The organism is Leisingera sp. ANG-S5, from assembly GCF_000813925.1.
Taxonomy (GTDB): domain Bacteria; phylum Pseudomonadota; class Alphaproteobacteria; order Rhodobacterales; family Rhodobacteraceae; genus Leisingera.
Genome location: NZ_JWLH01000008.1, coordinates 113,263 through 169,844, shown reverse-complemented (window position 1 = coordinate 169,844; position 56,582 = coordinate 113,263). Strand labels below are relative to the sequence as shown.

Here is a 56,582-nt window from a genome sequence, read left to right as displayed (position 1 = left end):
TCCGCCATCGGAGAGCGGACCGAATTGTGGTCGCAACAGAACAGAACGGACTGCGGCAGCTCCTCCACGCGTCAGCCTCCGAAGTGCAGGACGCAGATCAGGGTGAACAGGCGGCGGGCGGTGTCGGTGTCGACCTCGGCCTTGCCCTCCAGCCTTTCCTGCAGAACCCGGCTGCCTTCGTTGTGAATGCCGCGCCGCGCCATGTCGATGGTTTCGATCTGGCTGGGGGGCATTGTCTTTACCGCAGTGAAATAGCTCTCACAGATCTGGTAGTAGTCCTTGACCACCTGCCGGAAGGGCGACAGCGACAGGTGAAACTCTGCAGCCTTCTCCCCGGCTTCGGTGTTGATGTCAAAGACCAGCCGCTTGTCGCGGATCGCCAGCCCCAAGTGGTAGGGACCGGCCGGAATGTCGCGGTCTTCCCGCTGCGGCAGGGCAAAGCTGTTGTCCTCGATCAGGTCATAGATCGCCACCTTGCGCTCCTGCTCGATCTCGGGCGTCGGGGGCGGCAGGTTGCGGTCGTCCAGTTCGATATGGCTGATGCGGCTCATGGGTCTTTGTCTCTGATCTGCGCAGGGGCGTCCGGCCATGAGTATCGCACCGCTTTGCCCGGGGCAATGCAGCAGCGGGCGTCAAACGCCTGCCCGTTTGCGGCAGTGCTTGACAGGCAACGCCTCCGCAACCAGCCTGCCGCCAGCAGGAGACAGAGAAATGACAGCCCTCGAACAGTTTTCCCTTCATGGCCGACGTGCGCTGGTGACCGGCTCCACTGACGGTCTCGGCTTCGCCGCGGCCCGCCTTCTGGCAGAGGCCGGGGCTGAGGTCTGGATCAATGGCCGCAGCAGGGCGCGGTTGGATGCCGCGCGCGCCCGGCTGCCCGGCACCGCCCGCCCGCTGGTGCTGGATATCGCCGACGAAAGCGCCGCGACCAGGGCGATGGCCGAGATCGCACAGGAGGGCGGGCTGGACATCCTGGTCAACAACGTCGGCCAGCGCGACCGGCGCAGCCTGCCCGAATTCACCCGTGCCGATCTGCAATCGCTGTGGGAGGTCGACCTGGTCTCGCCCTTCCGCCTGTCCCAGATGGCGGCGGCGCAGATGGCGCCCAAGGGCTGGGGCCGCATCATCAACATCTCGTCGATTGCTGGCCTCATCGCGCAATCCGGCGACGCCGCCTATACCACCGCCAAGGCCGGCATCAACGGCATGACCAAGGCGCTGGCGGCAGAGCTTGGCCCCCAGGGGATCACGGTGAACGCGATTGCCCCGGGCTTCTTCAAGACCGCACCCAATATGGCCGCAGCTGCGGATCCGGCAATTGCGGAGAAGCTCAGAAACGCTACCGCGCTGGGCCGCTGGGGCGAACCGGAAGAGCTTGCTCCCGCGATCCTGTTCCTCGCGTCACCCGCCGCGTCTTACATCACCGGGCAGGTACTGGCCGTGGACGGCGGATACACTGCGCATTATTGATCTGCCAGCCGCTTCTTTCTGGCCCCAAATATCCCGGGGTGAATGCGCGGCACGCGCAGAGGGGCAGCGCCCCTTTCTGCGTTACCCGTTCAGCGCAGCCAGACGTGCAGTTACTGACAGCCCGTGCGCTTCCAGGCTTTCGCTTTTTGCCAGCACCTCGGCTGCAGGGCCGATGGCGCGCAGCGAATCCGGGGTCATCTGGCTTAGCGTCGTGCGCTTGAGGAAATCCATCACTGACAGGCCGGAAGAGAACCGGGCAGAGCGTGCTGTCGGCAGCACGTGGTTCGGTCCGCCAACGTAATCGCCAATTGCTTCGGGGGTGTACTGGCCGAGAAAGATGGCGCCGGCGTGCACTGTTTTTTCGCTCAAGGCTACCGGATCGGCGACACACAGCTCCAGGTGCTCCGGCGCAATGCGGTTCGACAGCGCTGCCGCCTCATCCAGGTCCCTCACCGTGATCACCGCGCCGAAATCGCGCCAGGAGGCGCCGGCAATGGCGCGGCGCTCCAGCGTTTCCAGGCGCTTGTCCACGGCCTCAGCTACCGCACGGCCAAAGCCTTCGTCATCGGTGATCAGGATCGACTGGGCGCTTTCGTCGTGTTCGGCCTGGCTCATCAGGTCCAGGGCGATCCAGTCCGGGTTGTTGTCCTTGTCCGCAATCACCAGGATCTCCGATGGGCCTGCAATCATGTCGATGCCGACCTTGCCGAACACCCGCCGCTTGGCCGCGGCGACAAAGGCGTTGCCGGGGCCGGTGATCTTGTCCACCGGCGCGATGCTCTCGGTGCCATAGGCCAGCGCCGCCACCGCCTGCGCGCCGCCGACGCGGTAGATCTCATCCACACCCGCCAGCCGCGCCGCCAGCAGTACCAGCGGGTTCACTTGCCCGTCCGGGGTCGGCACTGTGATCGCCAGCCGTTCGACACCGGCAACTTTGGCCGGGATCGCGTTCATCAGAACCGAGGACGGGTAGGAGGCCAGCCCGCCTGGAACATAAAGCCCGGCAGCAGAGACCGCCGACCAGCGCCAGCCCAGCGTTGCGCCGCTCTCGTCCGTCCACTGTGCATTTTCCGGCATCTGGCGCGCGTGATAGGCACGGATGCGCTCTGCCGCCAGCTCCAGCGCGCTGCGCTCCTCTGCCGGAACATCAGCGATCGCTGCATCCACCTCGGCTTCGGTGAAACGCAGTTGCGATGCGTCCAGTTCCAGCCGGTCGAATTTCGCCGTCAGCTCCACCAGCGCCGCATCGCCGCGGGCACGTACATCTGCAATGATCCCGGCCACGATGGCATCCACATCCGGGCTGTCCTCGCGTTTGGCACCCAAAAGCGCGGTGAAGGACTGTTCAAAACCGGCATCGGCGGTGTTCAGAAACTGCGGCATCGGGATCTCCTTTGGCCCCCGCATAGCGGCATGGGGGCAGAGCCTCAAGATTTATGCGTGAAGCCGGTGCAATTGGACGCAAGGCAAAAGGACTGGGTATGCCCAGCCAAAGGCGCTGAGACCTTAGTCCAGGGCTTTGCGCATCGGAATGCAGGGGGTACCGCAGCATCCGCCGGTCTCCTCCGAGGTCTCCCAGCCGTGTTTGCGGTAGAAGTCCAGCGCTGTCCGGGTGGCATCAAGGCGGCCCTCGGTATGGCCATCCCGCAGCAGTTCTGTTTCCAAATGAGCCAGCATCGCGGCGCCAGTGCCCCTGCCGGCCGCGGCTGGGGCAACATACAGCAGGGAGATGGCACCGCCCGGAGAGAGCCCGCCTACGGCGGCGGCCTCTCCGCCATGTTCGGCCAGCCAGTAACGCCCCGGTCCGCCAACCCAGCCGCGGATCTCCTCCGGCGTCTTGTTTGCAGTCCACTCCGCGATCCGGGTGGCATCACCGCAGTGGTCGGCCTGGCACATATCGCGGATCGAGGCGATAAGAACCCGGCTCATGGCAAAGACGTCAAAAACCGTCGCGCGGCGGATCTCCAGCGGTGCCGCCGGGGCGGCGAAGGCCTGGGAAATGCCGCGCTTGTTCTGCACGGTTCAGGCGCCGTGGTCCGGCGCCTGGCCGGAAGGGGCCTGGTAGGGCCGTGTGACATCGCGCAGGGAGACCTCCAGCGCCTCCACCGACAGACGCACCGCACCATCGCCTGCAAGGGTCAGCAGCACATGGCCCGCGCCGTCTTCGCCCGGCTCAAAGGTGACAGAGAGCAGCGACAGGATCAGGTCCTTGTCCTTGCGGTCGACCCCTTGTGAGGACACCCCCAGCACATTGTCCACGACCAGCAGCGACTGCACCCGTTCATAAGTCCGGCCCCGGCGCTCTGCCGAGTCGCGGTCTTCCCAGCGAAACCGGTTGACTAGCAGGGCAAAGCGGCGCTCTGCCGCGCGCCAGCTCATTTCAGTCACCGGAAACACCGCGTCCTGCAGCAGCGAGGACAGGACTTTAAGGTCCTCCTCCTCCAGCGCGCCCAGATTCAGCGGCGCCTCGCGGCCATCCTCGAAGCTGGCATCTGTCATGACTGCTCCTTGATCCGCTCGATTTTTGCACCGACACCGGACAGCTTGCGCACCACATGCTCATAGCCGCGGTCCAGGTGGTAGACCCGGCTGACCTTGGTTTCGCCTTCTGCCGCCATGCCGGCCAGGATCAGCGAAACAGAGGCGCGCAGATCGGTGGCCATCACCGGTGCGCCCTTCAGTTTCTCGACACCGGTCACCGTGGCATGGCCGCCGTGGACTTCGATCTGGGCGCCCATGCGCACCAGTTCTGGCGCGTGCATGAATCGGTTTTCAAAAATCTTCTCCTCCAGAACCGCGGTGCCTTCGGCGGTGCACATCAGCGCCATCATCTGCGCCTGCAGGTCGGTGGGGAAGCCAGGGAAGGGTTCGGTCACCACATCCACAGCGCGCACCCGGTCGTTCTTGCGGCTGACGGTTAGGCTGTTCTTGCCTTCGGTGATCTCGATGCCGGCTGCTTCCAGCTTGGTGCAGAAGCTGTCCAGCAGGCTGCGGCGGCCGCCCAGCAGCTCCACCTCGCCGCCGCAGATCGCGGGGGCCAGCATATAGGTACCCAGTTCGATCCGGTCGGTCACCACCTGGTGGGTGGCGCCATGCAGCCGGTCGACGCCCTGGATGGTGATGTCGGGGGAGCCGTCGCCCTCAATCTGCGCACCCATCTTGCGCAGGCAATCGGCCAGATCGACGATTTCCGGCTCGCGCGCGGCGTTTTTGATGACGGTGGTGCCCTTGGCAAGTGTCGCCGCCATCATGATGTTCTCGGTCGCTCCGACGGAGGCAAAGCTCAGCTCCACCACCGCGCCTTTCAAGCCCTTGGGTGCCTTGGCGTGCAGATAGCCGTCCTTCAGCTCAATTTCGGCACCCAGCGCTTCCAGCCCGTGAATGTGCAGATCCATCGGGCGTGCACCGATGGCGCAGCCGCCGGGCAGTGACACAACAGCCTGGCCCAGCCGGGCCAGCATCGGACCCAGCACCAGGTTAGACGCGCGCATCTTGCGGACGATGTCATAGTCGGCGACATGGCTGGTCAGGTCGTGGCTCGACATTGCCAGCACCTGGCCATCCTGCAGGCTCGACACTTCGGCGCCCAGCGATTGCAGCAGCAGCGTCATGGTTTTGATGTCGCTGAGCCGTGGCGCGTTGGTCAGCGTCAGCGGCTCCTCGCTCAGCAGCGTGGCCGGCATCAGGGTGAGGCAGGCGTTCTTGGCGCCGGCAATCGGGATCTGCCCGTTCAGCGGGCCGTTGCCCGTTACCAGAATCGAATCCATCTGACGTTATTCTCCGCTCTTGCCCGTGTCCTGGTCCTGCTTGTCTGCCCGCGCCTTGGCCTGTGCCTTGCGCCGGGCCATGTTAGCCTTCAGCGCCGCCTTCAGCCGGTCTTCGCGCGATGCTGCGGAACCGTCGTTTTTAGGTGATTTCTTCTCTGCCATAAGACTTCTGTAACTTAGTGCGAAAAAACCGTCCAGAATGGTCTTGCACCCCCCCGCGTTTATGCCTAAAAGCCCCCTCACCGGCGCTGCTGTAGCTCAGAGGTAGAGCACTCCCTTGGTAAGGGAGAGGTCGAGAGTTCAATTCTCTCCAGCAGCACCATCTGCTTTTTTGCGCCTGAAATGCCCTCCAACACCTTGAAGGGAAAGGAAATTTCGGGAGTTCGATAACCTTGATTTCGGCTATACTGAAGAGGCTCCACGAAGGCCAAACGGAGCACCGTTTGACGGGTGGCATGATCGCCATTTTTATAAATATTCCAAGGGTTTGCTAGGAATTTGAGCGATAGTTCGATAAATTCCTCCAGCCGTCCCTTTGGGGGCAGCCCAGAAGCCTCTTTCTCAGCCAACACGAACTTCTCGCGCTCAAGCTTTGCTAGGCGCGTCTCGTATGCACTGATCACGGCTTGGCTATTTGCCTCCACAATGCGATCCAAAAGGCTCTCAATCTGCTTCTCAACGGCTTTGAGCTGACGCTTGATCTCCCCTTGGGATGCCGTGACGGACTGGAGCCGTGCATTCCAAGCATCCTCAAACATCACACGAGCAAGCGTGAAGAGTTGCTTCGTCGGCTGCATGGCTTTGAGAATGTCTGCAAAGCCATCTTCGACCTTGGCACGCGGGATCGACTTCCGCTTCGACGGACAGCCGCGCGTATCGCACAGATAATATGCGTAGTGCTTGCGGCACCCCTTTGACCAACAAGCAGTCATTGGTTTGCCACAGTCATCGCAGTGCACAAATCCTCGCAGCGGGAAATCTTCGTTGAAATCCTTCCGCGCAGCAGGTCGCGCACGGCCAGCAAGCGCTTCTTGCACACGCTCGAAGGTTTCGAAGCTGATCAGACCCTCATGCTCCCCCTTTCGGACTGAGACACCCCATTTGGGCGCTTCAACGTATCCGGCGTAGACGACTTTCTTCAGTAGTCGCGAGACCGTCATTGGACGGAGCCGACCGTCAGGGAAGTCTTTCGGGAAGTGCGGGCATCGCTCGAAGAAGCGTTGTACTTCGGCTTGGGAGGCGAAACGACCAGTCGCAAAGCCCTCCAGGGCCTCTCGGACAGTCGAGGCAAGCGGCTCATCGGGGACGAGAACCTTGCCGCCACCACCTTTGGCCGAGACGTATTTGTAGCCGATTGGAGCGCGGAAAACCCAGAACCCGTTTTCAACGCGCGCCTTCATCTTCTGCATGACTTGTCGGCGATTTTGTTCGCGCTCAAGTTCTCCTTGAGCCGCGATAATCGTTTCAATGAATTTGCCTTCGGGCGTATCCTCAAATTTAAAGTTCAGGCATTCAACCAAAGCGCCGCGCGCCTTGAAGGCTTGGCGCAGCTTAATGTGCATTTCGGTCTCACGCGCAAACCGCTTGAGATCGTCAAAGATCACAACGTAGTTCTTTTCAGGCTGAGCATCGAGGTAGCTGAGAAGCGCCACCATGCCTGGACGTTTCATGAAGTCACCGCCTCCCGATGCATCATCGGGAAAGACGGCTTCTACTTCATAGCCTTGGGTCTCGGCATAGGCACGGCAGCGTTGCTCCTGGCTTTCCAGACCGCCACCATCCAGCTTTTGTTTGGTCGAGGACACCCGGCAGTAAATGACTGCTTTGAGTTGGGTGCCCTCCATTTTCTGTTCATGTTTCATCGGAACTCCTTTTTCTGGCGGTCCGCGATCACGTATCATCGCTGGCACGCACAAATTTCTTGCTCAAAGTGTCTACGGGCTTGGATTCATTAGAATCCTTGTCGCCTTGCACATCAAGCGATTGCTGGGGTTTTCCACAGACTTCTTGCGCCGGATGGACGCCGAAGCCGAGGTCCACGAAAGCGACGATGATGCTCCAGAGTGCCTGCATGATCTCGTCTTTCTGAGCATCACTCAGAGAAGGATCATCAAGATAGGCTTGATACTTCGCCGTATCGATCTCCAGACTTGGCTTAGCCGCCGCATCTAGCGTGAAGCGAACATCCTGTTCTTCATCGTATTCATTCATGGCCGCACCCTCCTTTCCCACCATAGGCGTGCGTTTTCCCGCATCCGCTACAAGCGGATGTACATCATTCCCGTCATGCCCTTGAGGTGCCCCATGCTGAACAGCGAAGGCGGAAGGCAGAGCGCCATTCAAGACGCTTTGTCCAACTTTCATTTTACCACCTTTGGTTGCTTCGTTACAAATTTCCGCGCCGCTACGTGCTGTGATCGTTTCAACTTTCATGTCTTTCTCCTTTTGCTGATTTCAGTTTTCAGACGTTCGGACGGTGGCCTTCGATGAAGCTCCACGTCCCATTTTGGTATTGCGGCAACTCTGCGAGCGCCGCAGGAACCGCTTCCGTGATGACTTTGAGTGATCGCTTCAGTTTGAAGCGACCAGGCACTTTGACCGTACTTAGATCGCGGTCGAAGTAAGGGTTCGGCCCATAGAGGCCCGAGTATCGCTTCATGACGAAGTACGGGCTTTTGTCCGCAAGGAAGGGCGGAATGCCGTAGCCCGATGCCATCACCAGAGATTGCTTGTGACTCATCCCGAGGATTTCTTCGGGCGTCATGAGCGCACGCGCCTGCTTGCGCTTGTGCCCGCGTTCATAATCCAGCGCCTTCATCGCAAGCCCTGTGCGAATGGCACCGCCCTTGTTCCCGAAGAGTGCATCGTGCATCGCGACCCGCATCTCACGTTGCGCACGGTGCTGGGTGAGATGATCGTCCAGCTCTAGCGTCTGGTTGCCGAGCTTGGCGCTCAAATGCCGCGCGGTCTCCAAATCCGAGATGCCGCCGCCGAGATAGACTTCGATGTCGGCACTGGCCGAGAGCGTCATTGCTCCCGTAGGCCCGAGGTTGTTTCGGATTTGGCCGATGTCCTGATAGACGCACACGGGGCAAAGTCCGAAGCCGCGCCCAATCGAGTAGAACTCGGCAATTTCTGGGAAGCGCCCGAGCTGGGCGGCTTCATCGATCACCAGATTGAGCGTTGGCGCATCGGGCCGCATCTGCTTGAGCGTTCGAAGTGTAGAGAAGAACTGGCGAATGACGGCGGCATTCTGTTCAGTCATCTCCGGCGGCATGACGAAGAAGACGAAGACGGGATCACTGCTATTCTCGCAGAGCACATCCAGCGTGAAGTCTGCCTCGCTGCTTCGAACGAGCGCGGCTTGAAGACGCGGATCGTTCATGAAGGCCAGTGCGTTGCTGATGCCGCCCATGACAGAGTCAAAGGTGCGGCGGCTCTCGGCTGCCATATCCAGCATCTCGTCATAGGTGATGCGAAGATCACCTTCTCCGAGAGCGCTCATGATCGAAGCCGTCTCTTCCCAGGCTTCGGGGTATGAGCGTACCATGCCGATCAGCTCATAGAGCGAGGACGGTGACACACCGCCATCCATGTGGACAAGGCCGCGCATCAGAGCATCCAGCCAGTTCTGGCCCTTCTGATCGAAGAAAGCCGAGTCTCCGCCGCCGCTTTCGGGCAGGAAGGTTCGCGCCGCGCGGCGGCAGTCCGCAACCAGACGCGGGCTATCGGGCGTAAGGTGGCTCAAAAGAGAGAGCCGATTTCCCTGAACGCCATGGGTGAAGTACGGGTTGATCTCGTACACACGCGCTTTCACGTGCGCAAAATACGGCTCCATCACCGCGCGCAGTTCGCGCTTGGGATCGAAGATCGCATAGCGTGCAGGCTCGCCGCTCCGACCAGGCGCATCCATCAGGTGCGCAAGGACGCTAGTGAATTTGCCCGAGCCAGCGCCGCCGATCAGCAGCATTCCGGCGTTCTTGGCGTGGAAGAGCTTGCGCCCATTATAGTAGCCAAACGGCACGCCGCCCTTCGCCTTGAAGGCGCTGTGGATTTCAAGTGGGCTGGCGAAACGCGCCGAGCCATAGGGGTATTGTTCCTCAAATCGCATGAGGGTCTCCTTTCAATTTAAGTTTTCGTTTGGGGTGGGATGGCGGCTTTTAGAGAGCCGCTATCCCGCTGGTAGATCAGCCACCGATGAAGATGCCGATGATTGCCATGATGATGATGAATCCGGCGAGTCCTTCGAGGAATTCCTTTACTTTGTCTCCGAAGGTCTTGACTTCGTAGCTGCGATAAATCTTGCCGACTTCTTTGGTTACTTTCTTAGGCATTTGGTTTCCTTTCATGTTTCGTTTCAGTTTTGATGTCTGGCCACTTCAGTGCAGTCAGCCAAATTGTTTTCAAATCAGTCGATAGGCGATGTAGACACCTGCGACTGTCAGGCCCGCGATGATCGCTGCGCGTGCTGCGAAGAACGTCAGGGGCCAGGTCAGGATCATCCAACAGACCATGATGAAATCGACCATTTCGGGTCCGTAGCTCCGCCGCGAAAACTCCCAAACATAGGGTGCTGTGAACTCGTGGAATGGTGGGCTGACGACGATGGAGACCATGGCAGCGGCGCAAGTAGCAAAGCCGCCTTTTAAGTCTTCACCTGGACCTCGACCTCCAGGGCCTTGATGGTGTGGTGGGTACATTATATTTCCGTCCTTTCGTTTGTTGCTGGTGCGACCGAGGCCGCACCTCTCCCGTTCACTGAAAGCGGTGCTTTCGGCGTTGGGCGTTTCAGATTTGTGGGCTGGTTGCCCCGGTTAGCGTTTCTGTGGGAGTTGGCCGACCCCCATGCGCGAGATATACGCATTCGGGAAAACAGAACCCAAGGCGGCCACTCTAAGCGCTTGAAATAAAATTATTTATTTGGGCGTCGAAAAGTCGATTTCCGAAAAATGTGATGGCACAATTTACATAGAGCAATACAGAGTGACCACTTAACGGGTCATCTTGAGTGTTTCTATCCGCCAAAGAGCGACAGATCGGAGCCAATCTGATTGTGAGCGACCGGATTCGGTCATAATCGTGGCTAGTTCAGCAAAAAACTCACGATCAAAGCGAAGACCGATAACCTCCGTACGTGGCATGCGCGGAGCCACCGTTTCTGTCGGCAACTCCTCCCCTGAATTGATGAACAAATTGACGGCGTCTATCAGCCACTGAGACCTGCTTTGGGTCTCCCTTATGCGGTCTATCTGCTTGGCCAGGTCTTTGCTAACGCGAACCGTCGTAGACTTATCTGCGCGGTTCACGCTGGCGTGGCGGCTGACATCTGGCTCCGGTAGCTCTGGTCTGGCTTCCCTTCGACCAAAGCGATCAACCTGCCCATCGTAATCATCGAAGCGATTTTGCGCTGATGAAAATCCGTGATCATGGAGTGCGCTCTTTATGGCATTCTCTATCCACGTGGCTTGGCTTTGCCCCATCATATGCGCTGCAGCCTGAATTCGGGCTTTGATGTGCCACTCTACACGGCATGTTATCTGAAACTTCTTTGACTTGTGTCTATTAACAGGCGCCCATGCCGGTTGCTTTGGATCGGGAAGCTCGTTCCTTTTTCTATTAGGCTTATGTCTCGCATCAGGTTTTGTGACGGGAGGGACGTAAAATGGTTCAGAGTAGAGTGTCTGATGAAGATAGACTAGGCACTGCTCCTGAAGGGCAAACAAGAAGTGCTCACTCGTTTCAACGCTTGGAATGAGAGTTTTCGCCAGCGAACCGATACAATGCGGCTTGGTGATGTAGCCTTCTCGTCTCCACAGTTCGTACAGGGTCTGAAGCGTGTCACGGGCCATCTGCTGTAGCATGTCTCTAGCGCGAACGGATAAGTCTTCGAGGCTTTCACAAACCACCTCGCCATCAAGCCAGTCCTCTAGCTGCTCGACGATCCATGGGAAGTCCTGATGCTCATTGGCTTTGATTATCAGGCGATGCTTCTTGAGCTGCTGGCGAACATGACCCCCAAACATTTTCGGATCGAAGGATGAAGATGTCTCGCTATGTCGGAGTTTACGGCTAGGCATTGTATAGGGTTAGCACATCGGCCACCGAGCATGGCAGTATATACTGTCCAACATCAAGCTTTTGGTCTGGTACTACCAGTCTGCGCCCCGTGAAGGCGGAAAGAATAACGTCGAACGCAAGCTGTGCGTGGTACTACCACGCTGCTTGGCAAGGGGTCCCGCTGCGCGCCCCCGTTGCATCCCCCCGGCCTGTGGCTCTTCCAGGGCATTGAGCCCGTTCAAGAGCCAGTAGAACGTATCCCCGTTCAATCAGTCGCAGGAGACTTCGCTCTCCCTGCACCCATCGATCAAAGGGCTATCGCGCCCCTTGAAACCACTCGCAACCTTTGGCCGTTGCATCACCAATCGGGGGAGCGTTCTTGCTACCCCCAATACCCCCATGACCATTTCATGGAGACCAGGAAGGAAGCATTTCATAGCTGCCCTTGCCTTGGAACCATCCCATCGACCACGGAGCCTTCGCGCCCCATTGGAACCCTGACCAACCTTCCGCAGATTGGATACCGTCACCGCATCGGCGCTGAACCCGATCAAATCACCCATGCCCGCCATTCTCGCACGCTCTTCCAATGTGGATAACTGCCCCCTAGGTCTCTTTGGGGATGCACGCACAAGATGTGCCTGATAACATGATCCAAAACCACAACTCGTCGGGGCAGAGAGCACATTGTACGAAAACGCATTCAACAAAATCGAACGAGACCTTCGCGCAGAAGAAGGCATTGCCAACGAGCTAGATTACGTGGAGCAAACCTCGTGGGTTCTGTTCCTGAAATACCTCCACGACCTTGAAACGGAGCGCGCAGACCGTGCTGAGCTCGACGGCGACGACTATACCCCCATCATTGATGGTGAATACCGTTGGGACAAATGGGCAGCGCCGAAAAAGGGCGGCGAATTTGACCACAACGTTGCCCGTATCGGCGATGACCTGATCAAGTTTGTTGATCAGGAGCTATTTCCGTACCTCGCATCCTTCCGCCAATCCGCTACGAGCCCGCAAACGATCCAATACAAGATCGGCGAAGTTTTCACCGAGCTGCGCAACAAGTTCCGTTCTGGCTACATCTTGCGTGACGTGCTCGAAGCCGTAGACGGCCTTTCGTTCAACACCCAGGCCGAACGGCATGAGCTCTCGCAGCTCTACGAAACTCGTATCCGCCGCATGGGCAACGCAGGCCGCAACGGCGGTGAATACTACACGCCGCGCCCGCTCATCCGCGCTATGATCAAGGTGACTGCTCCGAAGATCGGCGAGACCATCTATGACGGCGCGGTCGGCTCTGCGGGCTTCCTTTGCGAAGCCTACGACTATCTGCGCACTGACACGCTCTCGGCATCCGAATACGAGACCCTGCAAACCAAGACCTTCTACGGTCAGGAAAAGAAGGGCCTCGCTTACATCATCGGGATCATGAACATGGTTCTGCACGGCATCGAAGCTCCAAACCTGATCCACTCCAATACGCTCAATGAGAACGTGATGGATATTCAGGAGAAGGACCGCCACGACATCATCCTCGCCAATCCCCCCTTCGGCGGCGGTGAGCGGCGCGAGGTGCAACAGAACTTCCCGATCCGCACGGGCGAGACAGCCTACCTGTTCCTGCAACACTTCATCCGCAAGCTGAAGGCGGGCGGACGCGCCGCCGTGGTGATCAAGAACACCTTCCTTACCAACACTGACAATGCCTCAATTGCGCTGCGAAAAGAGCTGCTGGAGGCAGCCGAGCTGCATACGGTGCTCGATTGCCCTCCAGGCACCTTTCAAGGCGCGGGCGTCAAGACCGTGGTGCTGTTCTTTGAGAAAGGCGCACCCACGCGGGACATCTGGTACTATCAGCTTGATCCGGGCCGCAGCCTTGGAAAGACCAACCCGCTGAACGACGACGATCTGGCGGAGTTCATCGAGCTGCAACGCACCTGCCCGAACGGACCGAAAAGCTGGATCGTGAACCGCGCCGATCTGGATGAGACGACGTACGATCTGTCGGTCAAAAACCCTAACGCGCCGGAGGCCGCAGCGCTGCGCAGCCCGGAAGAGATCATCGCCGACATGCTGGCGCGGGATGCCGAGACGGCGCAAATCCTCGAAGACATTCGGGGGATGCTGTGAGGGAAAAATGGGATTCGAGGCCGCTCGGCGATTTCAGCGACATCAAGTACGGATACACGGCTAAAGCTGACAGCGAACCTGTAGGGCCTCGCTTCCTTCGGATTACCGACATCCAAAATGGCGCGGTAAACTGGGATCAGGTGCCTTTTTGCAGGGTCTCCGAAAAAGATCATGCAAAGCACAAAGTGAGAGAAGGTGACATTGTATTTGCTCGAACTGGTGCGACCACGGGAAAGAGCTTCCTAATAAGGAAAGCGCCTGACACCGTATGCGCTTCCTATTTGATCAAGGTCAGACCGAACACGACAACCGTTCTTCCTGAGTTTCTAAACATCTATTTTCAGACTTCAGAATACTGGGATGCGATTGCCCTTGGCACGGAAGGTGCCGCGCAAGGTGGCTTCAACGCATCAAAGTTGGGAGCACTGCCGATCCCACTACCGCCGCTCGAAGAACAGCAGCGAATTGTTGCGGTTCTTGACGAAGCCTTCGAAGGTCTGGCTCGCGCTCGTGTCCACGCCGAGGCCAATCTCCTAAATGCACGGGAACTTTTCGAGAGCTACCTTGCGGCGGCGTTTTCAGAGCATGACACGGGCTGGGAGGTATGTGAGCTTAACGATCATGTGCGCTTCATTGACTATCGTGGGAAGACACCTCCAAAGACTGAAAGTGGAATACGACTGATCACAGCCAAGAATGTGAAGATGGGCTTTATCCAACGAGAGCCCGAAGAGTTCATTCTAGAAAGTGCCTACGACGGCTGGATGACTCGCGGGTTTCCAAAACTTGGAGATGTCTTGTTCACCACCGAGGCACCGCTTGCAAACGTCGCACAGTTGGACACCGAAGAAACTGTCGTAATAGGGCAAAGGCTAATAACAATGCAGGCGGATCAAGAAGTAATTCTGCCGGAATTTTTAAAGTTCTCGCTGATGTCACCGCCAATGCAAACTGAAATCCACAGCCGTGGAACTGGTGCCACTGTCGTTGGAATTAAGGCAAAGCTACTCAAGACCGTTCCCCTAAGATTTCCAAAGGATTTGGAGCAACAGCGCAAGATCGCCATGAACTGCCAGAGCGCCTACGATAATATGGAGCGTCTTCAGGAAGGCTTTGAAGTAAAACTACGAGACCTCGAAGACCTTCGACAATCCCTTTTGCAAAGAGCCTTCGCGGGCGAATTAACATGACGTAACGAGTAAAGAAGATGAGCATTCAAGACGAAACCGAAGCCGATACCCGCGCCGAGCGCATAGACCCCGTCCTTGCGGCGGCGGGCTGGGGAAGGAACGGCTCGAAGGTGCGTCGTGAAGTCATCTGTCCTGGGCGCATCCAATCCGGCGGCACGCGCGGCAAGGGTTTGTCTTGTGACTATGTCCTGTTTCACAAGGGCCAGAAGCTCGCCACACTAGAGGCAAAGCGTGCTGGCAAATCCCACCGCGACGGAGTTGGGCAAACAAAAGACTACGCGACACGACTTGGAACTCGCTACGCTTACGCTTCCAACGGTCTGAAATGGTATCAGATCGACATGTCCACTGGGGCCGAAGGTGACATGGACCTACCGTTCCCGACGCCAGAAGAGCTTTGGGATCGCACCTTTGCCGATCAGAACGCTTGGCGTGAGCGCTTTGGTGCCGTGGACTTTGAGACGGACGGCGGTAAGTGGGAACTGCGCTACTACCAGCACAACGCGGTGAATGCCGCGCTTGAAGCCGTAGCCAAGGGCGACCGCCGCATCCTCCTGACGCTCGCCACGGGTACGGGCAAGACCTCCATCGCCTTCCAGATCGCGTGGAAACTGTTCCAAGCCAAGTGGAACCTGACGGGCGAGCCTGTGCGCCGCCCGCGCATCTTGTTCCTCGCCGACCGCAATATTCTTGCCGATCAGGCCTACAACGCTTTTTCCGCATTCCCGAATGATGCCGTGACGAGAATTGATCCCGACACGATCCGCAAGAACCGTGGAAAGCCGCCGAAGAACGCCAGCTTGTTCTTCACGATCTTTCAAACCTTCATGACGGGTGAAGGCGAGCCCGTTTACACACAGTATCCGCCAGACTTCTTCGACTTCATCGTCATTGATGAATGCCACCGAGGCGGGGCGAAGGACGAAAGTGAATGGCGTCGCTTGTTGGAATATTTTGAACCCGCCGCCCAGCTTGGCCTGACGGCAACGCCCAAACGCAAGCACAACGCCGACACCTATGCCTATTTCGGCGAACCCGTTTACACCTATGCCCTTCGCGATGGGATCGAAGACGGCTTCCTCACCCCCTTCAAAGTTCGTCAGATGGCGAGCACCATTGACGAATATGTCTATGACAGCAGCGACGAACTACTCTTGGGGAACGTTGAAGAAGGTGAGGCCTTCGCCGAAGGCGATTTCAACACACACATCGTCATCGAAGAGCGTGAGCTTAGCCGTGTAAAAGAATTCATGGGTCAGATTGACCAACGCCAGAAGACATTGGTTTTTTGCGCAACGCAGGATCACGCGGCGTTGGTGCGCGATCTGATCAATCAGGTAAAAGACAGCACAAACCCGAACTATTGCCACCGCGTAACTGCGGATGATGGCGCAGTCGGGGAGCAACATCTGCGCGACTTCCAGGACAATGATAAGACGATCCCAACAGTGCTGACGACCTCGCAGAAACTTTCGACGGGCGTGGATGCACGCAATATTCGCCACATCGTTCTAATGCGACCGATCCGCTCCATGATCGAATTCAAGCAGATCATCGGGCGCGGTACGCGCACCTATGAAGGCAAAGACTTCTTCACGATCTGGGATTTTGTGAAGGCGCATGAGAACTTCAACGATCCCGAATGGGATGGTGAGCCTCTTGAGCCCGAGCCTCCGAGCGGCCCACGGACACCTCCAGGCGGGCCAGAATCTGGAACGGGTGAACCGGGAGAACCAGGCGGCGGCACCGAAGAGCCACCACGAGAAAAGATCGTCGTGAAACTATCAGACGGCAGCGTGCGAAAGATCAAGTACATCGCCTCAACCACTTACTGGAGCCCAGAAGGCAAGCCCATCTCAGCGCAAGAATTTCTTGAACGCCTGTTCGGCGATCTAAAGGGCATCGTTGCAGACGAGGATCAGCTTCGAGCCGTCTGGAGTGATCCTGATAACCGCGAGCGCTTCCTTGATCAGCTTTCGGATCGTGGTTATGATAGGGACAGGCTTAGTGATATTCGACGATTAGTGGACGCTATCGACAGCGATCTCTTCGATGTCCTGAGCTACATCATGTTTACCAATCCACCTAGAACGCGTCACCAACGAGCCGATCACGTTCGATCTGAAGGCATGGCTGAAAATGAAGCGGAGACCAAGGAGCTACTCTTGGCAATCTTGGCCGCATACGAAGAACGTGGAGAAAGTGAGCTCGCAACGAAAAAACTAGGCACATTCCTAACTGCCCGCTACGGCAGCGTAAGTGAAGGCAAAGCGAAGCTTGGCGGACTTGATGCCATCAGGGCAGCGTTTTTGTCGATGCAATCTGTTCTTTACTCTGAGTGAGGCCAACTTTGTCGAACCCTGATTCCGAATTCTTATTGCTCCAGTCTACCTGCAAGCTCGACAACAAATCGAGATGGTTTGTTCTTAGTACAAACAACATGAACCTCTTCTTCAGCGCGGGTAAAACCAACATAGAAAAGGCGGCGAGCTTCGCGTAAATCCCGCTCGCTTGGATTTCGTCGAGGTATTCCACCTTCATCCATTCCAAACATCACGACCACTCGAAACTCTCTGCCCTTCGAGCTGTGCAGCGTCGTCAGGTTAATACGGTTGTTGCCCTCGCCGTGCCCACAGAATTGGCCGAGCGTCATCTCTTCATGTTGTTCTCCTGGTGAGGTCTTAGATACAAGATCGTCAAGTTTCTCACTCTCATCGACGAGTGTCCTCGAACGGCTAAAAACATCGCGAAGGAGCTCTTGCCGCAGCGTAGACAGCCAGTCATTTAGGCTGATCGTGCTATCGCGTCGCTCCCACATTATACGTAGTAGTTTGCGCTGGAATTCTATGCGATCAGAGTCGGTTGGCAGCGCTTCGGAAAACATCCTGTAGGCTTCACCAATGAGCCTTGAAAAACGGGGCTCACCTGATTTCCACCCCTCGCAGCACCAAGTCCCGCATTGCTCTAGCCATCGCATTAAACGACTTGAACGCGGATAAATCGCCTGATTATCTGCCCGAATGGTCGCAAGACCGCGATCTGCTGCGGCGTCAGCGAGTATGTTGCCAAGCCATGCCGCCGGGTAAAGGATGGCGACATCACCATATTGAAGATCGGGAAGCCTTGCCATCGCATCTGGAAGAAGCGTGTCGAAAACATATGCAGCCTGTGTTTCGTAGCTTCCTTGTAAAGGATGAAAGTAGACAGTTCCCTCGGCGGCGTTTTCTGGGGCTTCGTAGCCGCGCTCTTCGCCAAGTGCAAATTGGGATGCTCGTACAATCTCGGACCCACATCGATAATTAAGGCGAAGCCTGACAGTCTCCACATCATCGCGTTCAGATAACCGCTTTAGGAGCACAGGAGCTGCACCCGTAAAACCATAAATGGATTGATCAACATCACCAACGGCGAACAAACGAATGCCGGTACTGAAGCACAATCCCATGACCATTTGGTGAAGAGCACGTCCAAGGTCTTGGTACTCATCTACAATCAAAACCGGATACTTTGCCTTTATTGCTTCTCGAAGCCACTCATGCTCCCGAAGTGCGCGCAATGAAAGCAAAGTCATATCGTCAAAATCGATGAGACCTGCTGCACGCAGCTCTTCTTCATAAGCGTGCACGAGTTCGGCCAGAACGGGATCGGTTTCTAAGAATTCGGGACTGGTTCGATCAAGATAACGGCGGCGATAGCGGTCAAGGGGGCCACGCCAGCGCGTATGTGGGTCATCGCCGCGCGCAATGACGCGGTCATAGGCGCGCTCCAAAGCGCCTCGTTGTTCGTTGTTGGACGCGACCTGAAAATCGTCCGGTAGCCCCATGCCAGCTACTTTCGCATAGGGCAGAATGATCTGGGTCAGGGAAAACGAATGCACCGTTCCGATGAAGACCCTTTCACCAGGCTCGATACCAAGCGCTTGTAGTCGCTGTTCCAACTCACGTGCGCACTCGTTGTTATAGGTGATACAAGCAACACCACGCGGCTCGTGCACATCTTCGGATAAAATGCGTGCAAGCTTAATCGTTAGCGTCTTGGTCTTGCCGCTCCCAGGTCCTGCAATGACTACGCAATGTCCTTTTGACTCGTAAGCTGCCCATTGGCCTTCGTTGGAGCGAAGCTCTTCAGCGGCACGTAAATAGAGACCGCGACTAGACACGATCGGCAACGAACTCAATGGCACGGGCTATGTAGCCTGGTGGGTCAATACCCTCGATGTAGGACAGCATTCGCTGAGCGAATCTACCTTTTCCGATAGTATCAATCATCTTTAGGAGTTCTTCTGGGTCCAGCGTTGAAGGATCAGCTTCCCACTCTTCGATCATCTTCTTTCTTTTTGCACTAAACTTATACTCCTTGAGAACGGAGATGATAGCTGGCGAAAAGCCATCCAAGAACAAGTCTACCTCAAGCGTCTTGATGTTGGAAAAGACTCCGTACGCTTCGCAGCGTTCAGCGAAGTCATCTTCGTCGAGTCCTTCGAGTTCCGCGATAAGCTCCTCGGGCTCTTCACCCGTGCGCTGAATTTCGATGTCTGAAACTAGGTTGAGAGAACGATTCCAGCCGAGAGGACTCTTGCCCTCTCTCGGATCCCAGTCAGTGATGACAGCAAACGGAATTCCGAGGCCATTTAGAAATTTCGCGTAGGGACGGAAGTTCGTGCCTGCTACCGAGCAAACGGTAACACCAAGCTCATCGAGTGACTTGTCCAAGGCTTCCGCAAAGGCGGGAATAAGAAAGCGTTCCGCATCGCCCTCTACTAGCAACACCCCGCGCGCAAAAAGTATTTCGGCGCGTGTTACGTCAAGATATCTCGCAATATCGTCCGCCTCCTTGGCCTTGAGACTGATCGATTGCGTCGCGTATCCTTTCGTTCCGTTGTCACCTTCGTCCTTGAGCAGCACGATGGATCGCAACGGCGCGACACTCGCGATGTGCGGCGAATGAGTCGTCAAAAGGATCGAAAGTGGTGCGCCGCCTTCCTGCGCCTCCGTGAAGACATGACGATAGACTGACCGCTGGAGATGCGGATGCAAATGGGCTTCCGGCTCTTCAATCGCCAAGAACGTATGATCCCGATGATTTTCCTCGATGAGTCTTCGTAGTTCGAGAGACTTCAGCGTGAGAAAGACCAAGTTGGCTGATCCGAGGCTGGCATCGCTGATCCCACGTTCGCCTTCGTCTATCAAAAGCCGCACAGCGCGATAAAGCCGTGCAGGATCAGTCGGGCTAAAACCAAGTTTTGGATGTATATCCTGCTTTTCACCGCTCATTTCTTGAAAGAGATCAGCAATGCTTTTTTCGAGCGCTGCAACTTCGTCGAACTGCGTGATCTTCGCAGTCGCTTCTTCGATGGCCTCACCGATTTCCTCAAGCTCATCAGCGTCGACACCCTTGAACGCCTCCTCGATAAGTGGTCGCAGCGGCGATCTTTGCCAAACCGAAAGGTCGCTTTCGGCATCCCTTAGCGCGGGCAGAACATCCATCGTGATTCGCCTTCTGAGCTTATGACCGAATGTCTTAGTTTCGCTTTCGCCGCCATAACAAATGAACTCGAAGTCTTCAGACGCTCCCGGCTCACCTTCAAGGTCGGCAATCGGTTTCAGCTCGTAGGTCAACCTCACCGTTTTAGGATCATCGTCGAGCCGAAAATCCGTGAGTATCGCCAAGATATCAGGGTCACTTTCGAAATCTTTTATCTCGATACTGACCACAATCTTGGTTTCTTTCGTAAGCTCTTCAATGCCATCCCAAAAGTCTGACAATCCAAGTTGTCTAGCGCTATCAGGTAGAGAGGGATCGCAAACCAATCGAAGGGCATGAAGTAAGTTGCTCTTTCCTACTCGGTTCTCACCTACAACTACTAAGCTTCCAGCGACGCTTACGTCGAAATCGGAAAAATTTCTAAAGTTCTCAATCCTTATTCTTGATAAATACAATCTCGCCTCCTTCAAATCTACTTATATTACGTGCCACTGATTGAAGTAGCCATCTCCAAATAACGGCAGAACCCGTTCGCCAATTGCATTTGTCTAGGCGTTCTGCACTCGGCCTCAAACACTTCGGGTGAAGCAATCAGGATTGCCACGCACTGAGCACGCGAGATCGCAACGTTGAAGCGATTGGCGCTGTAGAGAAATTCCATGCCGCGCGGGGCATCCGCATGGCTAGATGTTGCCATCGAGTAGATTGCGATGGGCGCTTCCTGGCCTTGGAATTTATCCACGGTTCCGACCCGTGCGTTTGGCAGGCGCTGCTGTATCTCAAACACTTGTGCGTTGTATGGCGTGATGATGACGATGTCGTCTAAAGTTAGGGGCGCCTCGTCGCCGTCTCGGTCTATCCAGCTTGGTTTGACCGCAAGGATGTCAGTAACCAGCTGCGCCGTGGCTTCTGCTTCTTCGATTGAAAAGCTCTTATTGCCCGAGTGCGAAACGGGGAGATAGCGCAGGCCGCTACCGCTAATTGGACCTTCAGAGATGATCCGCTGCTGCGCACAGCTGTCCTTGGCATGGAGCTTATCGTCGTAGAAAAGCTCTGAATTAAAGGCGCAGATGTCAGGGTGCAGACGCCAAGTCTGTTCGAGGAACAGCCCGCGATCTGCACCGATTGTGTGGTCATCGCCCAAAATATGCTGAAGCGAAGAGGCGTCCGTTCCATCGGGATGCGAGCCTTGGCTCGGTTGATCAAGTTGCTGAGGATCACCGAGCAGTATGAGCGTACGCGCGGCTTGAGAGACCGCAACCACATTGGCGAGCGACATTTGTGCGGCTTCATCCACAACCAGAACATCAAGCGTGTCCTGCGCATCTTCACGAGCCCAAAGAAAACTGGTTCCACCCGCAACCTGGCACGCGCCTGAGCTTAACAGGTCAAAGACTGCGCCGTTGTCCTTGGTGAAGATCAACCTGTCTTCATCATCGGCATTCTCCGAGAGCTTTTGAAGACAGTTCAGATCAACGCCCATCTCGCGCGATGCTTTGACAACGCCGTCGATGAGGTTGCGAATGACTTTGTGCGAGTTCGCCGTGATCCCGACTTTGAGGCCGCGTTCGACAAGGCGACAGATCATCCGTGCGCCCGTAAATGTCTTGCCCGTTCCGGGTGGACCTTGGATCGGCAGCACGCCGCCATCGATGGCATCCGCGATACGCAGTGCTGCCGCGAGCATGTCTTCGCCGTCCTGTCTTATTTGCTGACCGCCAATGCGGGGCCGCTCGCGAAGGAGCAGAGAGCGGGCTGCGAGATACGGACCGTCTCCCTCGATGCTGTGATCAGCTACATATTCTGCAATCCGAAAGATCGCATTGGCTTGCTCTTTCCCAGGGAAGTTATCGAAGGCGTAGACTGCGTCAGGGTGCAGCTCTGCCGTTTTCTTCGACTTCTTGATATCTATCGTTCGCGCATCGGCATTGATCTCGATGATACTGCCAAACGACTCACCGCCAGCGGCGCGGAGTTTTTCTCCGCCGCGAAGGTCGGTGTCCTGTTGTACGAACTGATACCGATCAGTCGGGATTCCCGTCTTGGTGTGATCCACGGTGTCCACATAGGTTAGAAAGGCCAGCGCAGGGCGCTCGTCCAAGAGATCGTCTGCGGTGAGTTCTTTGAGGCGGAAGAACTCCCACCACGAAGATTTCTCTTCGCGCCAATGCCATTCCAGAAGATAGGCAAGTAGCCACCGCGCCTGCTGTTCGTCAGTTCGTTCTTCAATATCGACGGGTACATTGGCCGTCAGGCGCTGGATGAGGTCGAGAATTGCTAGCTGACGCTCGCTAAGTTCTTCTTGCTCCAGATCGTCTTTAGGTGAAGGGCGCGGCACCTCGATGCCCTGATCGATAAGGCTTTGTCTTTGCTCTTCAAGCCAGTTCTGAAGGGCTTCGGTGGAGGCGCAGTCATCGAGATTATAGCCTTGAACAGTGGCTTTGACCTTATCGCTTATGGACTCGACATCGCCGAGCTCCAATCCCGCTTGCAAACTCTTAAGTGCAAGGTTGGCATCGGAGAGCTCCGTTGATCTTTCAAAACCGTAGATCGGTTCAAGCTTCTTGATGGAGTAGCTTTCAACGCCAGCACGCATAGCGTTTCGAACGACCGCAAGAAGATCAACAAAAAGCTCTGCTCGCAGGAAGTTGTCAATTTCGTTCTCGCGGCTGGCATAACGTCCCATTAACCGCTTAAGCGCAGCGGTCTCGTACGGTGCAAAATGGTAGATGTGGAGATCGGGATAGGTCTTGCGTCGCTCAACTACGAAGTCAACGAAACGCTCGAAGATGGCCTTCTCCGCGTCTCGGTCAAAGGCCCAGTCAGCCGTGTAGTCCCAGTTCCCATCCGCATTGCGATAGGTGTAGCCAAACAGATATTCGATGCCGTGTTCGCCAACGAATGCATCGCTTTCTATATCAAAGAAGATATCGCCGTCGGACGGTTCGGGGAGAATGCAAAGACCTGCTTCCGGGGTAACGGGCAGCAGTTCGAATTTCAGCTCGCCTGCATCTCGGGATTCGATTTGTATCCGCGCTTGTTCTCGTATCTTTTCAAATGAATGTGCCGAACCTCGTTGAGGTTTCCAGGGTAGCGGCATTGGCATTGCCGCAAGGCCAGACGCAGTGGCGATGCCATTCTCCTGAAGCTCAGTTGTTTGGCTCTTGGTGATATTGGCCACAAGACACAAATGATCGTCTGCGCGGCGCTTGGTTTCACAGCGTTCACGCCAACGACAGATATCGCAATGTTCTTTTGGCTCGGGGTACTGTGCAGGGGGTGCGTCATCCAGTGTAGCCTCTTCGATGGCAGACTTAGCCTTCCGAAAGTAGGCCGCATAGTCTGCATATCGGAATTGTTGCGGTTCAAAGTTCGACCACGGCGCGACGACATAGATAAATTCAGGGGCAATTCCCTGCGCCTGATGAAGAAGATCGGCATAAAGGCATAGCTGAAGAACGGAACCCGCCTTGGTCTCGCGGGCGAGCTTAGTGTCGATGATCTCGTAAGACCACGTCCCAAGATCACTGGGTTTTTCGACTCGGCGAAGGATGTCTGCGCGGCCTGACCAGCGACCGTGGCGCAGCGCTGCTTGGATGATCACATCCGCACCTTGCGCCATCGCTGCATCGGTTTGGGATACGGCGTCATCGGTAATGTCCACACCATCGATTGTTAAGCTGGAGAGTCCCTGATCGGCCAAATGCTGCACGAATTCTTGTTCGTGGCGATGTCCGCGCTCACGCAGTATCTCGAGCAACGGGTCCCAAACTTGAGGCTTTTGAAGCGTGCCGGAAGCAACGTTCAAATCAAGTTCCGTAAGATGATTGCAATTCAAATGACCAACAAGATCAGACGCACTTAACTGTATGACATCAATAATTTTTTTCATGATGCGACTATACCAAAAGTTGTAAAGAGCGTCCAATATATAAGACTGAAGTGCGCACCCTTCGGGACGGGCTGTCGTGAACCGAGCCCGCGAGCGGTCTCGGCCCTGCGGCTTCCATCCCTTGCGCGACCATCGCCAGCCGTGAACGGCTGACACTTCTCTTTCTTGTTTGGGGCCTTGCAGGCCCGTCCTCCGTCAAGACCAAGCCCTTCGCTTGAGCTTCGGGCAAAAGCCATGGCCGTGGCTCGCCTTCGGCTGCGCCCGCACCCCTCCATGGCTTTCGGTCTGGACGACCGTCCCCCCGCTCATTGGCGCGGGCCTAGTCCGGTTGCATGCGCAACCGAGCTTTGAAGGAAGGAAAAAAGACAATGAGACAAGATATTTATCAGAAAGTGACCGACAAGATTATTGCTGATCTGGAACGAGGCGAGCTGTCATGGCTCAAGCCTTGGAGCAGCGGAAACCTAGAAGGCAAGATCACCAAACCCTTGCGGCACAATGGCGTGCCCTACAACGGAATCAATATCCTTATGCTATGGGGAGCCGCCGTTGAAGCTGGCTATCTCTCCCCGTTCTGGATGACCTTTAAACAGGCCAAGGAGCTTGGCGCACATGTCAAGAAGGGCGAGCGCGGCAATCTGGTTGTCTATGCCAACACCATTACCAAGACTGAAGAGCAGGACGACGGATCAGAGGAAGAGCACAAAATTCCCTTCATGAAGGGATACAGCGTGTTCAACGTCGAGCAGATCGAAGGCTTGCCAGAGCACTACTATGCAAAGCCCGAGCCAGTGATTGACCCCGCCTTGCGGATCAGCCACGCGGAAGACTTCTTTGGAAACACAGGCGCAGACATTCGCCATGGCGGGAACAGCGCTCACTATGCGGGCGGGAGCGATCATGTGCAGATGCCGTATTTCGAGACGTTCAAAAGTCCCGAGAGCTACTACGCCACACTGGCGCATGAGCTGACACATTGGACGAAGCACAAGAGCCGCCTTGACCGAGAATTCGGGCGCAAGAAATGGGGTGACGAAGGCTACGCCCGCGAAGAACTGGTCGCCGAGCTTGGCGCGGCTTTCCTTTGCGCCGATCTGGAGTTGACCCCCAAGCCTGGCACCGATCATGCCGCTTACATTCAAAGCTGGCTCAAGGTCTTGAAGGAAGACAAGCGGGCGATCTTTAGCGCTGCCGCCCATGCTCAGCGCGCGGCTGACTTCTTGCATGGCTTCCAGCCGAAGATCGATGACGAAGAGCAGCACAATGGAGTAGCCGCGTAAGGCGGCTCCAGAGACAGAAAATTTTGGCTGGCCGATTGGCCAGCCAACTCTTCTTCTGTGGAAAACCCTATCCAGCTTATTCATGTCACAGAGGAATTGTGTAACATTTCACCACATGGCAAATTTTCTTGTTGAATTTCTGAAGCTTACATTGGTCGCTATTACGGTATTGGCGTTGTTTGGGATTGCCTTCGTTTACCTCGAAGGTGAGCACTACGATCACCCGCAAAAGATCGATGAAGAGAAGATGCGTGCATGGCTAGATGAATTAGAGCCTGCAAGCGACAAAGACTTCCGAGCAGATACTCTGCAAGAAATTTGCGAGTCAAAAAACTCGGTCGATGATGGCTGGTGTACTGGATATATGATCGGGTTTGTCGAAGGGCATGCAACGGCGATCAGAAGCCTATTCTGTATTGATGATGAGTTTTCTAAGGATCAAGCGTTTCAATCTTTTAAAAACTACATGGAAGACAATCCACAGTATTGGGGAAAATCAAGGTCCATAATTCTGGCTGAATCCCTTCGGCAGGTCTTTGATTGCAAAGACTCCGACGGGAACTAATTTCCTTCTTTATCAATGCGGCCAGCCTGACGGCTAGCCCCATGCCGGTTAGATGCTTGGGCCGCGACAGGCCAGCTCTTCTTCGATATTGCGCATGCTTTGAAGAGCATCGCGGCGCTCATGGCTCCCGCGCGGAGCGGCGGCGAAGGCATTGAAGGCTTCTGCAAGAAGTCCGTGCAATTCTGCCGTGCTGCGGGATGCCGCTTCAAATCGTGAGACGAGTTTCATCGTATCCTCCTTTGTTTCAAGGAGGCCCCGAACCGCTCAGGGCCTTTCGGCCCGCACACACACACAATCATCGGCCAGTGAAGGCCCTGATGGGTCGGGAGACGGTCTTGGAACTATGGAGAGATGCGCATGTAGCGCGGCTTCGTCGGTTTGGATGGGATCACCGCGACGGCGGTATTGATGCGGCTTGATGGCAGTAGGTTTCGGAGGCGTTAGCCCGCCTGCGTATGATGCCAGCGTCGCTTTGCTCCAGATGCGGATTTTCGAAGGTAAGCGTCGAACGGCACGCTTTGAGGTGCGTGGCTAGGTCAGGTCTGGCCGCTTACTTCACGGCTGTCTGTCTCCATTGCGTCAAAGTGGCTTGCATTGATTGCCCCTAAATCCCTGGCCGAATGCGGCTCAGCCTTCAATGTCCTGCCCGCTCCACCTGGCTTCGCCAGCCGTGTTGAACATGAACCCTGATCCTTTGCCTTCGCCCGAACGGGAGGGCGTTAGCAAGCCAACTTAGAAAACAAAGGAGAAAACCATGGCACGCGAAAAAACGAACCAAAACCTGCCCTTGAACGCGCCCGACTATCTGGCGTGGCACGTCACCCAAAGAGGCGAGAAATCCTACTGGAACAAAGTCGGAGCCGCTTGGCAGCACAAAGACGAGCGAGGCTTTACGCTCCAACTCGAAACCTGCCCGATCAATGGCCGCATCGTACTGCGCCTCCCGCTGGAAGATGCTCCCGAGACCACAAACGACGCGGGGCGCTCATGAGCGCCCCCATCGAAACCCAAGAGCACCGCGTCGATCCTTCACGTCTCGCTTCTGGAACATGGTGCCAGACGCGAAACCGACAGATCGGAGAAGGCGATATCGCGGCGTCCTACAGCGCCGACAAGATCGCGCAGGGAAAGATCAGAAAGCCCTTCTTTTGGAAGAATGGCCTATGGGTTTGCACTGGCACGCACAGCAAATCCGCTGAAGCATATCGCCTCGTGCCTGAGCGCTTCTTTGACGGAGAGCCTACGACCTACAACGAAGTCGCGATGCTGCCCTTCGAGCAGCGTATTAAGCCCCAAGGGTTCTACCACGGCATGCGTGTCCGTCATGGCAAGCAGGACTGCGTTCTTGTCGGGCCGAAGGTACTCTTCTTTCCGAAAGAAGAGAGCGAAGCGCTCAGACAAGCTGATCTGTTCGACCTACTATGATCGAATTTCAAAGATACGCGGCGCGCATTTACTGCAAATATCTCAGAAATTTATTTCGTAATTAATATGTTTATGAGAAAATATGGAAGTGACACTAATCGATAATTTGGAGTTCTTTTTCTATTCTGCGGCCTATTATGCGCTTTCCTGCATAAAGGCGGCATACTTGTCGGTGTCTTTTTCCTTCTGGACACTCTTTGTGCTCGACTTTTTGAGCGGGCAAGAAGTCTCTGAAAATCTATATGAACTCTTGGTTAATATGATTATCACACCATTTATCCTTGCGCCGTTTGGAATCGGCATCGCCCTGCAAATCGGTTATCTAGCAATCATTTTGGGCTATTTTGCCTTTCTGCTGTTGCTGAAATTTAAGGTGAGAAGCTGCACATATTGGGTATTGGTGACTTCCATTCTCGCCTTTTTAAACATGATGCTGATCAAGAGCGACACAACAAAAGTATTATTCCCCGAGTTCAACTTGTCGCCGGCACTTGTCGGACTTGCCTTTGCAGGAATCTTTATGGGTAGAATTCTGTTTAGTTTGCGTGGGACTTACCCATTCTGCAATGCATGCTCAAAGAACGCGACTTCGAACGAGCGCATTGACATTTAAGGGCTCTTTGACCGTCATTCCGTCACGCGAAAATAGCCTCCATCTTAGCATCACTGTTCACTATTTGTTCTTGACTCTGGCAAGTGATATTTGCTTTATTCATTCGATGTGGAATGCGAGTGAAAACAGAATTGCGAAACGATACATTGATGATGAGCACATGCGCATCCTCACCGAAGCCGTAGCCGATTGCGAACAAGACTTCGATGTCCGCTCGAAGAGTGTCTATGAAGCGCTCGATTACTTCCAGGAACAATCGAGCCGCAGTTGGGGCTTCACCTTGTTTCGACAAGGTTTGGAGGATTGGAATCCAGCCGCGCTGCGCGAGGGACTCCATTTGATCAAGCAGCATATTGGCTACAGGACTTAGGGTGTCGCTCAGCAAGGCCCACAGTCGTCATCATCGCTCCACCAATCTTTGAGCGCGCGCGGCTTGAATTCCGGCGCAAGAACATCGGGTTTCGTTCGCCTTGCATGAGTCAGCCGAATAGCCAGCCGCACGGTATCCTCGGCAGCGAGTTTGAAATGGTCTCGTAGTTCATCAAGAAGACGAGCATGGGTCTCGTCCAGGTTCAGCATCAATGTGTGTCGCATAGGCGACCTCCTTTCTACTGGTTAAAACTCTCGGCCCCGATCAGGCCCACGATCTCGCGGGCGCTGACGTTGGCGTTCGCGCTGACGCTCATCTGCGCGGTGACGTTCGGTTCGTTTGGTCTCTTGGGATCGCGCATCCGCACGGGTCGTTGGGTATTTGGGCTTGATCTTCGGAACGTTGCCTTGCTTCATGAGCATGTAGTTCGCGATCTCCTGGCGAAGCGCCATGAGTTCCTTGATCCGCTCTTCGCGCATCGCACGAATGGCCTGCTGCAAGCGCTGGCGTTCTTCGAGTTGCCGCGAAATCATCTTGTCGCGCTCGACCTGATCACGCTTTAGCGCTTGCCAGGCATCATGTTCGTTTTGGGCTTTCAGCTTCGAATATCGGCCAGTGAGCTGACTCCACCACTTGCCCACGCCTTTACTTGGAAGGCGCGAGGCGCGCGCAGCCGCTTCACGGGTTTCGCGCTGCTTTTGTAGTTCAGCCATCCCCGTGCGCTCAATCCGATGGCGCTCCACCATTTGTGTGCGGCGGAATTCCATAGACGGACGGGCGCGCTTATATCCTTCTTCGATCTCGGCGCGTTGACGGCGCAAGCCATCCGCCATCAGCGCGGCAACATGCTGTCGTTGCTCATCAACCTTTGGAAGTTCTTTGGCGTTGGTGAAGCGGGCGTTGACGTCTTTTGCCTTCACGCCCGCCCAGCGAGACAAGGAAAATGCTTCACCGCGATAATCCACAGCAACCACGCCCCGACGATCCCCTTGCGCCAGATAGTAGCCGCGCTGTTCCAGGGCGGATTTGAGGCTTTCCGCAGAATCTGAACGCTCCCAAGTATCCTTGAACATGGCCTTGACCATGCGGGGGTCTAGCTTGGCGCGTGCCGCTTGTTGCCACTCCGCGCGGGAGAAGGTGAGCGGATTGCGATTCTCACGATCCACCATCCCCTTTGGCATCTCCCAGCCATGGCGAAGGTAGAGCTCACGAGAAACGTCCATGAGCTTTACCTTCGTGAAAGACATCTGCTTTGCCGTCATGGCGTCGGTATCAATGCGGCTCCAGACGGCATGGGCGTGACGCCGACCTTCCTTTTCATGGAAAACGACAGCACGCGGCTGACCATCAAGGCCGAGCTTTTGTTCGGCCATTTCGATGGCTACCTCGAAAGTCTGCGTGTCGACGTGGACACCCTCGGGAGGGTTCAGGCTGAGAGAGAATAGATGTTGCTTGCAGCGCGTGCCCTTCGAGATCGCTTCGGCTTCGGCGAGAGCCTCATGCAGATCATCTTCGCTCATGAAGCCGCGAAGATCATGCAACTCCACATGCTCATTATCGCGCGCATTCATCAGATGCTTTGAAAGCTCGTGGGCATTGCCGCGCTGGGAACCTTTGAGGATCATGGCTTACCTCCATTCCCAAGCGCGCGGAGCAGTTCAGCACGCATCTCGGCGACCTCATCGCATGCCTTGCGCAGTTCGTCTTCAAGCTCTGGCGAAACAGGCATCGCGCCCGTGTTAGCCGCGCGAGCAAGCTGGTTCAGGTTCTGGGACAGGCGCGAACCGCCCAGCGTTCCGAGGACACGGCCCAAAGCCTCGTGATCCTTTACGGGATTGGTGTTTCGGCGGCGCACCTTCTCCAGCGGCTCATCAAAGAGCTTGGCCTTGATGTAGGCACCGAGCGGCAGGCCGTTCGCAGCCTCTAACAACGCGGCTTTCTCGTCAAAGCTCAGTCGGAGCGAGAATGGCGCTTCTCGCTTCTTGACTGGCTTCCCAGCTACTTTGTTGAAATCACGTTCCGAAATGCTCATCACCGCACCCCGGATCGTTGTCCTGAGTTACGGTGTTGGAAGGCAGATCACAGGTCTGGAGAATGGTTTCCCATTCTTGCAGGATGGCAAAGAGAGAGTTCGAACTTTCTCCCTCTAGCTGCACCATTAATCACTGAAATCGCTAAGAAATTTCGCATCATTGGGTGCAGTGCACGGTCCTGTATTCATGGGCTGATTTCTGCCATTTCGAGGGCGCGGACCCGGCGGCGCGGCACAGGTGCGCGCTGACCGGTCCTGGCGCCGCAAATCATCCGACAGCAAAGCCGTATCCATCGCGGCAGCACCGGATTTGGTGCGGTGCCATGCCGGCAAATGCTGCAATGGCCGCCGAATCGAGTACAGGCCGGTCAGCCCCGGCCTGTCACACCACCGCAATTCAGTTTCACCTTTTTGAATATTTATCTTTTTCAAATCAGCAGCCTGCGAAATGATTCAGATCAAGGTGGCCGCAACAGCACATTTGCATGGTGGCGCTGGCAGAGCTGAAGCCGGCCGGCTGAAAAGGTGGATCTGACATCACTGTTAGACAGCCGTCAGTCACATCCGGATCAGCCCGCCACCGCTTGCACAGCAGGCTGCGGTCATGCCGCAGTCCGATTGTGTGAAAACAACAGCCAAGGAGGACTCATATGTCCGAACAGCCAACCAAAGCCGAAGAGAGGAACACCTTTCTGTTCCTTGCCGTGGTCCTGGCGCCGGTTCTGGCAGTGGGAATCGTCGGCGGATACGGCCTGATGATCTGGATCTCCCAGATCTTCCTGGGGCCGCCCACAGGTTAAGGGCCCAGGCCAATGCCAGCACATGCCAGCACCGCCCCCTCGCGCCGCGCCTTCCTGACCGGAAGAGTGGCCCGCCCGGACCCGGAATTCCGCCCGCCCTGGACGGATGAGGCCCGGGTGCAGGCCCATTGCACCAGCTGCAATGCCTGCGTGGAAAGCTGCCCGGAGAACATTATCGAGTTCGACAGCCGCAACCGCCCGCGGATCAATTTCCGCGGCGGCGAATGCACCTTCTGCGCGGCTTGCGCCGAAGCCTGCCCCGAACCTGTGTTCGATCTGGAGCAGCCGGCGGCCTGGCCGGTCACGGTAGAGATCACCGGCAGCTGTCTGAACGCCGCCGGCATCGCCTGCCAGCTGTGCACCGATATCTGCGACCCGCGCGCCTTGCGGATGGACCTGTCGGTCCGCCCGGTCGGCGCCATTCAGGTGGACGCCGGCGCCTGCAACGGTTGCGGCGCCTGCCTGTCCACTTGCCCGAACAACGCCATCGCGATCACCGATCCCCGCCAGCAAAGGAAGTCCGCGTGACAGAAGAAATCCATATCTCCAGCCTGCTGGTGCGCAGCGACCCGGCGCGGATGGAGGCCGTTCTGGCCGACATCAAATCCATGCCCCGCGCCGAAATTTCGCAAACCGATCCCTCGGGCAAGATTGTGGTCCTGTTCGAGGCCGACAGCGACCGGGCCATCGGCGATGCACTCGCCAAAATTCAGCTTCTCGACGGCGTCGCCAGCGCGGCGCTTGTCTTCCATCAAACCTGCGATGCGCAGGACCTCGCCATTGAAGAAGGAGTCCCCCAATGACCGGACTTACCCGCCGTGACGCCATCAAGGCGCAGGCCGCCGCCGCAGCGGCGCTTGCTGCCGGCCTGCCGGTTCCCGCGGCAGCGCAGAACCTTGTTACCGACGCAAACGTGACTGAGCTGAAATGGTCGAAGGCGGCCTGCCGCTTCTGCGGCACCGGCTGCTCGATCATGGTGGCCACCAAGGCCGGCCGCGTGGTCGCCACCCACGGCGACACCCAGGCAGAGGTCAACCGCGGCCTGAACTGCGTCAAGGGCTACTTCCTCTCGAAGATCATGTATGGCGCCGACCGCCTGACCACGCCGCTTTTGCGCAAAACCAACGGCGAATATGACAAGAACGGCGAATTCACCCCGGTTTCCTGGGATGAAGCCTTCGACATCATGGCTGAGAAGTGGAAGAAGACCCTGGCCGAGAAAGGCCCGGAGGGCATCGGCATGTTCGGTTCCGGCCAGTGGACCGTCTGGGAGGGCTATGCCGCCTCCAAGCTGATGAAGGCGGGCTTCCGCTCCAACAACATCGACCCGAACGCGCGCCACTGTATGGCCTCGGCCGTGGGCGGCTTCATGCGCACCTTCGGCATCGACGAGCCGATGGGCTGCTATGACGATTTCGAGAACGCCGACGCATTCGTGCTGTGGGGCTCGAACATGGCGGAGATGCACCCGATCCTGTGGACCCGCATCACCGACCGCCGCTTCAGCCATCCGCACGTCAAGGTGGCGGTGCTGTCGACCTTCACCCACCGCAGCTTCGACCTGGCGGATATCCCGGCGGTGTTCACCCCGCACACCGACCTGGTGATGCTGAACTACATCGCCAACTACATCATCCAGAACGGCGCGGTGAACGAGGACTTCGTCGCCAAGCACGTCAACTTCAAGCGCGGCAACCAGGACATCGGCTATGGCCTGCGCCCGGAGCACCCGCTGGAGCAGATGGCCGAGAACGCGGACAAGGCCGGCGGCGCCTCGGATATGACGTTTGAGGAATTTGCCGAGTTCGTCTCCGAGTACACGCTTGAAAAAGCGTCGGAAATGTCCGGTGTTCCGGCAGAAACCCTGGAGAAGATCGCCAAGCTCTATGCCGATCCGGATACTAAGGTGATGTCGCTCTGGACCATGGGCGTGAACCAGCACACCCGCGGTGTCTGGGTCAACAACATGATCTACAACATCCACCTGCTGACCGGTAAGATCTCCACTCCCGGCAACTCGCCGTTCTCGCTGACCGGCCAGCCGTCGGCTTGCGGCACCGCGCGCGAGGTCGGCACCTTTGCCCACCGCCTGCCCGCGGACATGGTGGTCAAGAACCCGGAACACCGCGCCTATGCCGAAAAGATCTGGAAACTGCCCGAAGGTACCGTTCCGGGCTGGGTTGGCTCCCACGCGGTGAAACAGAACCGCGACCTGAAGGACGGCAAGATCAACTGCTACTGGGTTCAGGTGAACAACAACATGCAGGCCGCTCCCAACATGATGGAGGAAGGGCTGCCGGGCTACCGCAACCCCGACAACTTCATCGTGGTCTCGGATGCCTATCCGACGGTGACGGCTGAAGCTGCAGACCTGATCCTGCCCGCCGCCATGTGGGTGGAGAAGGAAGGCGCCTATGGCAACGCCGAGCGCCGCACCCAGTTCTGGTATCAGCTGGTGAACGCGCCGGGTGAATCCAAGTCCGACCTGTGGCAACTGGCGGAATTCTCCAAACGCTTCACCACCGATGAGGTCTGGCCGGCGGAAATTCTCGACGCCAACCCCGAATACAAGGGCAAGACCCTGTTCGAGGTGCTGTTTGCCAATGGCAAGGTCGACCAGTTCGAGCTGTCCGAGAAGGCCAAGGAATACGGCAACCACGAATCTGAGGACTTCGGCTTCTACATCCAGAAGGGTCTGTTCGAGGAATACGCGGAGTTCGGCCGCGGCAAGGCGCATGACCTGGCCCCGTTCGACACCTACCACGAGGTGCGCGGCCTGCGCTGGCCCGTGGTGGACGGCAAGGAAACCCGCTGGCGCTTCAAGGAAGGCTCCGACCCCTACGCAAAACCCGGATCGGACTATGATTTCTACGGCAAGCCCGACGGCAAGGCGGTGATCTTTGCGCTGCCCTACGAGCCGCCGGCGGAAAGCCCGGATGACGAATACCCGATGTGGCTGGCCACCGGCCGCGTGCTGGAGCACTGGCACTCTGGTTCCATGACCCAGCGGGTGCCGGAGCTGTACCAGGCCGTCCCGGATGCGCTGTGCTACATGCACCCGGACGATGCCAAGGCGCAGGGCTTCCGGCGCGGCACCGAGGTGCGGATCATCTCGCGCCGCGGTGAAATCCGCACAAGGGTTGAGACCCGCGGCCGCAACAAGCCGCCCAAGGGTCTGGTCTTTGTGCCGTGGTTCGATGCCCGCCGGCTGATCAACAAGGTCACGCTGGACGCCACCGATCCGATCTCGAAACAGACGGATTTCAAGAAATGCGCAATCCGTATCGAAGCAGTGTGAGGCCCGTCATGAAACATCTCCGTCTCGCCATCCTGGCTGTTCCGGTTTTTCTGGCCACCGCAGCCTTCGCTCAGAACCAGGTCGCCACGCTGCGCAACACCGCACCGCTGGACCAAGAGGGCGAAGCCACCCAGATCCCCGGCATCGTCAACACCGACATCCGCCAGGTGCGCAACTACCCGGATCAGCCGCCGCTGATCCCGCACAAGACCGACAACTACCAGGTCGATCTGAACTCCAACAAATGCCTGACCTGCCACAGCCGCACGGCCGTGGAGGTCAGCCAGGCACCGATGATCTCGGTCACCCACTTCATGAACCGCGAGGGCCAGACCCTCGGCGCGGTCAGCCCGCGGCGCTATTTCTGCAACCAGTGCCACGTGGTGCAGACCAACGCCCGGCCGCTGGTCGAGAATGAGTTCGTCGATGTCGACAAGGTGATCGACTACGTGAAGGCACAGCAGGGCGGGGCGGACTGATGATTGCTTTCCTGAAACGGCTCTGGTGGATCATCAGGCGGCCCAGTGCCTACTTTTCGCTCGGCTTCCTGACCATGGGCGGCTTTGTAATGGGGATCATCTTCTGGGGCGGGTTCAACACCGCGCTTGAAGTCACCAACACAGAGGCCTTCTGCACCAGCTGCCACGAAATGCGCGACAACGTGTTCGAGGAGTTGAAGCCGACGATCCACTATTCCAACCGCTCCGGCGTGCGCGCGTCCTGCCCGGACTGCCACGTGCCGCACAACTGGACCAACAAGATCGCCCGCAAGATGCAGGCCTCCAAGGAGGTCTGGGGCAAGATCTTCGGCACCATCAACACGCGGGAGAAATTCCTGGAGCACCGGCTGGAACTGGCGCAGCACGAATGGGCGCGGCTTGAGGCAAACGACAGCTTGGAATGCCGCAACTGCCACTCGGACGAGTCTATGGACATCACCCGCCAGTCCAAGCGGGCAGCGGACGCGCATGAGCGCTTCCTGTTCACCGGCGAGAAGACCTGCATCAACTGCCACAAGGGTATCGCCCACCAGCTGCCCGACATGGCCGCAGCCGAAGGCGAGGACCACGCAGGCCTGCTGGCCCCGGCGCACGGCGAGGGCCTGCTGGCCAGCACCCGCAGCTACCTGGGCCTGAGCAGCGACTGACGCTGCCAGCGCCGCAAAACACGAAAAGGCCGCTGTCCCGATGGGCAGCGGCCTTTTTTAGTGCCTGATATGCCGAATTTTCCCGGATCGATTGCGATCTGGTTCGGCTGAATGGCTTGTGCGGACCTACAGCGGAATGCTGCCCAGGTGCTCCTCGCCGCGCGCGCGGGCCAGCTGCATCTGCTTCTGCCGCTCGCGGAACCGCACTTTGTCTTCTTCCGAGGTCTGATCAATGCACAGGTGGCAGCTGACACCCTGTTCGAACTCGGGCCGCGCCTTGTCCTCGGGCAGGATCGGGCGGCGGCAGCCGTGGCACAGCTCATGCGGGCCTTCGACCAGCCCGTGGCCGACCGACACCCGGTTGTCGAAGACAAAGCATTCACCTTCCCAGGTGCTGTTGTCCGCCGGCATTTCCTCCAGGTAGCGCAGGATGCCGCCCTTCAGGTGATAGACATCCTCCACCCCCTGGCCGAGCAGGTAGTTGGTCGACTTCTCGCAGCGGATGCCGCCGGTGCAGAACATCGCAACCCGCTTGTTGTGGAAGCGGTCCTTGTTCTCCTCCCACCAGGCTGGGAAATCGCGGAAGCTCGCGGTCTTGGGGTCGATCGCCCCCTCGAAGGTGCCAATGGCCACTTCGTAATCGTTGCGGGTGTCGATCAGCACCACATCGTCCTGCCGGATCAGGTCGTTCCACTCTTCCGGCTCAACGTAATGCCCGACAGAGGCCAGCGGATCGACGTCCGGCTGGCCCATGGTCACGATCTCTTTCTTCAGCCGCACCTTCATCTTGCCAAACGGCGGCTCGGCAGCGGTGGCCTCTTTCCATTCCAGCCCCGCACAGCCCGGCAGAGACTTGATATGCGCCAGCACCGCGTCGATGCCCGCGCGCGGGCCTGCAATGGTGCCATTGATCCCCTCCTGCGCCAGCAGCAAGGAGCCTTTGACGTCCTGCGCCTGGCACAGGTCCAGCAGCGCCGGCCGGATCGCGGCAGGATCGGGGAAACGGGTGAAGTGATAGAGGGCAGCAATCGTGTACATGCCCCGCCCTTAGAACCAAGCGCGCGGGTTTTCAAGTCAAAGAACCCGCCCCGCTACACCAATAAAACAAGGGCTTTGGATGCATGTTTTTGTCTTGCGTCCGCGCCATCGTGCAGCAACAGTTCCCATGACCCGCACACACCGCTAGATATTGTGTGCCCAGCATAGGAGATGCCGATGACCCAGGCCCTGATCGTTGTCGATGTGCAAAACGATTTCTGCCCCGGCGGCGCGCTGGCGGTGCCCGGCGGCGATGAGGTCGCGGCCCCGATCAATGCGATGATGGACCGCTTCGATGCGGTCATACTCACGCAGGACTGGCACCCGGCGGGGCATTCCTCTTTTGCCTCCTCGCACCCGGGAAAAGCGCCGTTTGACACCACAGAGATGCCCTATGGACCCCAGGTTCTGTGGCCGGATCACTGCGTGCAAGGCACTGAGGGGGCGGCCTTTCATAAGGATCTGCGCACCGATGGCGATCTGATTATCCGCAAGGGATTCAGGCCCGTGATCGACAGCTATTCCGGTTTCTTCGAGAACGACCAGACCACGCCCACCGGGCTGGAGGGATACCTGCGCAGCCGCGGTATCACGGATCTGACACTGGCCGGGCTGGCCACCGATTTCTGCGTTGCCTTCACCGCACTGGACGCGGCACGTCTGGGGTTCGGCGTGACGGTGCAGCTGTCTGCCTGCCGCGCCATTGATCTGGATGGCTCTCTCAAGGCGGCTTTGGCGCAAATGGAGCAGGCAGGGGTGAAATTGCAATCCTGAGTTGAAGTTTCCAAATATTAACCAGTTACACATAACACTGGCAGGGAGTCCGGACAGCAAGGCTGACTGATGAACATAGGGAAGGGGCCGACTGACGGCCCATTGGCCAGCTATGAAAGGAAGTACAGCTCGTTTGAGCTGATGATGCGCTATGCCAAGGGGCGCTATAAAACTTTCTGGCCGCGCCAGGTCTTTGTTTTCGGAATTTGCGTGCTGCTCGGCCTGGCGACCGACATGAGGATTGCCGCCCTGGCGTTCACAGCAGCCCTGATTGGTGACATCGCAGATAGTTTCTGCCTGTGGCGCCTTGCAGCCCTGGCGGCCAAAGGCGTCCCTGAATCCAAGCTAAGGCTGCTGACGACCCTGTCCGCCGCAGTCTACGGTGCGGGAATGAGTATCTGCGCCACGCTGCCGTACTGGCCCTGGGTAGAGGCTGGCGTCGATACCGATCACCATCTCGACATTCTGTTCACCATTGCCTTCCTTGCCGGCATTGCGATGAACGCCGCAATCACCCTGCCGTACCACCGCCCGGCCTCAGTCGTCTGGATGGTTTTCTTTTGTGCGGTGCCTGCTGCGATGCTCGGTGTCGATTTGGTGGAGGGCGGCGGCTTTACCACCGAATGGCAGTTGCATGCTGTTGGTATCGTGACCTTGACCGGTTTCATGTTCTGGCTGGCCGCCTACGGCCGCCGCACCTTTGAAAACACCCGCCAGTACAATCTTGCCACCGCCACCCAGCAGCAGGAGCTGGAGGCGGCAAATGCCCGCTTGCAGGATCAGCGGATGGAGGCCCGGCGCCTGGCGCTGGTCGCTGAAAACGCCAATGACAGCGTGATGCTGATGGACCGGGAGGGGCGGATCACCTGGGTCAATGACAGTTTCACCCGCATCACGGGCTATTCCTTTGACGAGGCGCTGGGCCAAATGCCCGGCGATCTTCTGAACAGCGGTGAAACCGATCCCGGGACAATCAAGATGCTGCAGGACAGTATCCGCTACGCCCAGCCGGTCCGGGTTGAAATCCGCAACCGCCGCAAGGACGGGCGCAAGGTCTGGATCGAAACCAGCCAGGTGCCGATGCTGAACAGCGACGGCAAACTGGAAACCCTGATCGCCGTCGAACGCGACATTACCGCCGCCAAGGAACACGCCCGGCAGCTGGAAAAGGCCCGCATCGCGGCAGAGGAGGGCGCCCGCGCCAAATCGGACTTCCTGGCCACCATGAGCCACGAAATCCGCACCCCGATGAACGGGGTGATCGGCATGGCGCAGCTTCTGCGCGACAGCGGCCTCAGCAAGGAACAGGCGCTTTATGCCGATACCATTCTCAGCTCCGCCGACATGCTGCTGGCCCTGATCAATGATGTGCTCGACTTCTCCAAGATGGACGCGGAGGAACTCACCCTCAGCCCGGTGAACTTCGACCCCCGCAGCTGTTTTGAAACCTCCATCCGCCTGCTGCAGGCCCAGGCGGACGCCAAGGGACTGGACCTGGCGCTGGAGATCCAGGAGGATCTGCCTGCACAGTTGCACGGCGACGACCGGCGAATCCGGCAGATCCTGATGAATCTCGCGGGCAACGCCATCAAGTTCACCAAGCAGGGCCGGGTGGCGGTTGCGCTGGGCGGCACGCCTGCAGCCGGCGGGTATGAGCTGACCTTCACGGTGACAGACACCGGTATCGGCATCGCCGAGGACAAGCTGGGTGAAGTCTTCGAACGGTTCTCGCAGGCAGACGCCGCCATCAGCCGCCGCTTTGGCGGCACCGGTCTCGGGCTGGCGATCTCCCGCCGCCTGGCAGAGGCGATGGGCGGCGGCATTGCGGTGTCCTCAGAATTGGGCACTGGCTCCTGCTTTGCAGTTCGGCTGCACCTGCAGGACGCGCAGGCAGAAAGCGCCGCGCAGCCGGAACCTGCAGAGCCAAGCGCCCCAGCGGCGCTGGACGGGCTGCGTGTGCTGGTGGCCGAAGACAACGCCGTGAACCGGCTGCTGGTGGAAAAATTCCTGAACGCATTGCCGGTAGAACTGACCTTCGCCGAGAATGGCCGCGAGGCGGTGGCAAAGTTTGAGGAATTCGTGCCGGATGTCATCCTGATGGATATGTCGATGCCGGAAATGGACGGGCTGGAAGCCACCCGCGCTATCCGCGCTCTGGCCCGGCCGCAGCCGTTGATTGTGGCGCTGACCGCCAATGCCTTCGACTCCGACCGCAAGGCCTGCCTGGCTGCGGGTATGGACGACTTCATGAGCAAGCCAATCAGCAAGCCCAAGCTGCTGGACCTGCTGGCCCGGCTGGCACCGCAGGCGCAAAGACGCCGCGCGGGCTGACCGCCTTGCCCCGGCTGCCGGGCTGTCCTATCAATCAGTGACCCTTATGCACGAGGCCGACGGTGGATATCGCAACCCGCGTCTACAATCACAAATGGAAGATCGACCCGATCGTCCGGTCGCTGATTGATACTGATTTCTATAAACTTCTGATGTGCCAGTCGGTGTTCCGCAACAAGCCGGACACCACTGTCACCTTCTCGCTAATCAACCGCTCCGCGCAGGTGCCGCTCGCAAAACTGATCGACGAGGGCGAGCTGCGCGAACAGCTGGACCACATCCGTTCGCTGTCCCTTTCCCGCGGCGAAAGCACCTGGCTGCGGGGCAACACCTTCTATGGCAAGCGGCAGATGTTCCGCCCCGACTTCATGGAGTGGTTCGAGGGGCTGCGCCTGCCGCCCTACCACCTGGAGCGCAAGGGCGATCAGTATGAGCTGACGTTCGAGGGCAAATGGCACGAGGTGATGCTGTGGGAAATCCCGGCGCTCGCCGTGCTGATGGAGCTGCGCAGCCGCGCCGTGATCAACAGCATGGGCCGGTTTGAACTGCAGGTGCTTTACGCTCGCGCCATGACCCGGGTCTGGGAAAAGATCGAACGCCTGCGTGAGGTGGAGGGCCTGACCATCGCCGATTTCGGCACCCGCCGCCGCCACTCCTTCCTCTGGCAGGACTGGTGCGTGCAGGCGATGATCGAGGGGCTGGGAGAGAAATTCACCGGCACCTCCAACTGCCTCATCGCCATGCGCCGCGAGGTGGAGGCGATCGGCACCAACGCGCACGAGCTGCCGATGGTCTATTCCGCGCTGGCCGGCAGTGATGCGGAACTGGCGCAGGCCCCCTATGACGTGCTGTCCGACTGGCATGACGAGCACGAAGGCAACCTGCGCATCATCCTTCCCGACACTTACGGCACCCAGGGCTTCCTCGACCGCGCGCCGGACTGGCTGGCCGGCTGGACCGGTATCCGCATCGACAGCGGCGACCCGGCGAAGGGCGCCGAGGTGGCGATCAACTGGTGGAAGGCGCGCGGCGAGGACCCGGCAGAGAAACGTGTGATCTTTTCAGACGGCCTCGACGTGCAGCAGATCCAGGACCTGCACGCGCAGTTCTCGGGCCGCACCAAGGTTTCCTTCGGCTGGGGCACGCTCTTGACCAACGACTTCCGCAAGCTGGTACCGGATGACGCGCTGGCGCCGTTCTCGCTGGTCTGCAAGGCGGTTGCGGCCAACGGGCGGCCCACGGTGAAACTGTCCGACAACCCGGAAAAGGCGATGGGTCCGGCAGATGAAATCACCCGCTACAAGCGCGTTTTCGGTGTCGGAGAGCAGGAGCGGCAGGCGGTAATCGTTTGATAACACTTCGCCGGTGTTGCGGCGGGTATTCTGCGGGGCAGTACAAATAGTGGCAGAGCTTCTGTCCCAATGTTTCGCGCGCGAAACATTGGGGTAATAGTGCTGACCTAATTTTCTGGGCTAGCCGTGATGCGCCGCCACGGTCTTCAGCTGCGAAAACCCGTATAGCGCCTCGAACCCTTTTTCCCGCCCGTGGCCGGATTTTCCGACGCCGCCAAACGGCAGCTCCACCCCGCCGCCGGCGCCGTAGTTGTTGAGGAACACCTGGCCCGCGCGCAGGCCTTTCGCCAGCCGCATCTGCCGCGCCCCGTCGCGGGTCCAGACGCTGGCGACCAACCCGTAGTCGGTGGCATTGGCAATCCGCAGTGCGTCCTCCTCGGTGTCAAAGGGGATCAGCACCTGTACCGGGCCAAAAATCTCTTCGCGTGCCAGCACGTGACCCTCCGGCACATCGGCAAACAGGGTGGGGCGCACATAGGCGCCGCTTTCCGGGGCGTGCTCCACTATTGCCCCTTGCGCCGCCACCGGCAGGTCCGCGCCTTGTTTCAGATAGTCCTCGACAATCTGCTTCTGCCGGCTGGAAATCAGCGGCCCGACCCGCAGGTCCTCTGACGCCGGCCCCACGGTCAGTGCGCCATAGGCCGCTGCCATCCGTGCCTTCACCTCCTCATACACCCCGCGCTGCACCAGGATGCGCGAGGAGGCGGAACAGGTCTGGCCTGCGTTCTGGATGCCGGCGTTCACCAGAAACGGCAGGGCGGCTTCCAGATCGGCGTCGTCAAACACCAGCTGCGGGGACTTGCCGCCCAGCTCCAGCGTGACCGGCACTACATTGGCCCCTGCCGCCTGCTGCACAAGCGCACCGGTTCTGACCGACCCGGTGAAGGAGATGTGATGCACACCGGGGTGCCCGGCCAGCGCCGCGCCGGCCTCAGCCCCCAGGCCCGGCACCACGTTCAAGGCCCCCGCAGGCAGCCCGGCCTCCATGGCGATATGGGCAAAGGCCAGCGCCGTCAGGCAGGCCTCCTCCGCGGGTTTCAGCACGCAGGCATTGCCCATCGCCAGTGCGGCGCCAACGGACCGGCCGATGATCTGCATCGGGTAATTCCAAGGCACGATATGCCCCGTCACCCCATGCGGCTCGCGCAGGGTATAGACGGTGTAGCCATCAAGATAGGGGATGGTCTCCCCCATCACCTTGTCCGCCGCGCCGCCGTAGAACTCGCAATACCGCGCCAGCGCCACCGCATCGGCGCGGGCCTGGGTCAGCGGCTTGCCCACGTCCATCGCCTCAATCGCCGCCAGCAGCTCCACCCGCTCCAGCACGAACTGGCCGATGCGGGTCAGGATGCGGCCCCGCTCCAATGCGGTCATGCGGCCCCAATCGCCGTCCAGCGCCGCCTCTGCTTCCAGCACGGCGGCCTCGATATCCGCCGCGCCGCCGCGGGGGATCTGGCAGATTTTGCTGCCGTCCGACGGGTTCACCAGCGGCAGAGTGCCGCCGCTGGCCGCGGGCAGCCACTTGCCGCCAATCAGGCAAAGCGCAGGATCGAACCAGAGGGGATCAGACATGTTGGGTGCTCCTTTCGGGATCGGAGAGGTCGGGCAGCACCGGCGCTGCGGCGATCAGCTGGCGGGTGTAGGGGTGCTGGGGATCGCTGAACACGGCTTCGGTTTCGCCCTGCTCCACGATCTCCCCGTTCTGCATCACCAGGCAGCGGTCGGTGACCGTGCGCACCACGCTCAGGTCGTGGCTGATGAACAGATAGGTGAGGGAATAGGCTGCGCACAGCTCTGCCAGGAGGTCGAGGATGCGGGCGCGGACGGAAACATCCAGAGCTGAGACCGCCTCGTCAAAGATGATCAGCTCCGGCCTTGTGATCAGGGCGCGGGCGATGGCGATGCGCTGGCGCTGGCCGCCGGAGAACTGGTGGATGTACTTGCCGGCATCTTCCGGCTTCAGCCCGACGGCACTCAGGGTCTCGGCGATCAGATCCCTGCGCCCTGACCCGGTTGGCGGGGCGGGTAAAGTATGGAAGGGTTCGGTGATCAGCCGTTCCACCCTGTGGCGCGGGTTAAAGCTGCCGTAGGGATCCTGGAACACCACCTGAATCTTGCGCCGGACTGCTGGCTCTAGGTGCGTCGTCACGGGTTCCCCGTCGAGACGAATCTCCCCGCCTTGCAGCGGCTCCAGCCCCAGAACTGCCCTTGTTAGGGTCGATTTTCCGCAGCCCGACTCACCTACCAGCCCCAGCCGCTCGCCGCGGTTCAGGGTGAAGGAGACGTTGTTCACGGCGCGGAAGCTGCCAGGTTTGGCAAACAGCGAGGGGCGCGGGGTCTTGTAGTCGCGTATCGCGTTGCGGACTTCCAGCAGCGGTGCCGGGGCAGGTGGTTCCGGCAGCGCCACTTGATGGTTTGAGGCTTCAAACAGCATCCGCGTATAGGGATGGCGCATGTTGCGCAAAAGCCAGTCCGTGTGGCCAGTCTCCACCACCTCGCCCTGGCGCATGACGACAATCCGGTCCGCCAGATCCGCCACCACCGCCAGGTCATGAGTGATGATCAGCAATCCCATGCCATAGTCCTGCACCAGATCCTTGAGCAGAGCCAGAATTTGCGCCTGGGTGGTCACGTCGAGCGCGGTGGTCGGTTCATCCGCGATCAGCAGTTTCGGGCGCAGGGCGATGGCCATGGCGATCACCACCCGCTGGCGCTGGCCGCCCGACAGCTCATGCGGATAGCGCGACAGCGGAAAGCGGTCCTGAGGCAGCCCGACCCGCTCCAGCACCTCGCGGGCGCGGGCCTCGGCCTTCTCGCGCGGCATTGCCTTGTGGATCAGGATGGTTTCCATCACCTGTTCGCCGATGGTCTTCACCGGATTGAGCGCGGTCATCGGCTCTTGGAACACCATGCCGATGGACTGGCCGCGGATGGCGCACATCTGCGCCTCGGACTGCTCCAGCAGCTGGGTGCCGTCCAGGGTGATATAGCCGCGGGCCTCCGCCAGCTCCGGCAGCAGCTGCATGATGGCGAGTGCGGTCATCGACTTGCCGGAGCCGCTCTCGCCGGTGACGGCAACAATCTCGCCCGGATCAACGTGAAAGGAGACGCCCTTTAGCACCTGAAAGGCGCCGATGCTGAGCGACAGACGGGTGACATCCAACAAGGTCATGCGCGCGCCACCCTCAATTTCGGATCCAGATAGTCGCGCAGGCCGTCGCCCAGCAGGTTCAGCCCCAGCACGGTCAGGATGATGGCCATGCCGGGCACCAGGGCCAGATGCGGGGCAAAGCTGACCATGGTCTGCGCATCGGCCAGCATCCGCCCCCAGCTGGGCGTGGGCGGCTGCGCGCCAAGGCCGACATAGCTGAGGCCCGCCTCCGCCAGAATGCCGAGCGAAAACTGGATGGTGCCCTGCACGATCAGCAGGTTCATGACGTTTGGCAGGATATGCTCAGCTGATATGCGCGCCGAGCCCTTGCCTGCGACCCGCGCGGCCAGGATGAACTCGCGCTCCCACAGGGACAGCGCCGCGCCGCGGGTGATGCGGGCAAAGACGGGGATGTTGAAGATGCCAATGGCGATGATGGCGTTGACTGCGCCCGCGCCCAGAACGGCGGTGATCAGGATGGCGATCACCAGCGACGGGAAGGCGAAGACCAGATCATTGCCGCGCATGATCAATTCATCCAGCCACGATCCCTTGCGCGCGGCTGCTGCCAGCCCCAGCGGCACGCCCGCGCCCATGCCAATGCCAACCGCCACCAAGGCGACGGCGATGGAGGTGCGGGCGCCCACCATGATCATCGACATCAGGTCGCGGCCGAAATGATCAGTGCCCAGCCAGTGCTGCGCATTCGGTGTCTGCAGCTTGCCCGGGATGTTCATCGCCGCGTGGTCAAACGGCGTCCAGATGAAAGACAGTGCCGCTAGCAGCAGCACCAGCGATGACATCACGGCGCCAAGGATCAGGTTGCGGGTCATGTCCGGCTCCTGAGGCGGGGGTCAACCAGCGCATAGGCGAGATCGACCAGGAAATTCACCGTGATGACAGCAAAGACCAAGAGCATCACCACTGACTCCACCACGATCAGGTCACGTGACGAAATCGCCTGGAACACCAGCCGCCCGAGGCCGGGCAGGTAGAATACCTGCTCGATGATGATGGCGCCCGCCAGCAGGAACGAAAACTGCAGCCCGATGATGGTCAGCACCGGGATCAGGGCGTTGCGTACCCCGTGCCGCCACAGCGCCTGACGGCGGCTGAGGCCCTTGGCGCGGGCGGTGCGCATGAAATCCTCGCCCAGGATGTCCAGGAGGGCAGAGCGCATCACCCGGGTCAGGATCGCCGCCTGCGGCAGGGCCAGCGCGATGGCGGGCAGGGTGAGCGCATGGAGGCCCGCTCTAAGCCCCGCTTCCCAGCCCGGAAACCCGCCGGCGCCGAACCAGCGCAGGTTGATGGCAAAGATCAGGACCAGCATCATCGCAAACCAGAAGTTTGGCACCGCGACGCCCAGCTGGGTTGCTCCCATCACCGCCATATCGCCCGGCTTGCCGCGGCGGGCGGCGGCATAGATGCCGGCAGGGAAGGCGATCAGCGTCGACAGCGTCAGCGCATAAAGCGCCAGCGGCAGCGACACCCACATCCGGTCGGCAATCATCCCTGCAACGGGCGTGCGGTAGGTGTAGGAGGTGCCGAAATCACCGGCCAGCATTCCGGTGATCCAGTTCAGGTAGCGGGCGGCCTTGCCTTGATCCAGCCCCAAATCCGTGCGCAGCGCGGCGATGGTATCCGGCTGCGCATTGACCCCCAGCATGAAGGAGGCGGGATCACCCGGTGCCACCTCCACCACGAGGAAAATCACCAGCGAGGCAACGGCCAGGCTGACGATCAGCGACACCAGGCGTTTCAAGGCATAACGCAGCATGGCTGCCACGTTAGGAGGGCCGGGTGTCGCGGTCCAGAGGGGAGAGAGGGGCGGGCAGCGTTGCACGCAAATAAGCGCCCGTTCTCAGCTGGTTGAACGCTTGGAGCCGGAAATTCGTGCGGCTATCGCACGGTATCCCGGGCCCGCGGCGGGGCGCAGGGGCTTTCGCCTCGAGCGCCGTGCAGGCTATGACTATGCCATGCTGTCCCGCCCCTTTTTCATCGGATCCGAAATCTACCGCGGCTCTTCCTATGGCCGCACCCATCCCTTGCGGGTGCCGCGGGTTTCCACCGTGATGGACCTGTCCCGTGCGCTGGGCTGGCTGCCGGATGAGGTCTATGTGAATTCCCCCCGCGCCAAACCCGCGGCGCTGACCATCTGGCACACGCCCGAATATGTCGCCGCGCTGCAGGCGGCGGAGGCTGCGCAGGAAGTGAGTGCAGAGGTGCGCGCACGGCATCATCTGGGCACCATTTCCAATCCTGTATTTCCGGAAATCTTCCGCCGCCCGGCCACCGCCGCGGGCGGGTCGATCCTGGCAGGTGAGCTGCTGGCGGAGGGCGGCATCGTCTACAATCCGGCAGGCGGTACGCACCATGGAATGCCGGACCGAGCCAACGGGTTTTGCTACTTGAACGATCCGGTGCTGGCGATGCTGTCCCTGCGCCATCACGGCGCGCAACGGATCGCCTATGTGGACATCGACGCCCATCACGCCGACGGGGTGGAGCACGGCTTTGCCGGCGATCCTGACGTGCTGATGATCTCGGTGCACGAGGAAAACCTCTGGCCCAAGACCGGCAGGCTGAGCGATGACGCGGGCGGATCAGCGCTGAACCTGCCGGTGCCGCGCGGCTTCAACGATGATGAAATGGCCCATATCCGCGATGAATTGATCCTGCCCGCGGTAGAGGCGTTTGGCCCGGATGCCATCGTGCTGCAATGCGGGGCGGATGCCGTCACTGAAGACCCGCTGCCGCATCTGGATCTGTCGAACAACGCCCATTGGACGGTGGTGCGGGCGCTGATGGGGATGGCGCCGCGCTATCTGGTGCTGGGCGGCGGTGGCTATAACCCGTGGTCGGTCGGGCGGCTCTGGACCGGGGTCTGGGCCACGCTGAACGGGTATGAGGTGCCGGAGCGATTGCCTGCAGCGGGCGAAGCGGTGCTGCGCGGGCTGGAGTTCAACGGCAACCGGCTGGGCCGCAACCCGCCGGAGCATTGGTTCACGACGTTGCGCGACCAGCCGCGCGGTGGAGAGGTCCGGCAGGAAATCCGGGAGCGGGTGGCCTATCTGCGTGACAGGCATTTCAGGGGCTAGCGCAGCATTGGCAGAATGCCAGGCGCAGACTGCGTCTTGTTAAGACGTGACCAGAAACTTCAGCACCGCAAAGCCGACGATGGCCGCATAGCCGATGGGGTAGATCCACTTCAGCGCGTAGTTGTCGAGCTTCCGGGCCAGGGTCTCGCGCCCGGCCAGTTTAAGCCGGCGCAGCACCACGTTGAAGACGATGACCGCACCGGTGGCAAGGAACATCCACTGCAGGATGAAATCAAGAAAGGTCAGGTATCCCAGCTTAGGCAGGTCCGCTGAAATCGCCCAGTTGAAGGCGACAAAGACCAGCAGGTTCGCACCTGAGATTTCGATCCGCTTGCGGTACTCGTCGAGGAAAAAGACCGACCAGCTGACGGCGATCAGCACCAGCATGGGAAGGAACACCCGGATCAGGTAGTAGGTGATGTGCCTGCTGCCTTCGAACACCAGCGTGATCTGGTCGCTGTCATTGCCGGAGATCCCTTCGGCGTTGGACTTGATCAGGCGTGCATTCCCAAGAATCCATTCCTCCTCGCCCAGCAGATCGCCCAGCCCAGAGTGGCCGTTCAGGGGGTAGTAGCTTACGAATTCCGCAGGCAGAACTGAGGCGACTTCGAATTGAAACCGCTGGGTGTCGAACGGGTATTTTCTGAAATCGAAATATGGGGCCTGCAGCGTCAGCGAGGATTTTTCAACATAGACCACATGGCCGTCTGAGCGGACACCGGCTGCGGATTGGTGGATCCAGCGGTTGGATTGCTGGTTCTGGATCACGAAAACCGGGATGACTGCACTGGCAGACTTGGCGTAGTCCGCCAGCGCATCGGGCTGGAATATGCGGTAGTTCCGCCCGAACGCGCCGGCATCGAATGCCAGCGCCGGGTCTGTCCATTCGGCCCGGATGACCGCAACCGCGCCATAGTTTTCAGACTTCTGATCGACGTTGACGATCTGGTCGATCTTGATGCCGATGCCCACTTCCAGCGGGGCTTCGGGTTGTCCGGTCAAACCTTCCAGCCTGCCCGAAAGCTCCTGCTGTGCCCAGACTGGCCAGGCAAGGCAGGAAAAACACACCGCAGCCAGAGCCAGAAGGCGGATGAGAGGCTGGAAGATACCCAATACAAACATACTCAAGCTGCCAGTTTACAAGGGAAACCGCGAAGCCCGGCCAGCGGGTGCTTCGCGGCAGTACTGTTACTCCGCCCAGCTTAGCGCACTCAGGTCAATCGCGGCAGTGGGCGCGTTTTCCCACAACCCTTGCAGCCCTGACTTGGCCACCCCCAGCTTGGCCAGCTGGAACAGGTAGCCGTTCACATAATCCGCTGCGATTACCTCCTGCGCCTCTTGCAGGATGGCGGTGCGGGCCTCCGGGTCGGTGGTGGAATTCAGCGTCGCCATCAGCTTCTGGAACGGTTTGCTGTCATACTGGAAGTAGTATTCAGGCCGGGCATAGATGCCGATGTCCATCGGCTCGGTATGGCTGATGATCGTGAGGCCAAAGCTTTTGCCGCGGAACACGCTTTCCAGCCATTGCGCCCATTCGACGTTGATGATCTCGGCCTTGATGCCCACGGCGGCCAGCTGCGCGGCAACGATCTCACCGCCGCGGCGGGAGTAGGAGGTCGGCGGCAGGTGCAGGGTGGTCTCGAACCCATCCGGGAAACCCGCCTCCGCCAGCAGCACCTTGGCCTGTTCCGGGTCGTATGAGGACATGCCGGTCAGATCCTTGTAGGCCGGGTGGTGCGGCGCGAAATGGGTGCCGATCGGGGTGCCGTAGCCGAACATGGCGCCGTCGATGATCGCCTGCCGGTCGATGGCATGGGCCAGGGCCTGCCGCACCCGGATGTCATCAAACGGCGGCTGCTTGTTGTTGGTGGACAAGATCGTTTCGCCCTCGGTCGAGCCGACCAGCACCTGGAACCGCGGGTCTGCGTCGAACTGCGGCAGGTTCTCCGGCGCCGGGAAGTTGTCAAAGGCGTCGATATCCTCGGCCATCATCGCGGCAAAGGCAGCGGTGGGGTCGGAGATGAACTTGAAGGTGGCCGAGGCCAGCGCAGGCTGTTCGCCCCAGTAATCCGGGTTGCGCGCCAGCGTAATGCGGTCGCCTTGCACCCATTCCTGGAAGGTATAGGCGCCGGTACCGACGGGATTGGTCTTGATGCCGTCAATGCTTTCCGGTGCCACGATCACCGCATCGCCCCAGGCGAGGTTGAACAGCAGGCTGCCGTTTGGTGCCTCCAGCGTGATCTGCACGGTCTGCTGGTCCAGCGCCTCCACCGAGCTGATCCCCTCGAATAGCGCCTTCTGCGCGTTAGTGCTGTCTTCAGCGCGGGCGCGGTCGAGCGAGAATTTCACATCCTCCGCATCCAGTGCACTGCCGTCGTGAAAACTCACGCCCTCGCGCAGTTTGAACGTATAGACCGTGCCGTCCTCAGAAATTTCCCAGCTTTCCGCCAGCCCCGGCACCACCGAGCCATCGCCCATGAAGCGCGTGAGCCCCTCGAAGACATTGCTGTAAACCACCGAGTCTATGGCCTGCGCGGCGGCGCTGGTCGGGTCCAGGTGCGGCGGCTCCAGCTGCAGGCCGATGGTGACGCTGTCCTTGGCCCAGGCGCCGCCCGCCAGCAGTGCCAGCGCGGAACTGGCGGCAAAAACAAAGGATCTGAAACCCATCTGAAATCTCCCTGTGTGCAATCTGCGGGCCTGAAAACGGCGCCTATTGGAAACGAGTTTCCCTGTTTCCCGTGCGTAATCAAGGCCGGGCGGCATTTCGCGCACTGGAAGCACGCGGCGTTAATTGGTAATCCGTGTCCACTCTAAGAACCGCGGACAGGACAGCCATGAGCGCGACAGCCAAGAAACAGGCGCCCAACGCCGAAGACATCCGTGCCCGCAAGGGCGGCACTCCTTTGGTGAGCCTGACGGCCTATACCACGCCGATGGCCCGGCTGATGGACAAGCACTGCGACTTCGTGCTGGTCGGCGACAGTGTCGGCATGGTGCTGCACGGGCTGACCTCCACCCTGGGCGTCACAATGGAGATGATGATCCTGCACGGCCAGGCGGTCGCGCGCGGTCTGAACCAGGCGATGCTGGTCATCGACATGCCGTTCGGGTCTTACGAGGAAGGCCCGCAGCAGGCGTTCCGCAACGCCGCCCGGCTGATGGCTGAAACCGGCTGCGCCGCGGTCAAGCTGGAAGGCGGCGTCGAGATGGCCGAAACCATCCGCTTCCTGGTCAAGCGCGGCATCCCGGTGATGGCGCATATTGGCCTCACGCCGCAGTCGATCAACACCCTGGGCGGCTACAAGGTGCAGGGGCGCGATGCGCAGGCTGATGCCGTGCTGGCCGATGCCCGCGCGGTGGCTGAGGCCGGGGCGTTTTCCGTGGTGCTGGAGAAGGTGCCACAGAAACTGGCCGACAAGATTACCGCAGAGGTTGCAATTCCCACCATTGGCATCGGCGCCAGCGCCGGCTGTGACGGGCAGATCCTGGTGGTTGATGACATGCTGGGCTTCTTCACCGCGTTCAAGCCGAAATTCGTCAAACGCTACGTCGATCTTGGCCCGCTGGCTGAGGCCGGGATTGCCGAATACGCCGCCGAAGTGCGGGCACGCAGCTTCCCCGCAGCGGAGCATGTGTTCGCTGATCAAGCGCCTTCCAAAGGATGAGTGCCGGCATGACTGCTCCGATCCTGCGACGTCTGTCTGATTTGCGCGCCCAGACGGCAGACTGGCGCCGCAACGGTGAAACCATCGGCCTGGTGCCGACCATGGGCGCGCTGCACGCTGGCCATCTGTCGCTGGTGGAGGCCGCCAAACAGGCATGCGACCGCGTGATCGTGACCATCTTCGTGAACCCCAAGCAGTTCAACAATCCGGAAGATCTGGCGAACTACCCGCGTACCGAGAACGAGGACGCGGAAAAGCTCGCGCCGTACGGTGTTGACCTGATCTATGTGCCGGACCCGGACCAGATCTACCCTGACGGCTATGCCACCAATGTCTCGGTCGGCGGCAGCATCACCGCGGTGATGGAAGGCCCCTTCCGGCCCGGCCATTTCGATGGCGTCGCGACGGTGGTCGCCAAGCTGTTCCTGCAAACCAGCGCGGACAAGGCGTTTTTTGGCCAGAAGGATTACCAGCAGCTGATGGTGGTGACCCGCATGGCGCGCGATCTGGACATCCCGATTGAGGTCATTGGCTGCGAAACCGTGCGAGAGCCGTCGGGTCTTGCCATGTCCTCGCGCAACCTGCGGCTTTCGGAGGAGGCTTTGGCGAAAGCCGCCGCCCTTAACGCAGCGATGCGCGAAGCCGCCGCCAAGGCATCGGCGGGCGACTCCTGGGCGCCGCTGGAGGCCGCCGCGCGTCAGGCGCTGGCTGAGGCCGGTTTCGGTGATGTGGAATACTTCGACCTGCGCTGCGCCGAAACGCTGGAGGCGCTGGACACTCCAACCCGTCCGGCACGCCTGCTGGCCGCGGCCTGGATGGATGGCATCCGCCTGATCGACAATATCGCAGTATCCAAACTAAATTTTTAGTAGGGGCTGGTAGCGGTAGCACTTTTGCGTTTATTGTCCCCGGTCAGAGGAGACTGGAGGGCAGCCGATGACCTATATTCTGGCAATTGATCAGGGCACCACGTCGACCCGGGCAATCCTGTTTGATGCAGGCATGCAGGTCGCGGGCACCGCGCAGCAGGAGTTCACCCAGCATTACCCGCAAGCGGGCTGGGTGGAGCATGACCCGGAGGAGATCTGGGAAACCACCGTTGCGGTCTGCCGCAAGGTGATGGCGGATCAGGATGTCTCCGCCGCGGACATTGCGGGCATCGGCATCACCAACCAGCGCGAAACCACCGTGGTCTGGGACAAAGCCAGCGGCAAGGCGATCCACAACGCCATCGTCTGGCAGGACCGCCGCACTGCCGCCATCTGCGAGCAGCTGCGCGCGGCGGGTCACGCGGAAATGGTAGCGGACCGCACCGGGCTGCTGCTGGATCCATATTTCTCCGGCACCAAGGTAAAATGGATCCTCGACACTGTTCCGGGCGCGCGCGACCGCGCCGCGGCAGGCGATCTTCTGTTTGGCACCGTGGACAGTTTCCTGATCTGGCGCCTGACCGGCGGTGCGTCGCATGTGACGGATGCCACCAATGCCGCGCGCACGCTGATGTATGACATCCGCAAGGGCCGCTGGAGCCGCACCATCAGCGATCTTCTGGACGTGCCGCAGCAGATGCTGCCGGAGGTGAAGGACAGCGCCGCTGATTTCGGCACCACCGATCCGGAAATCCTGGGCGGTCCGGTCCCGATTCTGGGCGTGGCCGGCGACCAGCAGGCGGCCACCATAGGCCAGGCCTGTTTCCAGCCAGGGATGATGAAATCCACTTACGGGACGGGCTGCTTTGCGCTCTTGAACACCGGGGATGAACCGGTTGTGTCCAAGAACCGGATGCTGACGACCATTGCCTATCAGCTCGACGGCAAACCGACCTATGCGCTGGAAGGCTCGATCTTCATCGCCGGCGCCGCGGTGCAATGGCTGCGCGACGGGCTGGGCATCATCGAGCAGGCGTCGGAATCGGGTGAGCTGGCCCTGCGGGCCGATCCGGGCCAGGACGTGATCCTGGTGCCCGCCTTCACCGGCCTCGGCGCGCCCTATTGGGAGCCGGAATGCCGCGGCGGCATGTTCGGCCTCACCCGCAACTCCGGCCCTGCGGAGTTCGCCCGCGCCGCGCTGCAAAGCGTCGCCTATCAGACCCGCGACCTCTATGAGGCGATGCGCGCCGACTGGGAGGACGACAGCCACCACACCGTGACCCTGCGCGTCGATGGCGGCATGAGCGCCAGCGACTGGACCATGCAAAGCCTGTCGGACATTCTGGGCGCTGCCGTCGACCGCCCGGTGATGCAGGAAACCACCGCGCTGGGCGCCGCCTGGCTGGCCGGTATGCGGGCCGGGATCTACCCGGATCAGACCGGCTTTTCCGACACTTGGAAGCTCGACCGCCAGTTCGTGCCGCTGATGCAGCCCGCGGCACGGCAAGCGGCATATGCCCGCTGGCAGCGCGCGGTGCAGGCGGTGATTGGCGTGTAATCGCATGGGCAGGGCGGGGGCTCCCGCCTGCTCCGCCGCATTTGCAGAATGCGCCTCGCAGTTGGGCGTGGCGCAGCGGTTTGCGCGGCGTTCTCGTTTTGCTGAAAAGCGGTTTGTGTGTGCGGTCTAGCTGACGCGGGCGCCTGCCGGGATGGTAGCGGAGCGGGCATTCAGCTCTTTGATAGAGAAGCCCGCAATGGACTTGTACTTGGCGGCGTGAGCGGCCAGCTCAGCCTTGGGGATGACCTCGCCGATGTCAGCAAAGTCGCCACCGCAGAGATCTTCGACCCGCTGCAGCACCCCGTCCGGCCCGCCGCCCGCGCGGTTGGCGAGGCTCACCGCTGCCGTCACTGGGCGCACCTCTGCCTCATAGGCCTTGAGCGCCGCGGCAGTCACCCCGTGCTGCAGCAGCTCGGCGCCAATCACCCGCGCGTCCACGATGGCCTGGCTGGCGCCGTTTGATCCCACCGGATAGGTCGGATGCGCGGCGTCTCCCATCAGGGTGGTGTTGCCCTGGGTCCAGCCCGCCAGCGGGTCGCGGTCCACCATCGGGTATTCATAGACCACTTCCGCCCCGCGGATCAGGGCCGGCACGTCGATCCAATCGAACTGCCAATCCTCGAAATCCGGCAGAAACTCCTGAATGTCCGCAGGCCGGTTCCAGTCCTCCCGGCGCCAAGGGGCGGAGGGATCAAAGCTCTTTTCCGCAATCCAGTTCATGGTGACGCGGCCATCAATATCCGGCGCTGAGATCGGATAGGCCACCAGCCGCAGATGATCGTGGCCGATCATTGCCATTGCTGCGCCGCCCTTGAAAGCGGGCGCTTGGGTGGTGGCCCGCCACAGGATGCGGCCGTTCCAGATCGGCGCGCCCTCATCCGGCGCCATCTGCGCACGCAGGGCGGAGTGGATGCCGTCCGCTGCCACAACCAGGGACCCTTCCAACCGCCGCCCGTCCGCCAGTAGCAGCGCTGCGCCTTCGTTTGTGTTTTCAAACCCTGCCGCCCGTGCGCCGGTCTCAATGCAGTCCGCACCGGCACGCTCTGCCAGGGCGCGGTAGAGCATCATCTGCAGCGCTCCCCGGTGCACCGAATACTGCGGCCAGGCATAGCCCGCACCGGTGCCGCGGGGCTCTTCCCAGATCGTCTTGCCCAGCTTGCTGTAAAACCCCAGTTGCCGGGTGCGCACACCGATGGCGTCCAGCTCTGCTTCCAGCCCCAGTTCGAACAGCTCCCGCACCGCGTTGGGCTGCAGGTTGATGCCAACCCCCATCGGCTTCAGCTCCTGCGCGGCCTCGAAGATGCGGAAGGGCACTCCGATCTGATGCAGCGTCAGCCCGAGGGTCAGGCCGGCAATTCCACCGCCAGAGATGAGAATGGGCATGGTAAGCATACTCCCTAGTTTTGCGCGCAGATAACCACGGCATACGGGGCGGAGCAAGCAGGCAGGGAAGGAAAGAAGTCAGCGCCGTCCGGCGATGATCAGGTCGGGGCCAAAGATCACATCGGCGTAGTTGTGGAGGTAGATCTTCAGCCAGGGGGTGAAGCGTTCCGGATGGCGGCTCACCTCCGCCAAGAGGTCGTGGTAGTCGACCCAGCGGGTCTCCATCACCTCATCCGGGTTGGCGGCAATCCGCAGCGGCCGGTGGGCATGGGCGAGGAACACATCCACGGCCTCATGCTCGACCAGCCCGTTGCCGACATCGGCGCGGTATTCCAGGTGGTGGCGGAATTCAGGATAAAGGCCGGTCAGCCCCAGTTCCTCATTCATGCGCCGCACGGCACAGGCCGAGGGCTGTTCGTCCCACATCGGGTGGGTGCAGCAGGTGTTCGCCCACAGGCCCGGCGTGTGGTATTTCCCCATCGCCCGGCGCTGCATCAGGATTTCCACGCCCTTCACCACAAAGACAGAGACCGCCTTGTGCTTCAGTCCGCGCTCATGCGCAGCCAGCTTGTCGACCGGGGTCAATTCACCGTTCACCCAGGCGGGGATCATATGGCTCATGCTGTGTCCGTGGCAGTTTTCTGTTCTGCGGCCTGCCGCATTCCGGCGGGTATAGCAACTACCGCTAACGTTTGCGGGCACGGAAAGCAATTACGCGAAAAGCCGCGGCTAAAATGCCGCGGCTTCAGGGCCGTTTTTGACGGCTTCAGGGTTTATTCGGTGGCGGCTTCCGCGCCTTCCTCAGCGGCAGCTTCCTCCGCTGGGGCGGGGCCGTTGCTGGCCAGGAAGGCATAGATGTCCTCGCCGCCCTTCTTCAGGCGGAACGACATTTTCGACTTGGCCTTGCTGTCGCCGGTTTCAGCCTGCAGGAATTTCTTAGGGTCTGCCGCGAAGGCGACGAATTTCTCTTCGTCCCACACCAGTCCGGCTTCGCCAGCGGCAACCAGGTCATCGCTGTAGTTGAAGCCATCGACGGTGCCCGCCTGACGGCCTGCCAGGCCCCACAGGTTCGGGCCGGTCTTGCCGCCCTTGACGATCACGTCGCCCGCGTCGGACACCACCATGTGGCACGACTTGCACTTGTTGAACCCCTTCTCGCCCTTGGCCGGGTCGCCTTCGGCAAAGGCAGGGGCGGCGAGGAGGCCGAAAATGGCGGCAGTCAAAAGAGGTTTCATATTGCTTGCTCCAGTCTATGAGTTGGCAGGTGTGACTCATGATTTATTAGCCGGCAGTGTCAACCGGCAGTTTGACGCGCATCAAAGTCCCGGCAGGAAGCTGCGGTGTTTCAAGGCTCGGCCCAGCAGGGCAGCAGGTCGCCTGGTTCAGGCCAGGCGAGATAGACCGCGCGTGCGATGGCACGGCTCAGGCACAGCGCGGCAGCATGGCAGAGCTGGCCCAGTTCCGCGTCCGGTGCCTCCAGCTCTCTGGCGCCGGTGCTGGCGGCAAAGACCAGATCGCCGTCGCCGGGGCAATGGGCAGGCAGGATGGCGCGGCCGATGCCGTCATGGGCCGCCGTGGCCAGCCGCTGGCATTGCGCCTTGGAGAGTGCCGCGTCGGTGGCAACGATGGCGATGGTGGTATTGGCCCCCTCCGGCGGCAGCGGGACGCCGCTCAGTTTCTGGATCGCTTCGACCTTGCGGCTCTGCTGGCTGCGGCCCAGCCCGGAGGCGGTATCAGGCCCGATCCCGCCGAATTCATCGCCGATTTCAAACGGCGCGGCCCAGAAATGCCGCTCCCCCGGGGTGGTGACGGCGCCCAGCGGATTGGCTGCAACCAG

The 56,582-nt window shown here is 59.6% G+C and carries 53 protein-coding genes, 1 tRNA gene and 1 pseudogene (2 of these 55 only partly in view); 23 read left to right on the top strand and 32 right to left on the bottom strand.

Features of this window, described 5'->3' with window-relative positions; translation table 11 throughout:
- A protein-coding gene (locus RA25_RS13775) for an arsenate-mycothiol transferase ArsC (RefSeq protein WP_019295067.1) crosses the window boundary here: on the bottom strand, positions 1-68 show its start. 391 nt of this gene lie to the left of the window's left edge; only the first 68 of its 459 coding nucleotides appear in the window; its start codon is at positions 66-68; the stop codon falls past the left edge of the window.
- A 3-nt stretch (positions 69-71) separates the two neighbouring features.
- Positions 72-551, bottom strand: coding sequence for a UPF0262 family protein (locus RA25_RS13770; protein WP_019295066.1), 480 nt, complete (start codon positions 549-551; stop codon positions 72-74).
- Positions 552-711: 160 nt separating this feature from the next.
- On the opposite strand from RA25_RS13770, the gene RA25_RS13765 reads away from it, so the two are divergent.
- Positions 712-1,470 (top strand): SDR family oxidoreductase, encoded by a 759-nt coding sequence (locus RA25_RS13765; protein ID WP_039173188.1) that lies wholly within the window; start codon positions 712-714, stop codon positions 1,468-1,470.
- Between the two features lie 81 nt (positions 1,471-1,551).
- On the opposite strand, the gene hisD is transcribed toward RA25_RS13765, so the two are convergent.
- From hisD to RA25_RS23025, 5 genes are all read right to left on the bottom strand, one after another.
- Complete coding sequence (hisD, locus tag RA25_RS13760) at positions 1,552-2,853, bottom strand: histidinol dehydrogenase (protein WP_039173186.1); 1,302 nt, start codon at positions 2,851-2,853, stop codon at positions 1,552-1,554.
- Positions 2,854-2,976: 123 nt separating this feature from the next.
- Positions 2,977-3,489: a GNAT family N-acetyltransferase gene (locus tag RA25_RS13755; RefSeq protein ID WP_019295063.1), complete on the bottom strand. Its 513-nt coding sequence runs from the start codon at positions 3,487-3,489 to the stop codon at positions 2,977-2,979.
- A gap of 3 nt (positions 3,490-3,492) precedes the next feature.
- On the bottom strand, positions 3,493-3,969 hold the full coding sequence (locus RA25_RS13750; RefSeq protein WP_039173182.1) for a DUF2948 family protein: 477 nt from the start codon (positions 3,967-3,969) through the stop codon (positions 3,493-3,495).
- Positions 3,966-5,237, bottom strand: a complete 1,272-nt coding sequence (gene murA / locus RA25_RS13745; RefSeq protein WP_019295061.1) for a UDP-N-acetylglucosamine 1-carboxyvinyltransferase — start codon at positions 5,235-5,237, stop codon at positions 3,966-3,968. Before murA ends, RA25_RS13750 begins: the two co-directional genes overlap by 4 nt.
- 6 nt (positions 5,238-5,243) lie before the next feature.
- Entirely contained in the window at positions 5,244-5,399 is a 156-nt protein-coding gene (locus tag RA25_RS23025; RefSeq protein WP_019295060.1) for a hypothetical protein, read from the bottom strand.
- A gap of 85 nt (positions 5,400-5,484) precedes the next feature.
- Here RA25_RS23025 and RA25_RS13740 point away from each other — a divergent pair.
- Positions 5,485-5,559 (top strand) — tRNA-Thr (locus RA25_RS13740).
- A gap of 547 nt (positions 5,560-6,106) precedes the next feature.
- Here RA25_RS13740 and RA25_RS23295 read toward each other — a convergent pair.
- The 6 genes and pseudogenes from RA25_RS23295 to RA25_RS13720 form a co-directional block, all read right to left on the bottom strand.
- Positions 6,107-7,081: pseudogene (locus RA25_RS23295) on the bottom strand (recombinase family protein); the annotation flags it as partial.
- 46 nt (positions 7,082-7,127) lie between these two features.
- Entirely contained in the window at positions 7,128-7,670 is a 543-nt protein-coding gene (locus RA25_RS22750) for a hypothetical protein (protein ID WP_152612206.1), read from the bottom strand.
- A 28-nt stretch (positions 7,671-7,698) separates the two neighbouring features.
- Entirely contained in the window at positions 7,699-9,348 is a 1,650-nt protein-coding gene (locus RA25_RS13725; protein WP_039173173.1) for a type IV secretory system conjugative DNA transfer family protein, read from the bottom strand.
- Between the two features lie 76 nt (positions 9,349-9,424).
- The gene (locus RA25_RS23020; RefSeq protein ID WP_193747979.1) at positions 9,425-9,571 is read right to left on the bottom strand and encodes a hypothetical protein; all 147 of its coding nucleotides are present in this window, start codon (positions 9,569-9,571) and stop codon (positions 9,425-9,427) included.
- 69 nt (positions 9,572-9,640) lie between these two features.
- Positions 9,641-9,853: a hypothetical protein gene (locus RA25_RS23110; RefSeq protein WP_206539691.1), complete on the bottom strand. Its 213-nt coding sequence runs from the start codon at positions 9,851-9,853 to the stop codon at positions 9,641-9,643.
- Between the two features lie 375 nt (positions 9,854-10,228).
- Positions 10,229-11,314, bottom strand: coding sequence for a hypothetical protein (locus RA25_RS13720; RefSeq protein WP_152612205.1), 1,086 nt, complete (start codon positions 11,312-11,314; stop codon positions 10,229-10,231).
- Between the two features lie 667 nt (positions 11,315-11,981).
- Here RA25_RS13720 and RA25_RS13710 point away from each other — a divergent pair.
- Genes RA25_RS13710 through hsdR form a run of 3 tightly spaced genes read left to right on the top strand, consistent with a single transcriptional unit; the run spans position 11,982 to position 16,962 of the window.
- Positions 11,982-13,430, top strand: coding sequence for a class I SAM-dependent DNA methyltransferase (locus RA25_RS13710; RefSeq protein ID WP_039173164.1), 1,449 nt, complete (start codon positions 11,982-11,984; stop codon positions 13,428-13,430).
- A complete protein-coding gene (locus RA25_RS13705; protein ID WP_039173161.1) occupies positions 13,427-14,620 on the top strand; it encodes a restriction endonuclease subunit S in 1,194 nt (397 codons plus the stop codon). Before RA25_RS13710 ends, RA25_RS13705 begins: the two co-directional genes overlap by 4 nt.
- A gap of 17 nt (positions 14,621-14,637) precedes the next feature.
- Complete coding sequence (gene hsdR, locus RA25_RS13700) at positions 14,638-16,962, top strand: EcoAI/FtnUII family type I restriction enzme subunit R (RefSeq protein ID WP_039173158.1); 2,325 nt, start codon at positions 14,638-14,640, stop codon at positions 16,960-16,962.
- Between the two features lie 32 nt (positions 16,963-16,994).
- Here the strand turns inward: hsdR and RA25_RS22430 are convergent, their stop codons facing one another.
- The 3 genes from RA25_RS22430 to RA25_RS13685 are packed head-to-tail and all read right to left on the bottom strand — an operon-like array spanning position 16,995 to position 23,996.
- Complete coding sequence (locus tag RA25_RS22430) at positions 16,995-18,797, bottom strand: ATP-dependent helicase (protein ID WP_082023076.1); 1,803 nt, start codon at positions 18,795-18,797, stop codon at positions 16,995-16,997.
- Positions 18,772-20,559: an ATP-dependent nuclease gene (locus RA25_RS13690; protein ID WP_039173153.1), complete on the bottom strand. Its 1,788-nt coding sequence runs from the start codon at positions 20,557-20,559 to the stop codon at positions 18,772-18,774. Before RA25_RS13690 ends, RA25_RS22430 begins: the two co-directional genes overlap by 26 nt.
- A 26-nt stretch (positions 20,560-20,585) precedes the next feature.
- Complete coding sequence (locus RA25_RS13685) at positions 20,586-23,996, bottom strand: TM0106 family RecB-like putative nuclease (RefSeq protein WP_039173234.1); 3,411 nt, start codon at positions 23,994-23,996, stop codon at positions 20,586-20,588.
- 368 nt (positions 23,997-24,364) lie between these two features.
- Here RA25_RS13685 and RA25_RS13680 point away from each other — a divergent pair, with 368 nt between their 5' ends.
- Together RA25_RS13680 and RA25_RS13675 are read left to right on the top strand one after the other, a co-directional pair.
- Positions 24,365-25,276: an ArdC family protein gene (locus RA25_RS13680; RefSeq protein WP_039173148.1), complete on the top strand. Its 912-nt coding sequence runs from the start codon at positions 24,365-24,367 to the stop codon at positions 25,274-25,276.
- A gap of 115 nt (positions 25,277-25,391) precedes the next feature.
- Entirely contained in the window at positions 25,392-25,841 is a 450-nt protein-coding gene (locus RA25_RS13675) for a Rap1a/Tai family immunity protein (RefSeq protein WP_152612204.1), read from the top strand.
- 48 nt (positions 25,842-25,889) lie between these two features.
- Here RA25_RS13675 and RA25_RS13670 read toward each other — a convergent pair whose 3' ends face one another.
- Complete coding sequence (locus RA25_RS13670; RefSeq protein ID WP_039173143.1) at positions 25,890-26,069, bottom strand: hypothetical protein; 180 nt, start codon at positions 26,067-26,069, stop codon at positions 25,890-25,892.
- A gap of 526 nt (positions 26,070-26,595) precedes the next feature.
- Here RA25_RS13670 and RA25_RS13665 point away from each other — a divergent pair.
- From RA25_RS13665 to RA25_RS13655, 3 genes are all read left to right on the top strand, one after another.
- A complete protein-coding gene (locus RA25_RS13665; protein WP_039173140.1) occupies positions 26,596-26,832 on the top strand; it encodes a hypothetical protein in 237 nt (78 codons plus the stop codon).
- On the top strand, positions 26,829-27,266 hold the full coding sequence (locus RA25_RS13660) for a hypothetical protein (protein WP_039173137.1): 438 nt from the start codon (positions 26,829-26,831) through the stop codon (positions 27,264-27,266). The genes RA25_RS13665 and RA25_RS13660 overlap by 4 nt, the downstream gene beginning before the upstream one ends.
- A gap of 82 nt (positions 27,267-27,348) precedes the next feature.
- Positions 27,349-27,879, top strand: coding sequence for a hypothetical protein (locus RA25_RS13655; protein WP_039173134.1), 531 nt, complete (start codon positions 27,349-27,351; stop codon positions 27,877-27,879).
- Positions 27,880-27,901: 22 nt separating this feature from the next.
- On the opposite strand, the gene RA25_RS13650 is transcribed toward RA25_RS13655, so the two are convergent.
- From RA25_RS13650 to RA25_RS13640, 4 genes are read right to left on the bottom strand one after another with little or no spacing between them, the layout of a single operon-like run.
- On the bottom strand, positions 27,902-28,231 hold the full coding sequence (locus tag RA25_RS13650; RefSeq protein ID WP_039173131.1) for a hypothetical protein: 330 nt from the start codon (positions 28,229-28,231) through the stop codon (positions 27,902-27,904).
- A gap of 26 nt (positions 28,232-28,257) precedes the next feature.
- The gene (locus tag RA25_RS22745; RefSeq protein ID WP_152612202.1) at positions 28,258-28,473 is read right to left on the bottom strand and encodes a hypothetical protein; all 216 of its coding nucleotides are present in this window, start codon (positions 28,471-28,473) and stop codon (positions 28,258-28,260) included.
- A gap of 21 nt (positions 28,474-28,494) precedes the next feature.
- The gene (locus RA25_RS13645) at positions 28,495-29,874 is read right to left on the bottom strand and encodes a relaxase/mobilization nuclease domain-containing protein (protein WP_039173128.1); all 1,380 of its coding nucleotides are present in this window, start codon (positions 29,872-29,874) and stop codon (positions 28,495-28,497) included.
- Positions 29,871-30,281, bottom strand: coding sequence for a hypothetical protein (locus tag RA25_RS13640; protein WP_039173127.1), 411 nt, complete (start codon positions 30,279-30,281; stop codon positions 29,871-29,873). The genes RA25_RS13645 and RA25_RS13640 overlap by 4 nt, the downstream gene beginning before the upstream one ends.
- A 650-nt stretch (positions 30,282-30,931) precedes the next feature.
- Between RA25_RS13640 and napE the strand changes: the two genes are divergently transcribed.
- The 6 genes from napE to RA25_RS13610 are packed head-to-tail and all read left to right on the top strand — an operon-like array spanning position 30,932 to position 35,526.
- Complete coding sequence (gene napE / locus RA25_RS13635; RefSeq protein ID WP_019295059.1) at positions 30,932-31,081, top strand: periplasmic nitrate reductase, NapE protein; 150 nt, start codon at positions 30,932-30,934, stop codon at positions 31,079-31,081.
- A 12-nt stretch (positions 31,082-31,093) separates the two neighbouring features.
- Positions 31,094-31,609, top strand: a complete 516-nt coding sequence (napF, locus tag RA25_RS13630) for a ferredoxin-type protein NapF (protein ID WP_019295058.1) — start codon at positions 31,094-31,096, stop codon at positions 31,607-31,609.
- Positions 31,606-31,884, top strand: coding sequence for a chaperone NapD (locus RA25_RS13625; RefSeq protein WP_019295057.1), 279 nt, complete (start codon positions 31,606-31,608; stop codon positions 31,882-31,884). The genes napF and RA25_RS13625 overlap by 4 nt, the downstream gene beginning before the upstream one ends.
- Positions 31,881-34,379 carry a nitrate reductase catalytic subunit NapA gene (gene napA, locus RA25_RS13620; protein WP_039146835.1) on the top strand — a complete coding sequence of 833 codons (2,499 nt, stop codon included), beginning with the start codon at positions 31,881-31,883 and terminating at the stop codon, positions 34,377-34,379. The genes RA25_RS13625 and napA overlap by 4 nt, the downstream gene beginning before the upstream one ends.
- 8 nt (positions 34,380-34,387) lie before the next feature.
- The gene (locus RA25_RS13615) at positions 34,388-34,858 is read left to right on the top strand and encodes a nitrate reductase cytochrome c-type subunit (RefSeq protein WP_019295055.1); all 471 of its coding nucleotides are present in this window, start codon (positions 34,388-34,390) and stop codon (positions 34,856-34,858) included.
- Positions 34,858-35,526 (top strand): cytochrome c3 family protein, encoded by a 669-nt coding sequence (locus tag RA25_RS13610; protein ID WP_019295054.1) that lies wholly within the window; start codon positions 34,858-34,860, stop codon positions 35,524-35,526. The genes RA25_RS13615 and RA25_RS13610 overlap by 1 nt, the downstream gene beginning before the upstream one ends.
- 126 nt (positions 35,527-35,652) lie before the next feature.
- Here RA25_RS13610 and trhO read toward each other — a convergent pair whose 3' ends face one another.
- A complete protein-coding gene (gene trhO, locus RA25_RS13605; RefSeq protein ID WP_039173124.1) occupies positions 35,653-36,564 on the bottom strand; it encodes an oxygen-dependent tRNA uridine(34) hydroxylase TrhO in 912 nt (303 codons plus the stop codon).
- Positions 36,565-36,741: 177 nt separating this feature from the next.
- Between trhO and pncA the strand changes: the two genes are divergently transcribed.
- The 3 genes from pncA to pncB all read left to right on the top strand — a co-directional run bounded on the left by pncA (position 36,742) and on the right by pncB (position 41,021).
- A complete protein-coding gene (pncA, locus tag RA25_RS13600; RefSeq protein WP_039173122.1) occupies positions 36,742-37,338 on the top strand; it encodes a bifunctional nicotinamidase/pyrazinamidase in 597 nt (198 codons plus the stop codon).
- A 69-nt stretch (positions 37,339-37,407) separates the two neighbouring features.
- Positions 37,408-39,669, top strand: coding sequence for an ATP-binding protein (locus RA25_RS13595; protein ID WP_039173118.1), 2,262 nt, complete (start codon positions 37,408-37,410; stop codon positions 39,667-39,669).
- A gap of 62 nt (positions 39,670-39,731) precedes the next feature.
- On the top strand, positions 39,732-41,021 hold the full coding sequence (gene pncB / locus RA25_RS13590) for a nicotinate phosphoribosyltransferase (protein ID WP_019295050.1): 1,290 nt from the start codon (positions 39,732-39,734) through the stop codon (positions 41,019-41,021).
- A gap of 120 nt (positions 41,022-41,141) precedes the next feature.
- Here the strand turns inward: pncB and RA25_RS13585 are convergent, their stop codons facing one another.
- From RA25_RS13585 to RA25_RS13570, 4 genes are read right to left on the bottom strand one after another with little or no spacing between them, the layout of a single operon-like run.
- On the bottom strand, positions 41,142-42,593 hold the full coding sequence (locus RA25_RS13585) for an aldehyde dehydrogenase family protein (protein WP_039173116.1): 1,452 nt from the start codon (positions 42,591-42,593) through the stop codon (positions 41,142-41,144).
- Positions 42,586-44,193 carry an ABC transporter ATP-binding protein gene (locus RA25_RS13580; RefSeq protein ID WP_039173112.1) on the bottom strand — a complete coding sequence of 536 codons (1,608 nt, stop codon included), beginning with the start codon at positions 44,191-44,193 and terminating at the stop codon, positions 42,586-42,588. The genes RA25_RS13585 and RA25_RS13580 overlap by 8 nt, the downstream gene beginning before the upstream one ends.
- A complete protein-coding gene (locus tag RA25_RS13575) occupies positions 44,190-45,005 on the bottom strand; it encodes an ABC transporter permease (RefSeq protein WP_019295047.1) in 816 nt (271 codons plus the stop codon). The genes RA25_RS13580 and RA25_RS13575 overlap by 4 nt, the downstream gene beginning before the upstream one ends.
- Positions 45,002-45,949: an ABC transporter permease gene (locus tag RA25_RS13570; RefSeq protein WP_019295046.1), complete on the bottom strand. Its 948-nt coding sequence runs from the start codon at positions 45,947-45,949 to the stop codon at positions 45,002-45,004. The genes RA25_RS13575 and RA25_RS13570 overlap by 4 nt, the downstream gene beginning before the upstream one ends.
- A gap of 199 nt (positions 45,950-46,148) precedes the next feature.
- Here RA25_RS13570 and RA25_RS13565 point away from each other — a divergent pair, with 199 nt between their 5' ends.
- Positions 46,149-47,270 carry an acetoin utilization protein AcuC gene (locus RA25_RS13565; protein ID WP_039173109.1) on the top strand — a complete coding sequence of 374 codons (1,122 nt, stop codon included), beginning with the start codon at positions 46,149-46,151 and terminating at the stop codon, positions 47,268-47,270.
- Between the two features lie 39 nt (positions 47,271-47,309).
- Here the strand turns inward: RA25_RS13565 and RA25_RS13560 are convergent, their stop codons facing one another.
- Positions 47,310-48,272, bottom strand: a complete 963-nt coding sequence (locus RA25_RS13560) for a hypothetical protein (RefSeq protein WP_241477416.1) — start codon at positions 48,270-48,272, stop codon at positions 47,310-47,312.
- A 186-nt stretch (positions 48,273-48,458) separates the two neighbouring features.
- Positions 48,459-49,937 carry an ABC transporter substrate-binding protein gene (locus tag RA25_RS13555; RefSeq protein ID WP_039173103.1) on the bottom strand — a complete coding sequence of 493 codons (1,479 nt, stop codon included), beginning with the start codon at positions 49,935-49,937 and terminating at the stop codon, positions 48,459-48,461.
- 167 nt (positions 49,938-50,104) lie between these two features.
- Between RA25_RS13555 and panB the strand changes: the two genes are divergently transcribed.
- The 3 genes from panB (at position 50,105) to glpK (ending at position 53,362) form a co-directional block, all read left to right on the top strand.
- Positions 50,105-50,935, top strand: a complete 831-nt coding sequence (gene panB, locus RA25_RS13550; RefSeq protein WP_039173100.1) for a 3-methyl-2-oxobutanoate hydroxymethyltransferase — start codon at positions 50,105-50,107, stop codon at positions 50,933-50,935.
- 8 nt (positions 50,936-50,943) lie between these two features.
- Positions 50,944-51,804: a pantoate--beta-alanine ligase gene (gene panC, locus RA25_RS13545; RefSeq protein WP_039173231.1), complete on the top strand. Its 861-nt coding sequence runs from the start codon at positions 50,944-50,946 to the stop codon at positions 51,802-51,804.
- 67 nt (positions 51,805-51,871) lie between these two features.
- Positions 51,872-53,362 (top strand): glycerol kinase GlpK, encoded by a 1,491-nt coding sequence (gene glpK / locus RA25_RS13540; RefSeq protein WP_039173098.1) that lies wholly within the window; start codon positions 51,872-51,874, stop codon positions 53,360-53,362.
- A 126-nt stretch (positions 53,363-53,488) separates the two neighbouring features.
- Here glpK and RA25_RS13535 read toward each other — a convergent pair whose 3' ends face one another.
- From RA25_RS13535 to RA25_RS13520, 4 genes are all read right to left on the bottom strand, one after another.
- Positions 53,489-54,745, bottom strand: a complete 1,257-nt coding sequence (locus RA25_RS13535; RefSeq protein ID WP_039173229.1) for a flavin-dependent oxidoreductase — start codon at positions 54,743-54,745, stop codon at positions 53,489-53,491.
- A gap of 78 nt (positions 54,746-54,823) precedes the next feature.
- Positions 54,824-55,366, bottom strand: coding sequence for an isopentenyl-diphosphate Delta-isomerase (gene idi, locus RA25_RS13530; RefSeq protein ID WP_019295038.1), 543 nt, complete (start codon positions 55,364-55,366; stop codon positions 54,824-54,826).
- Positions 55,367-55,518: 152 nt separating this feature from the next.
- On the bottom strand, positions 55,519-55,980 hold the full coding sequence (locus tag RA25_RS13525) for a c-type cytochrome (RefSeq protein ID WP_019295037.1): 462 nt from the start codon (positions 55,978-55,980) through the stop codon (positions 55,519-55,521).
- Between the two features lie 110 nt (positions 55,981-56,090).
- On the bottom strand, positions 56,091-56,582 hold the end of the coding sequence (locus tag RA25_RS13520; protein ID WP_039173095.1) for a P1 family peptidase. 531 nt of this gene lie beyond the right edge of the window; 492 of the gene's 1,023 nt are visible here — the last part of the coding sequence; the start codon falls outside the window, past its right edge — the gene reads right to left on this strand; its stop codon occupies positions 56,091-56,093.

Coding starts and splice junctions, on each gene's coding strand:
- RA25_RS13770 (WP_019295066.1), bottom strand. CDS start 551: ATGAGCCGCATCAGCCATATCGAACTGGACGACCGCAACCTGCCGCCC.
- RA25_RS13765 (WP_039173188.1), top strand. CDS start 712: ATGACAGCCCTCGAACAGTTTTCCCTTCATGGCCGACGTGCGCTGGTG.
- hisD (WP_039173186.1), bottom strand. CDS start 2,853: ATGCCGCAGTTTCTGAACACCGCCGATGCCGGTTTTGAACAGTCCTTC.
- RA25_RS13750 (WP_039173182.1), bottom strand. CDS start 3,969: ATGACAGATGCCAGCTTCGAGGATGGCCGCGAGGCGCCGCTGAATCTG.
- murA (WP_019295061.1), bottom strand. CDS start 5,237: ATGGATTCGATTCTGGTAACGGGCAACGGCCCGCTGAACGGGCAGATC.
- RA25_RS23025 (WP_019295060.1), bottom strand. CDS start 5,399: ATGGCAGAGAAGAAATCACCTAAAAACGACGGTTCCGCAGCATCGCGC.
- RA25_RS22750 (WP_152612206.1), bottom strand. CDS start 7,670: ATGAAAGTTGAAACGATCACAGCACGTAGCGGCGCGGAAATTTGTAAC.
- RA25_RS13725 (WP_039173173.1), bottom strand. CDS start 9,348: ATGCGATTTGAGGAACAATACCCCTATGGCTCGGCGCGTTTCGCCAGC.
- RA25_RS23020 (WP_193747979.1), bottom strand. CDS start 9,571: ATGCCTAAGAAAGTAACCAAAGAAGTCGGCAAGATTTATCGCAGCTAC.
- RA25_RS23110 (WP_206539691.1), bottom strand. CDS start 9,853: ATGGTCTCCATCGTCGTCAGCCCACCATTCCACGAGTTCACAGCACCC.
- RA25_RS13720 (WP_152612205.1), bottom strand. CDS start 11,314: ATGCCTAGCCGTAAACTCCGACATAGCGAGACATCTTCATCCTTCGAT.
- hsdR (WP_039173158.1), top strand. CDS start 14,638: ATGAGCATTCAAGACGAAACCGAAGCCGATACCCGCGCCGAGCGCATA.
- RA25_RS13685 (WP_039173234.1), bottom strand. CDS start 23,996: ATGAAAAAAATTATTGATGTCATACAGTTAAGTGCGTCTGATCTTGTT.
- RA25_RS13680 (WP_039173148.1), top strand. CDS start 24,365: ATGAGACAAGATATTTATCAGAAAGTGACCGACAAGATTATTGCTGAT.
- RA25_RS13675 (WP_152612204.1), top strand. CDS start 25,392: ATGGCAAATTTTCTTGTTGAATTTCTGAAGCTTACATTGGTCGCTATT.
- RA25_RS13670 (WP_039173143.1), bottom strand. CDS start 26,069: ATGAAACTCGTCTCACGATTTGAAGCGGCATCCCGCAGCACGGCAGAA.
- RA25_RS13665 (WP_039173140.1), top strand. CDS start 26,596: ATGGCACGCGAAAAAACGAACCAAAACCTGCCCTTGAACGCGCCCGAC.
- RA25_RS13660 (WP_039173137.1), top strand. CDS start 26,829: ATGAGCGCCCCCATCGAAACCCAAGAGCACCGCGTCGATCCTTCACGT.
- RA25_RS13655 (WP_039173134.1), top strand. CDS start 27,349: ATGGAAGTGACACTAATCGATAATTTGGAGTTCTTTTTCTATTCTGCG.
- RA25_RS13650 (WP_039173131.1), bottom strand. CDS start 28,231: ATGCTGCTTGATCAAATGGAGTCCCTCGCGCAGCGCGGCTGGATTCCA.
- RA25_RS22745 (WP_152612202.1), bottom strand. CDS start 28,473: ATGCGACACACATTGATGCTGAACCTGGACGAGACCCATGCTCGTCTT.
- RA25_RS13645 (WP_039173128.1), bottom strand. CDS start 29,874: ATGATCCTCAAAGGTTCCCAGCGCGGCAATGCCCACGAGCTTTCAAAG.
- RA25_RS13640 (WP_039173127.1), bottom strand. CDS start 30,281: ATGAGCATTTCGGAACGTGATTTCAACAAAGTAGCTGGGAAGCCAGTC.
- napE (WP_019295059.1), top strand. CDS start 30,932: ATGTCCGAACAGCCAACCAAAGCCGAAGAGAGGAACACCTTTCTGTTC.
- napF (WP_019295058.1), top strand. CDS start 31,094: ATGCCAGCACATGCCAGCACCGCCCCCTCGCGCCGCGCCTTCCTGACC.
- napA (WP_039146835.1), top strand. CDS start 31,881: ATGACCGGACTTACCCGCCGTGACGCCATCAAGGCGCAGGCCGCCGCC.
- RA25_RS13615 (WP_019295055.1), top strand. CDS start 34,388: ATGAAACATCTCCGTCTCGCCATCCTGGCTGTTCCGGTTTTTCTGGCC.
- RA25_RS13610 (WP_019295054.1), top strand. CDS start 34,858: ATGATTGCTTTCCTGAAACGGCTCTGGTGGATCATCAGGCGGCCCAGT.
- trhO (WP_039173124.1), bottom strand. CDS start 36,564: ATGTACACGATTGCTGCCCTCTATCACTTCACCCGTTTCCCCGATCCT.
- pncA (WP_039173122.1), top strand. CDS start 36,742: ATGACCCAGGCCCTGATCGTTGTCGATGTGCAAAACGATTTCTGCCCC.
- RA25_RS13595 (WP_039173118.1), top strand. CDS start 37,408: ATGAACATAGGGAAGGGGCCGACTGACGGCCCATTGGCCAGCTATGAA.
- RA25_RS13585 (WP_039173116.1), bottom strand. CDS start 42,593: ATGTCTGATCCCCTCTGGTTCGATCCTGCGCTTTGCCTGATTGGCGGC.
- RA25_RS13580 (WP_039173112.1), bottom strand. CDS start 44,193: ATGACCTTGTTGGATGTCACCCGTCTGTCGCTCAGCATCGGCGCCTTT.
- RA25_RS13575 (WP_019295047.1), bottom strand. CDS start 45,005: ATGACCCGCAACCTGATCCTTGGCGCCGTGATGTCATCGCTGGTGCTG.
- RA25_RS13570 (WP_019295046.1), bottom strand. CDS start 45,949: ATGCTGCGTTATGCCTTGAAACGCCTGGTGTCGCTGATCGTCAGCCTG.
- RA25_RS13565 (WP_039173109.1), top strand. CDS start 46,149: ATGCTGTCCCGCCCCTTTTTCATCGGATCCGAAATCTACCGCGGCTCT.
- RA25_RS13555 (WP_039173103.1), bottom strand. CDS start 49,937: ATGGGTTTCAGATCCTTTGTTTTTGCCGCCAGTTCCGCGCTGGCACTG.
- panB (WP_039173100.1), top strand. CDS start 50,105: ATGAGCGCGACAGCCAAGAAACAGGCGCCCAACGCCGAAGACATCCGT.
- panC (WP_039173231.1), top strand. CDS start 50,944: ATGACTGCTCCGATCCTGCGACGTCTGTCTGATTTGCGCGCCCAGACG.
- glpK (WP_039173098.1), top strand. CDS start 51,872: ATGACCTATATTCTGGCAATTGATCAGGGCACCACGTCGACCCGGGCA.
- RA25_RS13535 (WP_039173229.1), bottom strand. CDS start 54,745: ATGCCCATTCTCATCTCTGGCGGTGGAATTGCCGGCCTGACCCTCGGG.
- idi (WP_019295038.1), bottom strand. CDS start 55,366: ATGAGCCATATGATCCCCGCCTGGGTGAACGGTGAATTGACCCCGGTC.
- RA25_RS13525 (WP_019295037.1), bottom strand. CDS start 55,980: ATGAAACCTCTTTTGACTGCCGCCATTTTCGGCCTCCTCGCCGCCCCT.